This window comes from Pedobacter sp. GW821-FHT01D05 (genome assembly GCF_059422505.1).
In genome coordinates this window covers 172,837-219,144 of record NZ_JBWKXA010000003.1, presented here as the reverse complement: position 1 = coordinate 219,144, position 46,308 = coordinate 172,837, and the positions used below count along the sequence as shown (strand labels likewise).

Sequence of the window (46,308 nt, the reverse complement as noted above, 5' to 3'; positions counted from 1 at the left end):
AAATGGCCCGTTCGTCTAGGGGTGAGGACGCCAGATTTTCATTCTGGAAACAGGGGTTCGATTCCCCTACGGGCTACTTAAGTGAACAATCTATTAGGATTGTTCACTTTTTTTATGAAACTAACTTTTTGACTATAAGTGATTTAAAAGTGTAGTTTCTTCAAAATAAAGGTGTTCGACAATTCATCGAAATCTTAACTTAATTTCAATTTCTTTTAAAAAACTTCCTGAGTTGGTTAAGCAACCATTTAGGTGTTCGATTTACCCTTAAGGTCATTGACTATTTCTGTATCCTCGGGACGTCTAAATCTCTTAGCAAGCAAATAGAGAAAGTCCAAAATTATACCCGCCTGAGTTTCAAGCCCCAATTTGCCAATGCAATGCAGCCTTTATTGTTATTTTAAAATTCCTCTTCTGCCATTGCGTTATTTAAGAACACGCCTGTATTATTCCCTGTCGATACAGCATATGATACAGCACGAAGAGGATTGCTACTGTCTCCACAAGCGAATACATTATCCACCGTTGTTTTCTGAAATCCATCTACTTTGATAAGTCCCTGTTCTGTCAATTCACAACCCAATAATTCGGGGATTTTACAGTGTTGTTCAAAAGGAGGTCTTGAATAGATAACTTTTAATTGAAAAGTTGAATTGTCTGAAAAAATTATTTCTTCAACAACTCCGTTTTTGTGTTTCAATGAGGTGATCTCCTTTTCAACTATTGAAATATTGTGTCTTTTGATTTCATCGGTTTGCTCTTGTGTCAGTTCCGACTTTCCATTGGTAAATATCGTCAAATCCTTTGTCCAGTTATGAATGAGCCGAGCCAGATGAAATGCACCATATCCATTTGCAAAAATCCCTGTTTTTTGATTCCTTACTTCATATCCGTGGCAATAGGGACAATGAAGCACTGTAATTCCCCAACATTCAGAAAACCCCTTAATGTTTAGCATTTTGTCTTTTAACCCAGTTGCAAAAACCAGTTTTTTAGCAGAAAATATTTTTCCTGATTGGGTCGAAATCTCAAATCCTTTGTCGGTTTTTGTTCCGTTAACGGCAAGGTCAGTTATGAATTTTACTGTGTCGTATTTCAACACTTCAATTTTTGCTTTTTCCGCAATAGCGCTTGGTTTTTCTCCGTCTTGCGTAATGAAGTTATGTGAATGAGGTGTTTGTCGGTTACAGGGCAAACCGCTGTCAATAATTAAAACACTTCTTAATGCTCGTCCCAAAGCCATTGCTGCCGAAAGTCCTGCATAGCTTCCGCCAACTATGATTACGTCAAATTTTTTGTTATCTGTCATCTCGTTAAAATTTGAAAATGCTGTTAATGATAAAGGTAGAGCTAAAACTGATAAAGCAAGCCCCCCTTGTTTAATTAGTTCTCGTCTTGATATTCTTTTCGGTTCAGTCATTTGTTTTTTAGATTTGTGCAATATCACTTGACGCTTGCCAGCTTCATCTTAATTTTCATCATTACAGAGTCTGGCAGTATTCCTGCTAAAATGGAATTAAACCTGTTTTGAAAGCCTACAATTTTCTTTCCTTTTCCATGTAGCAACAGATTCACTCCTTCAGTAGCCACTGTTTTTACAGAAGTGGGCTTGTTGGATTTCAACAGATTGGTTTCCCGCATTTCCGGTGAAATAAATGCTGTTTCTGTAACCCCAGGGGCAAGCGTGGTAACCACTACGCCAGTTCCTTCCAGCTCAGCAGCGAGGGTTTGCGAAAAGGCTAAGACAAAAGACTTGGTTGCTGAATACACCGACTGGTAAGGGAAAGGTAAATATGCAATAACTGAAGACACGTTCATGATTCGGCCCGACTTTCTGGCCGCCATGTCTTTTGCAAACAATTTGGTAAGGATAACCAGGCTGCTGATGTTGAGATCGATCATATTCAACTCCATGTCCAGCGAGCTTTCCAGAAAACTTCCATACTCGCCAAATCCGGCATTGTTAACCAAATGAGATACCTGATAGTTTGCTGATTTGATATCATCAAATAACTGGGTCGCTTGCTCTGTTTTGCTTAAGTCTTTGGGTATGTAGTGTACGACGATCCCATATCTGGAAGATAATTCCTGCTGCATGGCTGCCAATTTATCCTCGCTGCGGGCAGTGAGGATCAGATTGTATTCTAAAGCCGCAAGCTGTTGGGCCATTTCGTAGCCAATTCCGGATGATGCTCCGGTTATTAGGATGTATTGTTTCATTTTGTTCTTTTTTTATGAATGATTAAATACTTTCAATGGAAGGTGGTATAAGCTTATACATAACAGGCGTTACAATTCTTGAAAGAATGGTTGAACTGATCAATCCACCAATCAGCACAATTGCCAATGGCGCGATAAGTGGATTGGGATTCCAGGCGAGGGGAATTAATCCGCAAATAGCGGTTATGGACGTAAGCACAACCGGCAAAAAACGGGTTTCTCCTGCTATCTTAATTGCGCTGTCAATGCTATGTCCTTCAGCCCGCAACTGGTTGGTGAAATCAACGAGTAACAGCGAATTCTTGACCTGTATGCCAGACAAACCAATGAAACCAATGATAGAAACTATTGACATCGGATGGCCGGTGATCAATAGCATTACCACACCACCCAAAATCCCTAATGGAATAATAGATAGTACAATGATGATACCTTTAAACGTTTTGAATTGTAGTAACAGAACTCCAATAAAAAGGAATGTACTTAACAGGATAACTGACAAAAAATTTCCACCCAGTGTATCACCTTCCGATTCCGCTTCACCAGATAGCTTGTAATAGTATCCAGGTGGCATTTTAAGTTTGTCCAGTTGCGGAACAATATCCTTTAGCACATCGTTTGCATATACACCTTCTTTAGTTAGGGAGGTAACCTTTGCGAAACGCGATTTATTAAAATGATTTATTGCCGTAGGCGATGTTTCAAAAGAAATGGTTGCAATCTGATTAACCAATACAGGAACACCTTGTATATTATTCACATAAAGGTTTTTAAATGCATCTAAATTTGAAAATTTATCCCTGGTAAGCGTTAAAACAACATTGCGTGAGTCGCCCCTGTCATCTATATAATCACCAACAGTTAATCCTGCTACCGCCATTCGAATTACCTTATCAACATCGCTTGTAAGCACACCCAATGTGCGGGCTTTTTCTTTGTTTATTTCTATTTTAACATCGGACTTGTAGGTGTTTAATTCATTATTGATGTAAACAGTTCCTGGATGTTTGCGTAACAGATCTTCCACTTTAAAGGAAAGCTCACGCAATTTATTTGGGTCTTCGCCAAAAACCCTGACCACTATGTTTGCTTCTATCGGGGGGCCCTGCTCAAAATCTTTCACTTCAATTTTGGCATAAGGAAAATCTTTAAACTTTTGCCTTAGCTGCTTAACCAACCCTACTTTAGTATGAGGACTTGCCTCATCATCCATCTGTACAAAAATCTGGGCAAAGTCGGGCTTAACATCCTGTTGGTGTACGTTGTAATATATCTGAGGGTTTCCTTTACCTACATTGCTTGTATAATACACAATCTCTTTGTGTTGCTTTAATTCATTTTCTACAAGTTTGGTCACACGATCACTTTCAGGAATATCAGCCTGCAATGGCATTTTGATATTGATAAGAAACATTGGCTTCTCAGAAGTGGGGAAAAGTTTGAATCCTGCTTTTGTAAATAAGAAAAAGGCGAGAGCACTAAGTATTAATGATATTCCAATGGTTGTTTTAGGATATTTTAAAGCCCGTGGCATAATACCGCGATAACTGTAGGTGAGAAATTTTTGCAGTTGCTTCAGAAAAAAATTGCCTTCCCCATGTGTGTGTGTTTTCAATAACCGGCTTCCCATAAAAGGAACCAACGTTAAAGCCACGATCATTGATGCCAGCACACTGGTGATAACAGCCATGGGCAGGCTGCGCATAAATTCACCGGCTGCATCCGGTAGGAAGGCAAGAGGTAAAAATGCAATTACCAAAGTGGCTGTACATCCTACAACTGCTACACCTATTTGTTTAGTACCTTTCAGAACTGCATCCATTCGTGAATGTCCTTCCCTAAGCCATCGCTCTATATTTTCTACTACTACAATACTGTCGTCGACCAATAACCCCAAAGCCACAACGAGGCCAACAATGCTTAGCTGGTTCAAAGAAAATCCCAATAAGTTCATCGCAATAAGCCCTAATGCTAAAGAAAGCGGAATAGAGATCATCACAATCAGTGATGCCCTGAATCCCAAAGGCAATAAAGTAATGACTACCAGAAGAATGGCCAGGGCAAAATCAAATCCGAGATGTCCCAAACGTTGTGAAACCATAGTAGCCTGATCGAAAGTTTTGACAAGCTGGATATTAGAAGGCAATCTTTTAGAAAATTCTTCCAGTATTGGCAGAAACTCTTTCTGCACTTTCGTTATATTAACATTGTCTTTCATCGCTGCTGTAACCAGGACACAACGATGTCCATTTACACGTGTAATATGGCTGACCATTTCGTTTTTATAACTTACTTCCGCTACATCTTTCAGGTATATAATCTTTCCATTGGCATTGTAGACGACGGTATTGGCAACGTCCTCCACGTTCTTCAGCTTACCACTGGTCTTTACATTAAAAATCTTACTCTCTAGGTTGATGCTTCCTCCGGGAATGTCTGCTGCTTCACTTTGTAAACTACCAATAACTACGTTTAGCGGAATTTTCAGTTGTGCCAGTTTGTCCAATTGTACATCAATCCGGATTTCCTGTTCCGGCATTCCGGAATACTTGACTTCTTTCAGGTTTGTTATTTTCTCCAGATTTGTTTTCAGGATATCAGCTTCATCTCTTAGCAGTTTATCGGAAGCATTACCTGAAACCAATGCAACCTGTAAAATTTTGACATCGGAAGAAGAAATCTTTTCTGTTTTGATAAGATAGATATCCTTAGGAAGCTCACTATTTTTTAAAGCGTTTATTTCTGTTGATATCTCCTGGTATTTATTGTCTATATCAACACCATATTTGAATTTCACCTGGATTGCCGCTACACCATCCTCAATTGTAGTAAGAATTTTGTCAATGTTCTCCAGGCCGTAAATTTTATTTTCAATTTGTTTTGCCACCTGCTCTTCCATATCTTTAGGACTTGTGCCCGGATATATCACAGTTATAAGATATTCGGGTGGATGTATAGTTGGATCTTCCGAACGGGGCATTGTAAACAAAGCGAGTACACCAACTACTGCAAACAGCAGAAATATAACGAGGGTGAACTGATAATTTTTAACGGCGAAATTAGTAATCTTCATATCTGCTATTATTACCTGATGATTTTTATTATAGATTTTTCGTTGAGGTAGGCACTATTGGATATCACGATTTCTTTCACCCCGTCAAGTCCATCTTTTAGATAAACCTGTTGATTGTCGAACCTTGAAATAGTTATCGGAATTTTCCTGACCTTATTAGCTCCATCGGGTGTAAACACAAATGCTTTATCACCATCCGCTTCTACTAACGATCCGTATGGGATGACCTTAACATTCTCATCCTGGTTTGTAGCTATTTCCGCTTTGCCGAACATGCCCACCGCCGGTTTTATGTCGTTTAATTTCAATTTCAGTTCTACCTGAAAGGAGCCAAGTATAGGATCTGCTGCCTGTGACTTGCGAAACACGAAAGCGTCAAATTTCTTATCAGCATATCCATCCAGCGTCACTGTTGCCGTTTGTCCCGGATTAATCGCTGCCCACTCCCGGTCAGTTACGCCGACTTTAAGTATGTAGTTATTATTTTGCCGTGTTTCGTTAATGGCAAGCACTGGCATACCAGGCGCAATCACTTCCCCTTCACTGGCGATTTTCTGACTTACAAACCCATCAGAGGCTGCATATATTTTTGAATAATGTGCATTAAAGGCAACGGCCTCCTTTGCTTTGTAAGCAATATCCAGGGCTGTCTTTGTGTTTTGCAACTGCTCCAGTGTAAAAACGCTGTCTTTGTAAAGATTAGCCGCTCGTTCATAATCACGTTGCGCCTTGTCTACATTTAAACTGGACTGTGATAGGCCGGCGGCAATTTCTGTTGAATTGAGTGTGGCGAGCAACTGTCCTTTGCGGAAGAACTGACCTTCTTCTACAAAAACACGGCTAATTACGCCGCCTATTTTGAAAGAATATTTAGCTTCATTTTCTGTGCTTACGAGACCTGTAGCACTTATTTTTTGTGGTAATCCTAACGCAGATACAGCAGAAACCTTTACAGGGATAACATCTGCTTCTCCCAATGATTTTTTTGCTTTCTCGTTCTCCTTACAAGAAAATAAAACCAATATTATTGCAGTAAGGCTGAGTATTTTTATTTTTTTCATATAGTTTGATATTTATTTATTGAATGATGAAACTTGCATTGGCGCGTTCTATTTCTGCCTGCTTTTTCAATGTGTCGTAAAGTGAAATATTTACCTGCAGTTGGGCAGATACCAGTTGGTTTTGTGCATCCAGCAGCTCTATGTAAAGTGCAATGCCTTCTTTGTACAGCCGCAATTCATCCTTATAATATTTTTCAGAGGAAGCCACTTGTGAAACAGCAGCATTGTAATTGATAAGAGCAGTACTAAATGAATTGGCAGCAATACTAACCTGTAATTTCAGCTGCTGCTCGGTATTACTTATCTGCGATTCAATCGCTTTAGCATCTGCCTTCGCCTGGTTTACTCTGTATTTATTTTTACCTCCAGAAAAAATATCGAAACCAAGTGAGATCCCGAAAAAATAATAAGGCGATTTATCATTTACTTTAAAGTCAAAAGCCTGTGACCCTACATCAAGAAAGGAATTAAGTTTTGGTATTTTGTAGGAGTTTGCAAGACCAATAAGGTTCTTATTGATTGCGGCTGCTGTATTTAACTTTAATAATTCTTCTCTTTTATTGATAGCAGTATTGTCTGCAACCTGTGGGTCAGGAATATTAGTTATTGAATCAATAAGTACGGGAGTGGTCAGCGGTTGGTTGATTAAGAAATTAAAAAAATCTCTGGCATTAGCACGGTTTATCATGGCTGTATTCAGTTGCGCAGTAATTTTTATTACTTCATTATTGCTCCTTGCAACTGCCGTGCGGTTTACTTTCTGATTATTAAAAAGAGAAGTGTTTATCCTTTCATTTTCTTTTACAAGTGCAAGGGCATTTTCATAAATCCCGATGGCTGTTGTTGCCTGTAAATAATTATAATAAGCGATTTTGATTTCTTTTGCAAGTTCCCGCTTGTAAATGGCTATTTCTATCTTTTGCAAATCATACTGCTGGGTTTTTATTTTTTTATTGTAAGCTATTTCTGCATTGATGACCGGAAAAGTGGTATGTAGTTTTACATCATAAAAATTATTGGGGTTCAGCAGTACACTTTGGTTTTGTATTTGCGGAAAATTATTGCTGCCTGTTAGTTGGTTAAGCGTTTTGTAAACTGGATTCATTAAATCTCCCACCGGAATATCCACTGTGCGTCCGCCACCTGCAAGGGTATAGCTTCCATTAAACTCAACATTGGGGAGGAATAACGATTTAGCTTCTTTCAAAGCCCACAGGCTTTTATCAAGTAAAAATTGCTGCTGGCGGATTGTTTCATTACTGCTGAGACCCGTGCGGATATACTGATCCAGGTGTGTTTGCGCATAAGCGCTGCCAACCAATAACAATAAAAATAGCGTGAGTATTTTTTTCATCTTATTTTATTTTAAATTATTGAACATAATAAACTTAATGAACAATGTTCATAAAAGGGGTAAAAAAATTTATAGCTTACTTATAATTTTCAAAAACTCATCATATGCCTCTGTTACTATGTTTTCAGGGTTTTTAATACTCACATTTTTTGTACGCCCCCCTATTTCCAGGCTACACATGCCATGCACACAACCCCATATCAGAAAAGACAGCGGCTCCAGTTTATGCCCTTCGAAATGGCCAGCACTAATACATTCCTGCACTGTTGTTCGTAATACCTCGAAGTTAGCGGTTCCCTCTTCCCACTCTTTTTCCTGCATATCATTCAGAAACTCCATTGGCGCCTTTAAACTGAACATCAGGTCATATTTATCGGGATTCTCCATTGCATACTGAATATAAAGCTGCCCCATGGCTTTTAGCCGCTCCATCGGATCTTTTACATTATATAGTACCCTGAATTGCCCTCCCAGTTCGGTAAAGCACTGCGTGTGCAGGGCATGGAGGATGGCATTCTTATCCTTGAAATAAATATAAACAGTGCCGATACTGTAATCAATTGCATCAGCAATATTGCGGATGGTTGTCTGGTTAACACCTTTTTCAACAAACAACTTCATTGATTCTTTTAGTATCAGGGCTTTCAGTTCTTCTTTTTCTCTTGCTTTGCGGTCTGCGCTACTCATTGTTGAATAAATTTGAGCACAAATAAAATGAACATCGTTCACTTTTCCAAATAAATTGATTTTTATTTTTGAAATTTTATCATTAGTGAACCTATATCAGCCAACATTCTTCATTTTCAGCCCAAATAAGCGGAAAGTTTTAAGGTAATAATTTTAGGGAATTTGATTCAAGCGTTTTGTCAGGCAGACCGGACCTTGGATAAAATTTGAACGGATTTTACTCCAATCTATTTTAATGTCATTTCTTGTCAGACGTTCCTCTTTTCGGTTAAAACACAGGTATTAAGTGGATCTACTTTTGTGATATCAAAAATTGACAATCATGAAATTAATAATTCATAAATGTTTATATCCTTGCCAATCCAAAGTCAAAAACGACTTGATTTTCTGGATATAGATCTCTGGAGTAATTTTTCCAAAAGGTCTAAAAAATTAAAAAGCGGTTCAAAGAATTTCCCGTTAGGGCTACGAAAACCCGCTAACAAATGAATTGTTAGCGGGTTTTGTGTTTTTACTGAAAATTATTTAAGTAAAAATTATTGATAAGGTGAACGTCTTACCCGTCAATAAGTCACTAACTCAATAAGTTTTATAAACCGTAGTGTCTAAGGATCTGGCTGCTCTTCAATAATTAAGCGCTTGTATCATAAATATAGATTTGTCATCCTGAGCCTGTCGAAGGACTTAGTTAAATATAATTTTATGTGTTTCGACAAGCTCAACATGACAAAAATCTAAGGATAAAATACGTTTATGATACAAGCTCTCTAAGTTGTTCTTACTTCATAGCCAGTTGCTGATCATCAGCCTCAGCCATTTCTTTATAAAAAGCCTTAAACTGGTCGATCTTATCTAAAGGAACATAATCTTTCTTTAATGCAAAACTCCGCTTTAAAACGAGTTTATTTCCTTGTTGTACACTCTCTAGTTTAAAATCGACAAAATCATTGCTTAGTTGAACCGCTTTAAAAGGCTGAACCATGGCTTTTCCGGTTGGAAGCTCTAACAATAATTCCTGATTAGACTCATCAACACCAAATAACTGGGTAAGATCGATACCAAATTTCCGGGGCGAAACCACTTGCAAGGCTGTTGCATACGATTTGTTTGACCACGGAATAGAGAATATCGACATGCCCGCTACACTTTTGCTTACATTAAGTAATTTATATGAACAGGCTGTGCCCACCGTATCTGATGTAGCTTTCGAAGTATTGAGGTTAGTAAAACTAAGGTTATAAATTTCGTTTTCTGGGTAAATGCCAGTCAGATCTTCCTTCATTTTCTTGATTTGATCTGCACTGCTCAAATCGTTAAAAACACTTCTGATATAACTAGACATCGATCCGGTATTCCAATTGGTTTCCTTAACCGTCATATCGGCATTTTCAAGCTTAACCTCGGTTTTGTAGCCCATCATATTTCTTCCTCTTATACCAGGATTAAATTTGGTTAAAGCTGTGCCTGTTTTATTAATTTCGAGAATATTAGATCCCAGGAAAGTATTACTGAAAGTATTAAAAGGCAATGTTCCCGAAGTAAGCTCTACCCAATAATCTTTCCCTCCTATTGTAGATTTGGCAATACAGTGATTAAATTCGATACTAGGTAGCAACAGTGTATTTTGCCCACGATCTCTGGTGTTTACCAAAGCCAGTGTTGCTGTAATTCCAGCTTCTTTGCACATACTCACAAAAAGCGTAGATACATCTTTACAGTCGCCAATTCTTGTATTAATAACTGTTGATGGATTTTGAGGAATAATACCACTTTGCCTAAACGATACAGAGCTGTATGCGATGTTGGTAATGATGTAATTATAAATCATCTTGATTTTAGTTAAATCATCTAAATTACTTTTACCAGCAAACAAATCATTTACTACTGTTTTTATTTCATAACTGCTCCGCGCTTTAGCAGATGCAATATTGTCGTACCAATCTGCAATAAATTTCCAGTCGGGGATAGATGATAAATACAGCATGTTGGTAACATCATCCATGGGAGGCATTTTATCCTCATACCTTAAGGCTTCCTGTTTATTCTTTTCCCATACATATAAGTCAAACTCATCTTTAGCCGTTTTAACTGGTGCAATGTCCTGCTGTGAAAAAACATATTTGAAAGCTTTATCGCGGTGGATTAACAATGAATATTTAATGTTAAGATTATCCAAACCATCACTAAAATAGAAAGAATCCCAAAAGTGGGTAGACATTGCCCCAACATGGAAATTTTCGATTTTATAGCGGATATTAATCACATCGCCAATTTCGAGGTTTGTAAATACCAGCTCACTGTTATTGGCTTCGGCAGGCACTTTTGTTCCATTTGCTTTTATTACCTCAGCTATTTCTACCGCATAATTCTGGTCACTGTTGTAAGGAATAGCATATTCTTTAAAACTTTCAAGCCCTTTTTGGGTAAGTATTTTTGCAGTAAAATAGTGTTTCTCTTCTGATCCACCGTTTTCATAAACAACTTTCTGTACTTCATTGTTCAAAACCACAACCTGCCCATCGGGATATTCGGTTTTAGATGGCGCCTTGTTAACCATCACTTTAACATCAGGTTTATCGAAATAATCAAATACCGCTTTTTTATCCTGAAGTGTTCTTAATAACTGGATAACGGTGTAATTATTTGGATCGATCTGTAAACTCTTTTCGTATGCCTTAATACTTTTCTCTTTCTGTTTATTTGCATTATACAGCGTACCCAACTGAGAATACACAAATGCGTTGTTGGGATCGATCTCGAGTACTTTTAAATATAATTTTTCTGCCTCATCATATTGTTGCAACTGATAATAAATGCCTGCAAGGTCGGTGTAGATGGAAAATCCGATCGGATCGTTCTGCAATTCTTTTTTGTAAATATCTATACCGGCATCGGTTTCTCCTTTATCCAAATGCAGCTTCGCTACATATTTAGCAGCCTTATAATCGTTATTTTCATCAATGTATTTCTGCAAAATATCAATCGCCTTAGGGTTCTTTCTAATCTGCACTTCGATCAGGTATTTTAAATTGACAATGTCTGCTGAATTCAAATATTGTGGATAAATTTTCTCAACCAGGTCTATAATTTCAGGTTGTTTTTTCTCCTGGCCGAGTATATTCAGTTTTTTCATCAACACCGTTTCATTCTCGCCATAAATTTTCTCCAGTTTAGCAAGAACTTCCTTTGCACGCACATAATCATTCTGTTGAAAGTGCTCCGTGTATACAAGTTCTAAAGCTAAAGAACATTCCGGATCGTGTGTTTTAATTTCTTCCCTGAGTGTTTCAATACCTGTTCTGTTATCAGCTTTAACAAACAGTTCTATCATCATCAGGTTGAGGTAGGTACTTTCAGGAAAACGTTTTTTAAGTTTTTCCAGGATCAACCTTGCATCGAACACATTTCCTAAACGCAAATAAAGCTTAGCCATCATTAACTGGTTTAAATAGCTCTGCGGTTTTGCTTTAAGGGCATCTTCGAAATATTTAAACCCAACTGGTTTTAGCTGAGCAGGAGCCGGACTCGTTTCTTTTGAATAGGCCTGTGGTGTACTGGTAGTAGAAAGGTTATTTAGTGGTGCTCCGTTGGCATCTGTTAAGCGCAGCATAAAATTTGATCTACCTGCATAGCTTTCGCCTATCTGCACCAAAACACGGTTATAGCCTTGATTTAACTTAATTGGCACAATGTATGCATCAAGGTCGTTGTTTCTTTCTTCAGATTCGCTGATTAAAAGCTGATCGTTTACCCAAACTTTTACCGATCCGGATACACCGATTCTTAACTGTGCCGTTGTACTTGCGGGTGCATTAACAAATGTTTGGGCAAATTGTAATGCATTTTCGTAGGTGTTATAATAAGTAAAATCGAACCATTTATCGTGCCGTACATAAGGTACCGTTCTCCAGCTAAATTTTCGGTTCTTTTTCCCTGTAAAAACATAATTAAGTTCTGGGTGAGCTAAAACATCATCGTACTGTTTATCGAAACCACTGGTCGAAATGTTCTCATACTCGCCTGTGATTAACCAATTTTCGATTTCGCCAATCTTACTGAAATACTGATCAGCTTCAGTGTATTGTTTTTTCTCTTCGAAATGCGAACCTAACGACGCGTAGGCCAATGCATTAATGGTGCCATCAACATCTTTTCTAGTGGCCAGTTTTTTATAAAACTCCAACTGGTCGGCCGTTTTTATCCTCGAAGCGTTATTGGGCAAATCGCTCCAAAGCGCAACAAGGTATGGTTGTGGGTTTTTGGAGGTATTGGATAATTTATTTAAATAGTTAAAACCTTCTTTGGCCGGCCGGTCCATTTCAGTCATCATAGAGAGCGCAACATTTGCTTCATCTGAAAATGCAGGCTTAAGTGCTGCCTTGGTAAAAAAATCGCGTGCCGCTGTCCGGTTGTTTTTGAAAAAATATTCCCAACCTGGGTTCAAATTTGTTTGTGCCTGAATAGACGAAGAAACAAGAATTGAGAGAATTAATAGTTTAAATTTCATTTTGTAATTATAGAAAAAAAACAAATCTGAATCAAAGCAATTAGATTAAAAATAAGTAAGAAAAACCTCACTCATTTACGGCGTTTAATGTGCAGGTAATATTTTCTAACTTAGATAATCAGACTAAAAAATAGAATTAAACTGCGATAGAAAAAAATGAAGAACAGATCGATGCAGATTAAGGGAACTTTTAAAGCAAATATGCAATTGCTTTGGGACGTTTGGACCAAACCCGAGCACCTTAAAAACTGGTGGGGACCAAAAGGATTTAGTGCCACCATCCATAAAATGGATTTGCAGGCAGGTGGTGAATGGAAGCTCACCTTACATGGACCTGATGGTAAAGACTATGCCAACCGCAGCATTTTTAAAGAGATTATTCCACTTGAAAAAATTGTATTCGAACACTTCAACCCACATTTTCTCACTACAGTTCTTTTTGAGGCCAAGGATGAAGAAACCCAGATAAACTGGACGATGTTATTCGACACTCCTGAGATGCGCGAAACAATAGTTAAAGTGCATAAAGCGGAAGATGGGTTAAAGGAAAATATGGATAGACTTGGGGAATACCTTTTTGAACTATCAACAGATTAGGTCCCCTAAAAACTAACCAAGACTTTCCATAAGATGTTCTATTTCTGAATTCACTATCTACATAGATGCTGACCACGAAGTAGCTATTAGGCCTTTAAAACAATAAACTGCTAATAAAACAAATTCAGTAGGACGATCGCAGAAATAGAAATAGTGCAAGAATTTTATTCCAGGCGGATCATTTCACCGGTTTTTACCGATTCATCGCAGGCAAAAGCAATTCTCAAACTGTTTATCGCATCTTCTGTAGCATCGGTTAAATCGATATCTTCGGTAATGGCTTTTAAGAAATACCTTTGTTCACGGTTGCACAGTTCTTGATGATCGGGCTCATCGGTAAGATCTACCCACTCATCGGCTTTGCTAAACTCATCATTGGCATCTAAATCGGCATGATGTATTTTAATCGATTCGGTTTTGGTATGCGCATCAATGTTATCGGAGTTTCCGGCTGCACCTGCTTTTTTAGCTGTGATAGATACTGATCCTTTTGGGCCAAAAACATCCTTAATAAAAAAAGCGTTATCGCTCACCATCGGGCCCCAGCCAGCTTCGTACCAACCGATAGAGCCATCTTCGAAACGGATCTGCAACTGCCCGTAATTGTAATTCCATTCCGGGATATCATCAGTAAGCCTGGCGCCAATGGCACTCACCTGTATAGGCTTCGATCGGGTCATTTGGCACATAATATCGATATAATGCACAGCACAATCGACAATGGGGCTTAAACTTTTCATCAGGTTACGGTGCACCGTCCATTTGGGGCCATGACTCTGTTGGTTCAGGTTCATGCGCATTACCAATGGTTTTCCCATTTCCTGAGCGAGCGCTGTAAATTTCTCCCATGAAGGATGATAGCGGAGGATATAACCCACCAATAATTTTTTATTCGCTTTTTTAGCAGCTTCTGCCACCTTTATTGCACCTGCTACACTATCTGCCAATGGCTTTTCGATAAACACATGGCAGCCGCTTTCGAAAGATTTTATGGCATAAGCTTCGTGTGTATCGGGATAAGTAGAAATGCAAACAGCATCGGGTTTGGTTATTTCAAGTGCTTCGTAAAAATCAGTATACAGATCATATTGTCCGCCTAATTTTTCGTTAAGTTTTTCTTTGCTTTTACCTGTAGAAACCAATCCGCAAATTTCAAAACCGGGTAAGGTGTGATAAGCTGTGGCATGAGACGCGCCCATATTACCACAGCCCACTACTAATACCCTTAAATTCTTATTTCCATTCGACATACTAAATCTTAAACACCCAATGTCCAGCCTTTTCGGTATTCGCGTTTCACAAATTGATTTACCTCGTCAAAATTGGTCACCTTCATATTTACTTTGTCCCAAAGCATTTTGATATCTCTGCCCGGATAAGTGATTTTACCCGCTGCATCTCTGCGCTGCACATCTGTGCCTCTAATGGCCAGGTTGGCAATTAATAAAGTTTCGGTAAGTGGTCCGGCAATTTCAAAGGGCGAACTCAGCTCCATTTTCCCATAACCGGCAATCGCGGCTTCGGCAAACTGCGTATAATGGCCTTCTTCCTGATTAGCGATACGCGGAATAGTGATTTTCGTTCTATCTGATTCATTGCGCGACAGAGGCAATAACTTTGGATTTTTGCCATAGGTTTCACAAATCATTTTACCTTTTGTGCCGATAAAAAGCACACCGTTATCGCCGAAACTTTCATTAGGTCCCAACTCTTCCGGACGCTCTGGTTTAATGCCTCCATCCATCCAATGCACCTGAACCTCGTGTTTGGTTTTTGGCGTTTTGGCAAAGGTTAAAATGACATGGCTTGATGGCGGACAGCTTTCTGGTAAATAGGCACGTTTGAATTCATCAACATATACACTACCTACACTGCATTCAACGCTAATTGGGGTATCGAGGCCTAACACCCTAACAGGAGGCTCTACCAAGTGGCAGCCCATATCGCCAATGGCACCGGTACCATAATCCCACCATCCCCTCCAGTTGAAGGGAACCAATTTATTTACATATTCTTTGTATGGAGCACTGCCTAACCACAAATCCCAATCGAGTTCTTTTGGTATTTCGGCTTTCCCGCTTGGCCACGAAATTCCTTGTGGCCATACTGGTCTATTAGTCCAGCAGTAAACCGTATGAACTTTACCTATCCTGCCTGCATCGTACCATTCCTGAAGTCTTCTTACACCATCGCCCGAAGCACCCTGATTACCCATCTGCGTAACCACTTTATAGCGGCTTGCAGCTTCGGTTAACATCCTGGCTTCGTAAATATCGTGCGTTAAAGGCTTTTGCACATACACGTGTTTGCCCAATTGCATGGCTGCCATGGCAATTTGTGCATGGGTATGATCGGGTGTAGATACCGTTACGGCATCAATGTTTTTACCTTCCTTATCTAATAACTCACGGTAGTCTTTGTAATATTTTGCCTTTGGGAAGTTTTTTAGAGAATTTGCAGCTCTTTTATCGTCTACATCGCATAAAAAAGCAACATCTGTTTTTCCTCCTCTAACAATACTGGCAATATCGCCCTCTCCTTTTCCACCCGCACCTATTCCGGCCAATTGCAAACGATCGCTTGGCGCCAGAAAACCTGGCCCACCCAACACATGGCGGGGTACAATCATAAATCCAGCGGCAGCAAGCGCTGTTGTTTTAATAAAGTTTCTTCTCGAATTTTCAGTTTTCGAATTTGCCTTATCTTCTATCATCATTTAACCTGTTATAATGCTAAATTAACTTATTTCTTTTTACCTGTAGCTTTTGTATCAGTTTCTTTTTGAGCTGTCGCTTTCTTGCTCAGGTCTTTAATCCTGATGTTGCGGAACTGAACAGGAGAACCATGACCTAAAAAGCCGATATGTCCACTTTCACGTAATAAACCCGGGTGTTCTTTATGATCTGGTGTACCGTTTTTCTTGAATGGTTCAATATCGCCATCTAAAATTACGGTGCCATTTAAAATTACTTTGATCTTCGATCCATTGGCAATTACTTCTTCATAGTTCCACTCTCCGGTAGGCTTTAAAAACCCTCTTTTTGCAGCAATAGTGCCGTAAACTGAACCATGGTACTGGTACGCTTTCAGGTCTTTATAAATCGGTGCATCATTATCCAGTATCTGCAGTTCCATACCCACGTAAGCGGCATCACCTTCTAAAGGCGCTCTGATTCCTAAGCCGTTGTTTGCACCTGGAGTGAGCTGAAATTCGAAACGGTAAACAAAATCGCTGAATTCTTCTTTGGTGAATAAGTTACCACCTGATCCTTTACCTGGTTTTGGTCGGATAGCGATGTTTCCATCTTCGATAACATAATCGGTAGTATTACCTGTCCAGCTGTGCATATTGGTTCCATCGAACAATACTTTATAACCTTCTTTTTTCTCTTGTGCACTTAGCTCAAAAGGTTTTGGACGGGGAATTTCTTTGATATAGATATCGCGATAAGCTACTGGCGATCCGTGCGCCTGCAATTCGATCTGCTCTTCTGCGAAAATCGGCAAACTTCTGTCCCAATAATTTTCTAGAATTACATTATCGGTTACCAACTGCCCGTTCAGATAAACGGTGACACGGTCGCCTTTCATTAAGATTCTGAAGGTATTCCACTCATCCAACTTGTTATCGGCTACTTTAATTGGCTTACTTTCGTTCGTTTGATTGTTATACAAACCACCAGAGCCTACCTGAGCACCAACTTTTGTACGGGCAAGATCCCAGATCTGCACCTGTGGCGTACCGCGCAGGTAAATACCAGCATCGCCTTCTCCTTTTTTATCGTCGATGATTTTCCAGTCTACCAGCATTTCAAAATCGCCATATTTTTTAACGGTAGCCAGGTTGTTGCCATGACTTTGAAACTGTAGTTCGCCATTAATCACTTTCCAGCTTTCCTTTGCTTCGGCATCAGCTCTTGTCTGCGCTTCGGATAAGGTTTTTTCATCCATTTTTGATCTTTTGATCGGATCGGCCACAAGCCCTTTCCAACCCGATAAATCTTTACCATTAAAAACCTGAACAAAGCCTTCGCCAGCTTTCATTTCAGAAATATACTTACGCATACCCTCTTTCTGATAACCGGCATCGCCTCCGGTAATTACGGCAATGGTTTTATTTAACAGGCCCTTTACAATGTCGCCATTGTAAGTTCCTGCCATAGTAATATTCATCACCGCGTTTGCTGCAGCCTGCTGTAAAGTAGCATTATCTAAATACTGGCCTGCAAATACAATCGCATTAAAGCATTTGGCCTGTTCGGTATCTTTAAGAATCTGCTGTTGTTGTGCTGGTGTTTTGGCCACTGCCATCGCGTTGCGCAATAGTAGTAAACGTTGCTCAGCCGTATACTTTGTATTTCTTACTAAAGTTAAATAACCCACAATCGCCTGGTTCAAAAAGTCTGGATTGGTGGTGGTACGTGCAATACTGATCAATGCATCTGTTGAGCCTGCATCCGACCATGAGGAAAGTGCTTCAATTGCAGCTTTTTTGGTAGCGTCATCGCCTGTAGCATACGCTTCTGACACAGATTTCAAAGATTGTTGGCCACCTAAACTGCCCAGTACCTTATAAAACAACAATTTCTTATCAGCCGGTGTATTGTTCATTTGCTGAAGAATGGCATTGGTTTGTGCTTCTTTATCCGCTGATCCTTTTACCGAAGCAATAATGGCATCTTGTACAGCAGTAAGTTCGCCGGCATCGGTTGTTTTATTTAAAAGATCAAATAACTGTGCTTTATTTTCTCCTGCAGCAACATGTTGTAATGAAAGGAATGCTGCTTTTCGTACTTCAGGTTTTTTACTGTTTAATGCCGCATAAATAACTTCTATTTGGCTTGTTGCAGCGCGTGCAGCTAAAATATTAATTAAGGCAACCTGTACTTCTGGTTTAGCTTTCGGAAGATAAGCACCAACTTTAGTGGCTACACTTTCGCCTTTTATTCTTAGTATACCATTAGAAATACCCGTAATACTGGCTGCATCTCCTTTGCCCATTAACTTTAACAAGTCGTCTATAACCGCTTCCTGTCCAAGTTTTACAGCGGCGTTAATTGCAGCCAGTTTCACCTGCTCATCGTCGCTTCTAATGAGTTTGAGTACGGCTGGCAAGGCAGATTTTGCTTTGCTATTGCCCAGCATGTCTAAAATAGAAACCTGAGTTGGGGCATCAACCTTTTTTAACTGGCTTACCCAGGCTGCACTATTAGTATCATTTACGCCATCAGCAGCGAATTTAACCGCAGCCGCACGAAATTCGAACTGCTTATCGGTCATTGCAGCTAACAAAGCCTGTTGATCGGTCTGTGTTGCCGAAAGTAGTTTTAAGGCCGCAGTACGCTCATTTACCTGATCATCGGCCGTTGCTTTTTCTAGTATTGTATTCGCTATTGTTTCTACTCCGGTTTTATCTGTTGCTACGTTTTTTTGTGCATACACCAATAAAGCTGCAACTGCATTGGTTTGGTCGTATTTATAGCCTGCCTGTTCAGCTGCTTTTACCAGAATTTCTTTTGCAGATGCATCGCCAATATTGGCTAAGGCATACAAACTAGCTTTGGTTAATGTTTTATCTGTTCCAGTAGCCAATGGTGCAATAGCAATTGCTGCTGCTTTGGCATTAGTATGTCCCAATGCTTCTACAATGGCAATTTTTGCTTTGCCGTTCGCTTTACTCAAGCCACTAATTAATGCATTTGTAGCAGAGGCCGTACCAATTTTGGCCAGTGCTCTCGATGCTTCATCTGCCAATTGCTCGTCAGCCAGGTAATCTGTTAAACAAGATACCGCAGCATCATTTCCTACTAAATCGAACTGACTGATGATAAATGCTTTATTCTGTTTATCAGATAGTTTAGCCAGCGATTTGCAATAGGCACTGATGGCCATGTTCCTTAAATTCTGTTGACCAGTTTTGGTTGCATAGGCCGTAAAACCACCTACTGCATACTCAATAAGGGCGTTGTTTCCTTTTGCTGAAGCGGTTAAACCACTAATTAAGGTTACGTAACCCTCCTCCCCTAAATCGGCAACTTCTTTCATATTCCGTTCTAGTTGCGCAGCGTCTCTGGCTGGTAACTGCGCCAATAAATCGGCAATATGTGTGGTTGTAGTTCTCTCGTCTTTTTTATCTTGAGCCAGGGCCCTTACCGTTAATAATGCATTTGAAAGCATTAGAATGGCTAACAGCACCAATAATATTTTTTTGTTCATGATGGTTTGTATTTTGGGATGTTTTAAATAGAAAATGGTGCACGCATTACGGGATTAATTAATCTGTTAGCCGCCTCATCATCTACGAATTCTTGCTTAACCGGGTCGAACTTTAACGATCTTCCTAATCTTAGGGCAGCCAAACCAATATTTACAATGTTGCACGAACGGTGTCCGTTCTCTTCATTTAAAGCAAATTTTTTCCTCGTCCGTACCGATTCCGAAAATTCTACAATCTCCGGATCAGGATCAGGGAATTGCGCCAGTTTACGTTCCAGATCAGGAATATCTGATTTAAAGCCCGGATACAGTTTACCTTTTGGCCCTTCTATATAGGGCACATTGGTATCTTTACCTTCACCATCTAAAATAATCTGGCAGCCATCGGCATAAGTATAGGTAATCCTGCGCCAAATGCCTACTGCATCGGTATGTTGTTGTGGTGCATCAACCTCTACAGAAATTGGGTTGGTATCATCCTTACCTAAAAAGTATTGAATCGGGTCGATATAGTGTTGTCCCATATCACTTAATCCACCACCATCATAGTCCCAATAACCCCTAAAAGTTTGGTGAACGCGGTGTGCATTGTAAGGTTTGTATGGTGCAGGGCCTAACCATGCATTATAATCTAATTCTGGCGGCACAGGCTGAGTCTCTAAATGATCTTTGCCCACCCAATAAAATTTCCAGTCGTAGCCGGTATGTTTACTTACGGTTACTTTTAATGGCCAGCCCAACATACCGCTATCCACCAATTTTTTAATCGGTTTTACAGTCGTGCCCATTCCGTAAAAAGTATCTTTAAACCTAAACCAGGTATTTAGCCTAAACATCCTGCCATGCTGTTTTACCGCCTCTACTACTCTTTTTCCTTCGCCTATGGTGTGGGTCATTGGTTTTTCGCACCAGATATCTTTTCCTGCATTTGCAGCATCTACAGCCATTATACCATGCCAGTGTGGCGGGGTGGCAATGTGTACAATATCTACCTCAGGTAATTGTATAAGTTCTCTATAATCACTAAATGTTTTTACACCTTTATCTAACATTGCCGCAGCTTGCTTAAGGTGGTTCTGATCAACATCACATATGGCTACTACCTGGGTGCCCTCGTAGCCAAAATGCCCTCTACCCATCCCCCCAACACCTATTACGGCTTTGGTTAACTTATCGCTTGGGGCAAGATATCCTTGTCCGCCCAATACATATCTTGGTACAATAGTAAATGCTGCCAGGCCAATTGCAGATTTTTTGATAAAATCGCGTCTGGTGCACTGTTCTTTTTGTGGTTCTTCTTTAGTTTTCATTTGTTTATCGGTGTTGTAAAAAAACTTATACGATAATAGTTTGGTTCCAAAAGCATTAGGATGCCGGAACGTACGGTTTATTGATCTGGTTAGATTAAAATTACAAGGTTAATGTTAATAAGAAATTATTATAAAGACAAAACATCGTTGATTTCTTTACGAATTAAAAAAACTTTAATAAATTTTTAATAGAAGTTATCTATATTTATCGAAATAGTGCAATCAATAACATGAATCTTAATCTATTAAATAACCTAACGTCAGACACCAACGACAAGCAATCGATCCAAAAACACAAGCTCATTAAATACCTTTTTAATTTAGGTGCATCTTCGGTATCTACTTTATGCGGGATCATGGAAATGAGCACGCCGAGCATTCTGAAACTTCTGACTGGCCTGATTGATGAAGGCTGGGTAGAAAAGAAGGGATATGGCTTATCTATTGGTGGGCGAAAACCCGACCTTTATCGTTTAAAAGATAAAAAGATCCTGATTCTCTGTATCGACATTGAATTATTTCATACCAAAATAGCCATTATTGATAACAACTATAATTTTGTATTGGATGTTAAAACCATTTCAGTGCCGATTTCAAAAAGCAGGACTGATTTTTTCAGTATCCTACATACCCACCTTCAGGATATCTTAAAATCGGCAGGCATTAAAAACAGGCAGTTTATTGGCTGTAGTGTTGGCATGCCTGGTTTAATTGATGCTGAAAAGGGAGAAAACTACAGTTATTTCTTAAACGATGATGAAAATATTCCTTTAAGTGCCGCATTTGAAAAAATGCTGAATATACCTGTAGTGATCCAAAATGATGTGAATGGCTCGTCAATGGCAGAATTTACGCACGGAATGGCTAAGGGCAAAAAAAATGTACTCGTATTGTTAATGGATTGGGGCGTGGGCTTGGGCATTATCATGGATGGAAAATTGAGGCAGGGCACCTGCGGTTTCTCCGGCGAACTGGGCCATATGCCTTTTGTAGAGAATGGCGCACTCTGTTACTGCGGAAAACACGGCTGCCTAGAAACCGTTGCATCTGGAAACGCGCTGTCGGAAATGGCAAAAGAAGGTATTTTATTGGGCAAAAATTCTATGCTTACTAACCTCTCGAATGAAGAACTGGAGAGAATTGAGCCTGCCCTGATTATTAAGGCAGCAAATAAAGGTGATCAATATGCCATTCAACTACTCTCCAACGTTGGCACTCATATGGGCAAAGGAATAGCGGTCTTAATCCAGTTATTCAACCCCGAACTGATTATTTTAAGCGGCAAAATTGCCGGGGCTAAACAATACATCACCTTACCCATGCAACAGGCAATAAATACCTATTGTATGACTCAAATTAGAGAAAAAACAACGATAGTTTCTTCCGAACTGGGCGAAAACTCCAGGTTACTCGGCTACGCAGCAAGTGGCATTGATCAATTTCTGGAAGCTTTTATCAGAAAGGCAAAAAAACTGAAGAAGTAGGGCATTAATTGGCCCAAAAAGCCCTAAACTTGTCTGTTATGTGCACCCGATTTTCCGATAGCTTAATTAGATTTGTACAGCAAATATTAAAAACCAAGACTGATGGAAACATATAAAAAAGCAGGCCACGAAAAGGTAAACGGCATCAATATGTATTACGAAATTTATGGTGATGGAGAAATTCCACTGGTATTAATACATGGTGGCGGCTCTACCATTCAGTCTACGTTTGGTAGGCTTATTCCGCTTTTGGCAAAATCCGGTCGGGTTATAGCTGTTGAACTTCAGGCTCACGGACGTACAAGCGACCGTGACCAGGCAGAATCTTTTGAGCAGGATGCGAAGGATGTAATCACTTTATTACATCAGCTAAAAATAACAAGAGCCAATTTTCTAGGTTTCAGCAACGGCGGAACAACAACTTTGCATATTGCAGCACACCATCCGGCTGTGGTGAATAAAATCATTGTCATTTCAGCCAATTACCAACGCGCAGGTTTAATTGATGGCTTTTATAATGGTTTTGGAGATGCAACCATCGACCATATGCCGGAGCCACTTAAAGCAGCCTTTTTAGCAGTAAATCCAGATCAAAACGCACTGCAGACAATGTTCGAAAAAGACAAACAGCGCATGCTCGATTTTACCGATCTGAGCGATGATGACCTGAGGGGAATTACTTCCGATGCGCTTTTGATGGTAGCAGATAAAGATGTGATCAAGCCCGAACATGTGGTTAAAATGTCGGGATTGATTGCAAATGCGCAACTGGTTATTTTACCTGGCGTGCATGGCGCTATGATCGGCGAAAACCTGAATCCGGATGTAAGTAACAAAACAATTGAGATTACGGCACATCTGGTAGAAACTTTTTTAAATAATTAATGTCTTACGCTAATCTGCATAAAAATTAACGCAGGTATATGAAAAAGAAATTAGCAATATTAATTGAAGAGGCTAAAATACTAGGTTTACCTCAGCGTGATCTAGACTATGCAAGTGATTTTTTAATTAACCATGAATATGGCCTATGCTACGACACAGTTATAACACAATTGTATGAGTATGATATAGAAATTGACCATAAGATATATACGCTAATTGCGAAAATTGCGAAAGACTCCGGCCTTTCCGAAGATGATTATTTGTTTATGAAAGATTTAGTTCGCATAAACACTGAAATTTCTTAGAAATTAGGAGTCAAGACTTAACTCCTTTAGATAAAATTACCTCCTCCTGATCTACCATTTAATATCTTTACCAGATGGAACACGTATTGGATAATCCAATTTATTATGCTTTAACATCTGGACATAGCCATATTGCAAAAGGCCTTGATGAGGTTAAATATTATATCGAAGATATCACCGCATTTGCAGGCTTAAAAGATAATTCGCAGGAGAATCTAAACACCCTTTATCAGATCAGTCCAGCAGAAAGTCTTTTCGTGTTTTTCTCCAAAACACCGGTCGAAATACCCAAGAAGTGGAAATTGTTAACGGATATCAACATGTTTCAATTTATTTTCAGCAGCAAGGAAATACCTGCAGCAAATGCAACAGAAATAAAAGACCTTAACCTGGAACATGTTGTAGAAATGATCGGTCTGGTAGAGCTGACTAAACCAGGGCCTTTTTTAGCTAAAACCATCGAACTTAGTAATTATACAGGCATATTTGTTGATGGTAGACTGGCTGCTATGGCCGGACACCGGTTGCATCCCAGTCCTTACCGTGAAATAAGTGCGGTTTGCACCCATCCTGATCACTTAGGCAAAGGTTATGCATTTAAGATTTTACAAGAACAGATTAAAAGAATATTGCTCCGTTCGGAAATACCGTTTTTACATGTTAGAAGTGATAATGAAGGGGCCATTAAACTTTATCATAAATTGGGTTTCGAGATCAGGACAGATATGATTGCCTACGTCATTAAAAAAGAGGCTTAAACCAAGGAGAGAATGTTTCTAAATAGAAAACCGTTCAGAAATTACCACTTCTATGCTTTAGTTTTGCACTAAACTAACATATACATGTCTAAAACAAAACTTACCATTAACAATAACGGCTCTGTTAAAATTGAGGGCGATTTCGAAATTGTAGATAGAAACGGAAACGTTTATGGCTTACAGGGCAGAGAAGTACTTTCTATCTGCCGTTGTGGTTTATCAAAAAACAAGCCTTTTTGCGATGGTGCACATAATGGCCATTTTGAGCATGAAGCAATAGCCTTTGATCTTCCTCCAAAAAAGGTTTAATAACGAAATTAAATTTTTAAAGAGGTTATATCATAAATATAGATTTGTCATCCTGAGCTTATCGAAGGACCTTTTAAGTTACTCCTTAGGGTGTTTCGACAAGCTCAACATGACAGCATCTGAGGTAAAATCACCTTTATGATACAACTCCTTTTATATTTTGAAAGCAGCATAAATTAAACACCTACCCTTGATGGCGCCATACCATATGCTTTTTTAAAAGCGAAGGAGAAGTGTGACAGGTCTTTAAACCCAACTTCGAGGTACACATCTGATGATTTCCAGCCTTTTTCGCTTAAGAGATAATAGGCATCGTTCAAGCGCTTTTTCTGCAGCCAGCGATTGGGCGAAAGGTTAAAGATCTTCTCAAAATCTCTTTTAAATGTGGCCAAACTTCTTCCCGTTAAATAAGCAAAACGGTTAATATCTACATTGAACTTATAATTGGCATTCATGTAGGCTTCGAGATCAATTTTTCCAGGTTCGGAAAAATCGAAAAGCACATCTTTTAATATTGGATTGGTCTGCAATAAAATCATTGCCGCTTCTTTAACTTTTAAATCGATCAAAGCCTGGTTAAACTCGTTATTTCCGTCTAAATATGGCCATATCGAATCGATAAAATTCTTCAAAAGACCATTGGCTTCTAACGCCAGACCTTTAATATCATGATTCGGCTTTTGCATATGCAGATCATATTCATTGCTGATTCTATGCAGAATATCCTGGTCGATGTTAATGCTAATCGACTTAAACTCTCCTCCTGCTGGCGGGTATTTGGTATAGCGGGCCAATTGATTTCGCCTGAAAAAACGAAAATCGCCATCCGAAAACACAAACTTCTCCCCTCCGATAAAAATTTCTGATGTACCCGCAATAACCAGTCCTAGCGAATGATTGGGAATAAACTGTTCACCCTCACTGCTTTTTTGCGCATAGCAGGAATACAGAATCTTGGGACGTTTCTCTTGATTTGGCATCTTGATCAAATTTATGGATTTATGGCGAGACATCGTCATCCCCGTGCAGACGGGGATCTTAATGCAAATAAACTTTGGTAATGGCATTAAGATTCCCAATCAAGTTGGGAATGATGTACCGCCAAATGGGATGGATCTTTAATAAATTCTCGACTGCGCTGCACTCCGCTAGAAATGACGATGCAACCAATTATTTCTTTGTAAAAGATTTACCCAGATCTGTTGTTAAAAAATTCTCTGCCTCATCGTGATCTGTTGATAAACTTACCTCCATCCATTTCTCCATTTCGGCAGTTCTGGTAGCATCGGCATGTTTAAGCATTCCAATGGCTTCACTTCCAAATACCAAATGTACCGGTGGTTCAGGGTTCTCTACCAGTGCCAGCATGGCTTTCGCTGCTTTTTGCGGATCGCCCATCGGTATAAAGTTACCACTTTGGAAAAAATCTGAGCGTTTTTCTACGGTAGATTCATACCCTTCAACATGAGGTGCATATGACATTGAGGCACCAGCCCAATCGGTACGAAAACCGCCAGGTTCTACACTGGTTACATAAATTCCTAAATCTGCTACTTCTTTTGCCAGGGCTTCACTAAAGCCGCTCAACCCAAACTTTGCAGCCTGGTAAATGCTTACTCCGGCATTACCTACCCGCCCGCCTATCGAGCTGATTTGAAGAATTCTGCCCGAACGTTGCTTACGCATAAATGGCAATACAGCTCTCGTAATTTCGATCGGTGCATATAAATTTGTTTCCAACTGACTGCGCACCTGTTCTTCAGTAAAAGCTTCGGCTGCACCAACAATTCCAAAACCGGCATTGTTAACCAAAACATCTATTTTACCAAAATGTGCTACAGCCGATTCTACTGCTAAATACACCTGATCGTAATCGGTAACGTCTAAAGTGATCGGAAAAATCTGATCAGGGTATTTTCCTACAAAATCTTTTAAGGCTGCTGTATTTCTTGCTGTTGCCGCAACTAAATCGCCTTTTGCCAATACTTGTGCTGTTAGGTCACGTCCCAATCCACGGGAGCTACCTGTTATAAACCAAACTTTTTTCATTTTTCTAAATTTTATAGAATCAAAGGTAGGTTGATAATCAAGGTAAAGTTTTGCTTCAAGGCTCAATTTACTTTGTTAAAAAGCTCAATCGGCTTGCCAGAACTTTTAAGCACCATCTGCTGTTATTTAATCAGTAATACATAAGCTATGGCGAAAGAAAAGAAAAAAGGGAAAAATAAAAAAAAGAAGAAAGAAAGTGGAAAAAAGAATAAACTCGGTGTTAAAAATTCATTGGTAAACAATATTAATGCCCGAAAAAAGAAAAGAAAATCTAGATCGAAGAAGAAATCAACCATCAGTAAAAAGGCTTATAAAAAGATGAAGAAAGGATGGAAAAAGTAGCCGTTTGTTATACTGCGGTAAAACTTGGACGGCTAACTATCTAAAAGATACTAGTATCCCAAAGGATAGTGATATCCTTTACGAAAGCTTATACCTTTGTACTATGGGACCAAGAAAAGAACACCGTAATCTAGAAACCTGTACGGCAAGTTTAAATGCGGTAAAGGATGCGCTCTATGTGTTAAATGGTAAGTGGAAGCTTCCGCTGATTATTTCTTTGCAAGAAGGACCACTGCGTTTTAATGAGATCCAAAAATCACTTGGAGAAATTACGCCCAAAATATTATCAAAAGAACTTAAAGATTTAGAATTAAATGAATTTGTAGTCAGGAGAGTATTTTCTACCACTCCGGTTACCGTAACTTACGAGCTTACCCCTTATAGTGAATCGCTTGAAAGGGTAATTGATGAATTAAGGGATTGGGGATTAAAACATCGCGAACGGTTGGTTAAAAACAGAAAAAACCAATCGGTTGAAGCAGAAATGGCGACCCTGATTTAGGCCGCCAAATTTGATCTGCCAGTCCATCCATTTTGCCAAAAAAAGCAAAAAACTGATAATGATAAAATTCGGCTATCTTTGTACAAAATAAAATCGATGGCGGTATTACATAAAAAAGAAGAAAAAATTCAGGCAGTGCTGGGTAGGTTGCCTAAAAAATATACAGACGAACAATTTGTAGAGATGTTTATCAGACTTTACTCTAAAGATTGGGGCAAAATTAAATCGGCTTACATTAAACAATCTCAGGATAAAGAACCCGGAACCATCATCAATATGCCGAAACCAGAGGTATATTTACGGCAGATCCTGGCAAACTATCTACAACAAGACCATGCTTCGAAAGCAGTAGCGGTTAAAGAAGAACCTGTTGTTGAAGCACCGGTTACCGAAGTTAAAAAAGCGAAGGCTCCGGCTAAGAAGAAAGAAGCTGTAGCTGAAGAAGTGCCTGCCGAGGTTAAAAAAGCAAAAGCACCTGCTAAAAAGAAAGCTGAAGCAATTGAAGAACAGACTGTAGAAGTTAAAAAAACCAAAGCGCCTGCAAAGAAAAAAGCGGAAGCGATTGAAGAGACTCCGGTAGCTGAAAAGAAAGCAAAAACACCTGCTAAAAAGCCGGCAGCAAAAAAATAAAAAAATATTTTATATCAAATATAATAAATCACCTTTTTGGTTGTTTATATATATGAGAGCGTTAATTTAGATGACGGGGATAGGTCGGTATGATTTATCCCCGTTCTTTTTTGACTGTTTTTTGCCCTTGCATATATCTTTGTCATTCTGAGCAAAGCGAAGAATCTTAGAATTAGTCGTTCACAAATAACGACTTCGAAATTCTCACCAGATCGTCATTTCGACCGCAGTGGAGAAATCTTTTAAATTTCACTTAAATAATTTTGCTTCAAAGATCTCTCTCCCGAAAGTTCGGGATTGCACTCCAGTCGAGATGACGCAACTATGTAATATGTAACAAAGAATCTTTTCAGCTCATACCATAATTCGTTTTTACCTACCTTCCAGTTTTACATCCAATTGTAAACTTTATCCTTTTAATTGGCATATCGGGAAAAGTCGATATACATTTGTGCCATGGATCAGGTAGAAATATTCAAAGCCCTTTCGAACAAAACACGTTTACAGATTTTAGGCTGGTTAAAAGCGCCTGAGCTACATTTTCCTGAACAGCCCAATGCCGATTTTGAAAATGTAGGTGTTTGCGTTGGGCAGATTCAGCTTAAAAGTGGTTTATCACAAAGTACCATTTCCGAATACCTCTCTATTTTACAGCGCGCCGATTTAATCAGTTCAACGCGTTTAGGCCAATGGACTTATTACAAACGCAATAAAGAAGGCTTAGAAAAATTAAGCAAAATCATCAATACCGAATTATAATTTTAGAAACATATGAACACAGATAGTTTATTCAGGCCGTTTAGCCTTAAAACATTAAATATCAAAAACAGAATAGTAATGGCCCCAATGACGCGGTCATTTTCTCCAGGTGGCGTGCCAACAGCCGATGTTGCCAGCTATTACGCAAAAAGAGCAGCTGGTGAAGTGGGTTTAATTTTATCAGAAGGAACCGTAATTAACCGTCCATCTTCTTCTGCCGATCCTAACATTCCACATTTTTACGGTACCGAAGCTTTGGCAGGTTGGGAGAACGTAATTAAAAGTGTGCACCAGGCCGGTGGTAAAATGGGTCCGCAGATCTGGCATCAAGGCATCATGGATAACCACGCATCAGGCTGGTTACCAAGTGCGCCTTTTGAAGGTCCATCAAGCCTGAACAAACCAGGTTTCGAAAACGGCGTACCGATGACTGATGCAGCCATTGCAGATACCATTGCGGCTTTTGGCCAGGCGGCAGCAGATGCCAAAGCGTTGGGTTTTGATACTGTTGAAATACATGGTGCACACCAATACCTGATCGATCAGTTTTTTTGGGATGCTACAAACAACCGTACCGATATTTATGGCGGTAAAACCTTAGCTGAACGTACCCGCTTTGGTGTTGAAGTCATTAAAGAAGTACGTAAAAGGGTTGGAGAAGATTTTGCACTGATTATCCGTTTATCACAATTTAAACCTGCTGCCTACGATTTTAAACTGGCTAAAAACGAGCAGGAAATGGAACAGTGGTTAACGCCACTGGCCGAAGCCGGAATTGATATTTTTCATTGTTCGCAACGCCGATTCTGGGAGCCTGAATTTGAAGGTTCTGACTTAAATTTTGCAGGTTGGGCTAAAAAAGTAACCGGTAAAGCTACAATCTCAGTGGGCTCGGTTGGTTTGGATGGCGATTTTTTTGGTGCTTTCGCAGGCCAAAGTTCACAACCTAGCTCATTAGATGAGCTGGTACGCAGAATGGACCGCGGCGACTTCGATTTAGTAGCTGTTGGCCGTCCGCTTTTAGCAGACCCGAACTGGGTAGAGAAAATTAAAAACAACCTTACCGAAGAACTGAAAGGCTTTAGCAAAGAAGCTTTAATGGAATTGGTATAAAAATCCTATTTTTTCTTTTTAAGTTTGGAAAAGCATCTCGAAAGGGATGCTTTTTTATTTCTTGTGATGTCAGATGTTACCATCTGACATCTATTGGAGAACTATATAATTTTAAAAGAAGGCACTAAAAAATTCTTGGGTAAATTAAGAAAAGTAATGCCTGTTCATGTGCCGCCAAATGTTACCATCTGACGCACATACCAGCATAATTAAATTTCTTAGCGAATCCTTATTTCGAAATATCACTCTTAATCAGTCAGATGGTAACATCTGACTGCACGAAAAAATCAGGATAACGCTGCCAGTCAAAGCGAGATGCCGATTTCCTTCAAATTGGCAGAAGCGGGAGCGGGACGACAACAACCCAAAAGCTTCTGCAACTGCTTTCCAAAAACAAAACAGGGCCTTTTCTTGATAATGAGGTTTTCGTCATCTCGACTGAAGCGAAGTGAAGAGATCCATTGAGACAGATTTCTCGACTCCGTTGCACTTCGCTCGAAATGACGTGACGAATAGAATTTCAATTTAAATCCCGCCCTTTTTCCTTAAATTCACGTCATCAAAAAACTGATTGTACCATGTCGAACATTAAACTCATTATCGAAGAAAGACCTGCAAATATTGGCAATTTTATGGTTGGCAGGTTGCTGCCTTTCAGAGAGAAACGTATGGTTGGCCCTTTTTCTTTTATAGACCACATGGGGCCTGCCGCAATGAGCGATCATGAAAATCTCGACGTTCCACCTCATCCACATATCGGTTTATCTACCTTAACTTTTTTATTTGAAGGTGAAATTACACATAAAGACAGTTTGGGTTCGGATATTGTAATTAAACCCGGACAGGTAAACTGGATGACCTCAGGCAGTGGCATTGTACATTCGGAAAGAACTCCTGAATACCTTCGCCATACCGATAAAATGCTTCATGGCTTACAAATCTGGGTAGCTTTACCTAAAGATTTGGAACAAATGAACCCTGAGTTTTGCCATGTAGAAGGGGCAGACATTCCAAGCTGGACAGAAGATGGCGTAAGTTTTAAATTAATTGCAGGAGAAGCTTTTGGTTATAAATCTCCGGTTCCCGTATATAGTCCCTTGTATTTTTTAGAATTGAAAAGTACGAAGCAGCAAAAGCTAAATATTGGCGATTACCTTTTTGGGGAAAGTGCACTTTATATTTTAGAGGGTGCAATTGAAAGCGAAGGGAATATTTTTGAGCCGCGTTTAATTTTAATTGCCAACGACGCCAAACTGTGCGAATTTACCATGCACGAAAACACCACCGTTTATATTTTCGGAGGTGACCCCTTTCCTGAAGAACGTTTTATTTACTGGAACTTTGTTGCATCTGACAAGGAACTGATTGAAAAGGCCAAAACTAAATGGCTGGAACAAAGCTTTAAACCCGTTCCCGGTGAAACAGGGTTTGTGCCTTTACCTGACCAGCATCCGCTCAGCAAAAAGTAATCCCTGGATCAATTAAGATTAGAAAACTTAATTTCCTTTCCTGAACAAATTCATATTTACCGAAACCGCCACACCTGTTGATGATAGTTTAGAGTTTCCATAGCCAATATCTGTTAAAGGAATTTTCATAAATGGTTTAGCGCTGATGCTTAAATTATTATTTATTTTGTGCTGAAACTCTACACCAACATTTGCTATACCTAAATAATGCTGATTCTCGTTCCTGACTTCGTAACTTAGAGGACCTTGATAAGCTCCATTATAAGAATAGTTGTATTTCTCTTTCAACATTAAATAACTGGATAAACCTGTACTTACTGAAATCGAATTTCTACGCCCGTCAAAAACCTTATAGTTCACATTAATTGGAATATCAATTACATCACAATTGGCGTGAATATTTGCTGGGCTTACCTTAAAAACATAATTGCTGTTAGGCTTGTATTGGCTAAAATCTGAGTCGTAGATTTTCTTAGCGTAAGCTGCCCCGGTTGTAACACTCAATTTCTTGGTTAAGAAAAGCGTAGCTTCTACCCCAAAACCGCCACTTAAACTACTTTTGCCTGATTTCTGCACACTGGTTAAATCTGGCGCAGCCTGGATACTTAAAACAAGCCTTGGCCTTTTCTTAAAAACCTGTGGTTGCATTTTCTCCGATTTTTTGTGGGCTACGGTAGCAACAAGAGTTTGTTTTTCAAATGCTACAGGTTTACTTTCCGTGCTTAATTGCGCAGTAGACAACACTTTGGCTAAAAGGTTGTGACTAATAACATAACCAGTATCCAAAACTTTAGGAAAATGTGTATTAGCCGTGCCCCCATTAGTAACGTTATGCTCATTTACAGCTTTAATACTTTCCTTATTTCCAGTCAATAAACGCCCTTCATTATTCGCTGTGGAAGCGTTGTTCGCTGTCGGTGTTTCGATTAAATCTGATGTATTATCTAAAGCTTTATTGTTTTCTTTTTTGTTCGTATTTGTATCCGTTTTTACCAGTGAATTGTTTTTAGGCAGATTATCATTCGGTTTAACCAATAAAAACACCACCAGCAACATTGCGGCTATCCCAGCTACAGCAGTTAACCAAATTAGCGGCACTACCCGTCTTTTTGGTGCTGGATGCAATCTCTCCTCCAGATTATCCCAATCTAAATCATTAAAAGGAAGGTCGGGATTTTCCAATCCATCCTTAAATAATTTATCTATATCTTTTCCCTCTTTCATTGCATATTTGTGTTTAACCTCACCTGTAAAAGGTTCCTGTCTACTTCCGAATTCCTTACCTGGTAAGTTTTCGTCTCTGTAGCTTTTAACATTTCCTGTAATTTTTGCCTTGCCTTAAACAGGTTAGACTTTGATGTACCTACCGATATCCCAAGCATTTCGGCAATTTCTTCATGCGTATATCCATCTATGGCAAAAAGGTTAAAAACGGTACGGTAACCCGCGCTCAGCTTTTGCACCAGTGCCAGTAAATCGTGGTAAGCCAACTTATCATAGACAGAACTTACCTGCGCAATATTTTCATGATCCAGAATATCTACGTGATCAGCAAATTTTAGATTAGCACGATAATAATCGATAGCTGTATTGGTTATGATACGACCAAGCCAGGGTAAAAAAGCCTTGCTGGGCTCATATTTAGTTATGTTCTTAAAGGCTTTAAAAAAACCATCATTCAGTATTCCTGCAGCATCCAACCGATCGTTTGCATAACGCAAACAAATACCCATAGCAAAGCTATAGAAATGTTTGTATAGCGCTTTTTGACTATCCCTTTCATTTCTAATGCACCCTTGAATATACTTTTGTATAATATCTTCACTATCGCGGCTAGCGGTCACAGGTTCTCCTTTCAAAATACATTACGGCAAGAAATTACAAAAGGTTGCCTCAAAAAAGCATTTTCTTTAAAATAATTATCATTCGTTCGGTTATACTAAAATTCTCTTTTCAACAAGCAACCATTTACAACCTGACGGCGTAATAGCAGCATATTAATGATTAAAGTTAAAACTAAAAACAAAAATTTTATGCTAATCTACTTAAAAAGAAACCTATTGGCTGTATTGTATATAGCCTTGGTATTTAGTGCCTGTAAAAAAAGTAGTTCGGACGAACCTACAACTCCGCCTGAATCTAACAAAAAGGGGATTCAATTGGCAACAGATGCCAAGTTCGGGACGGTATTAACTGATAAAGACGGTAAAACTTTATACTTTTTTGCATCTGATGCCGCAGGTACGCCAACCTGCACCGGCGGTTGCGAAACCACTTGGCCACTTTACTTCTCAGCCGATGCCAGTACTGATTTAAACCTGAACAAAGCAGAAGTTGGGGAGGTTACCCGTGCTGATGGCCGTAAACAAAGCACTTACCGTGGTTATCCACTTTATTACTTTGCTAGCGACGTTGCAAAAGGAGATATTAAGGGCGATGGTGTTGGTGGAATATGGTTTGTGGCTAAACCCGATTATTCATTGATGTTGGCCAATGCACAACTAACTGCGAACAATATCAATTATACCAGCACCTATGCTGTTGGTGATGGCAAAACCATTTACTTAACCGATAGCAAAGGACGTACTTTGTATGCTTTTGCGCCAGATAAAAATGGTGTAAATACATATACCAAGGGCGCTACACAAGAAGGTATTTGGCCGGTGTACGAATCTGAAGTGCTTAGTGTGCCTTCGGCTGTTACAAAAACTGATGTTGCAGTAATTACCGTGGCAACAGTTAACAAAAAACAATTAACCTATAAGGGATGGCCTTTATATTACTGGATATCAGATGTAAAAAGAGGCGATAACCTGGGCATCGTAATCGGAAAAGGGCCAGGTTTAACTTGGCCGGTATTACAGCTAAATGCTACAGTTGCTCCAGCGCCATAAAAATATTTGGGTTAGGCGGGTAGAATGGTCGGCTGATGTTTTCACAGCCGGCCTTTTTTATACTTCTAGTAAGGCTTGCTTGATTTTTTCGGCAGCCTCAGCCAACTCTTCGCTGGTTGGCTTTAATTTTTCTTTGCTAAAGTTCATATCGCTCACATTATTCATCGGAATTAAATGAATATGTGCATGCGGAACTTCCAGGCCAATAACCGAAACGCCTACTTTTTTGCAAGGGAAAGCTATTTTTACACCTTTCGCTACAATTTTGGCAAACATCCAAAGGCCAACATACAGATCTTCCTCCATATCGAAGATATAATCGGTTTCAATTTTCGGAATAACCAAAACATGCCCTGCCGTTAAAGGCTGAACATCTAAAAACGCTAAATATTCTACGGTTTCAGCAACAACATGTGCACTGATTTCGCCGGCAACAATTTTTGAAAAAATAGTCATAAGGTGGAAGGTTAAAAGGTGTAGGGTGTAAGGTTTAGGAATTTATAGCGGAGAACAGACCTTAAGCCTTAAACCCTCCGCCTTCTACCTTATCTCGATATCTCTAAAACTTCGAACTGCATTTTACCTGCCGGCACCTCAATTTCGGCGAATTCGCCTACCGATTTACCTAACAAACCTTGTGCAATTGGCGATTTAACAGAAATTTTTCCCGTTTTTAAATCTGCTTCTGTTTCGGCTACCAACTGGTAAGTCATGGTAGCACCGTTTTTAACATTCTTTATTTTAACAATCGATAAAGCAAGTACTTTCGATAAATCTAATTTAGACTCATCAATTAAACGTGCGTTTGCCAACGTATTCTTTAATTTTGAAATTTTTGCTTCATGCAAACCTTGCGCTTCTTTAGCAGCATCGTATTCTGCATTCTCCGATAAATCACCTTTATCTCTTGCCTCTGCAATTGCTTTAGATATTAGCTGACGACCGGTGGTTGTTAAATAATGAACTTCCTCTTTTAATTTATCTAACCCCTCTTGGGTGTAGTATGTTACCTCTGTCATTGCTCTATTAATTTTATTCAAACGCTATAAAAAACAAACAAGACTATATAGTTGGTTTGCTACATAGTCTTGCTTCAATTATAACGAAGATAAAATGTGGAAATTACAAAAGCAAATAAAAAATTAAGAAGTAACCAATATTTTAACCTTTTATGACGCTAAAGGTCAATTTGAAGCATTAATTAACCCTTAAAATAAAGACAAACATATTCGTTACTTCTTATAATTATATGCCGGAATCACCACAATGGTAACATTCATTTATACACTTATTCAAAATTCAATCATTAGTTCTATTTTTAGCTAAAATTATTCGTAAAAATGAAAAAGTTATTATCTATTGCCCTACTCATTTGTTTGGGTGGTTATACTGTTTCTGCCCAGGAACTTTATATGCCCAGGAATATAAAAGCAGCATATGCTAAGGGCACCCGTTCAATGAGTGGAAAGCCAGGAGCTAATTATTGGCAAAACCATGGTAAATATAACATGGACATTAAGGTTGATGCCGAAACCAAAGTAGTGAGCGGTAAAGAAGAAATTTTGTACAGCAACAACAGCACTGATACTTTAAAAACTTTAGCCATTCGCTTTGTAAACAACCTGCACAAACCAACCTCCCCGAGAGGTGGTGCGGTAAGCGAAGATTTTTTGAGCACAGGCTTAAATATCAGTTCTTTCTCTGTTGATGGCGAAACGTATAAAGTAGATAGCAAAAACTGGGGAACCGTTGGTAATGTAAAACTGAACAAACCCTTGCTACCAAAATCGAAAATTGCGGTTAAAATAGAGTGGGATTACCCATTATCAAAAGAAAGCGGTCGCGAGGGACAGATTGATCCAAACTCTTTTTTTGTGGCCTACAGTTATCCTCGCATCTCTGTATTTGATGATTATAACGGTTGGGACCGCATTCCACACACCGATAGAGCCGAGTTTTACAACGACTTTAATGATTACGAATTCGCAATCAGAGCGCCTAAAAACTATGTGGTTTATGCAACCGGCGATTTCCTGAATCCAGATGAAGTGTTACAACCAGAAATTTCTGCACGTTTAAAAAAATCATATAACGGTGATGAGCTCATCCACATTGCTACCGAGCAGGAAATGAAAGATGGCAAAGTAACCCAGCAAAAAGACTGGAACACCTGGAAATTTGCCGTAAAGCACATTACAGATGTTACTTTTGCACTGAGCAACCATTATGTTTGGGATGGCGCAAGCGTAATTGTAGATAAAAAAACCAATCGCCGCGCAAGTGCCCAGGCGGCCTACAACCCAACTACCGGAACAGATTTTATCAATTCGGTTAAATACAACCTTAATGCTTTAGATTGGTTCTCGAACAATTGGCCGGGAATCCCCTATCCTTATGCCAAAACCATTGCTTTTCAAGGTTTTGCCGACATGGAGTACCCGATGATGGTTAACGATTCTCAATTTGGCGATCCTGTTTTTGCACAATTGGTTCAGGACCACGAAGTAGCGCATACTTACTTCCCTTTTTATATGGGCATTAACGAAACCCGTTATGCTTATATGGATGAAGGCTGGGCTACAACATTCGAATATTTAATTGGTATTGCAGAACACGGCAAAGAGGCAGCTGATAAGTTTTACAAAAACTTTAGGGTAAATAAATATATCAATGATAAATCGACAGAAGAAGATCAGCCCGTAATTTCGATGTCTGATCAGGTTTCGGGTTCGGGGTATGGGAATAACTCTTACGGAAAGGCTTCCTTATCTTATCTGGCGTTAAAAGATATGCTTGGTGATGAGCTATTTAAAAAAGCATTGCATACCTATATGGGCAACTGGAATGGCAAACATCCTATTCCGTGGGATTATTTTAACTCGATGAATGCAGGATCTGGACAAAATTTAAACTGGTTTTTCCAGAATTGGTTTTTCACCAACAACTATCTTGATTTAGCCATTACTAAAGTAACGCCTACAAAAGGAAAATCTACCGTGACCATTAAAAATGTAGGTGGTTTTGCCATTCCATTTAATGTGGTGGTTACTTATACCGATGGAAAAGCAGACACCATCCACAAAACACCTGCAGTTTGGAAAACGAATCAAAAAGAGGTGAACATAGTGCTTAACACTACTAAAAAAATAAAATCGATTGGTTTAGATAACGGTATCTATGTAGATGCTACGCCAGCGGATAATGTTTGGTCAGCTAAATAGTTTACAGTTCGCAATTTTCAGTTGGCAGTTCAATATAACTACCAACTGAAAATTGTTAACTAATCGTCCTCGTTTGTAACGAGGATTATCGAGATCCGCATTTGTAATGCGACATAAACAAATTAATAGCGATAAAATCGCCTTTCTCCACCATCCTCGTTACAAACGAGGACGATTGTATCAACTGAAAACTGTTAACCGTTTTCTGCTTTACAAGCAGGCTCGTGTTTTACCGGAAAATTTAATGAATTGGCAATAAAACACATTTTATTTGCCTCATGATGCAGCGAAGCTGCAAGTTCGTAATGTGCTTTATCAGCAATTAAAACCTGCGGATGCAGGGTAACCTCTCTAAAACGGCCACTTCCATCAGCCGATTCTTCCATGGTACCTATTGCCTCATCTTTATAATCGATTACCACGATCTCGTTTTTAGAGCATAAATGTAAATACCAGAGCATATGGCAACTGGATATGGAAGCCAATAACAGGTCTTCGGGATTATATTTAGATTTATCGCCCAGAAAAGCAGAATCAGACGATCCAGAAATATCGGCTTTGCCTTTTACTGAAATTACATAATCGCGATCGTACGAACGGTAATCCATTGTACCCGAGCCTTTATTGCCCGTCCAGGTAACTGTAGTTGAATATAAATGATCTTTCGGCATGATAAAATTGGTTAGATTGTATAGCCAATTTAAGAAAATATTATCAGGATTAATCTACTTTTCAACCCTTTTGACTAAGAATGTTTAAATATCTTAATCTCAAGAAACAATTTTAACGCAAGAAATATTTTAGAAAAAATTATGTCCTAATTTTATGCCCTTTTGAGATTAAGAAGGACTTTAGCAAGCCGTAAGTAGATTCGTCTGCATTAATATTAATCCCTTTATCATCCTCCATGTATGAGCATTCGAAACATACATTAAGCGCAGAAACAATTTCTCCACTCTTACTATAAAATATGATTGCATCCCTGTAAATAGGTAGACACATCCAAGAAGGTAAGTTTGCAACCTCGGTTTCTAAAATGTGATTTAATTTAATCATATCCTGACTATTACGCAGGAAGGAACTAATCTTTTCCGAAGAGCTATCAAGGTTACCATTCAGATCAGTTATGCGGTTATCATACCAAGATATTGCCACAGTATTTCTAGTGGCATCCGAATAGTAGGCCTGCTGTTGAAAAGAGTATGTTTCAACATATTCGAAATCGACATTTTTAATATAACCTTTGGATTGAATAGCTGTATGCGTCATAAAATATTAATTTTAGCGCCGGGAGCCTGCATCATAAGTTGTGATATCATTCGAACTTGTCACGTTGAGCTTGTCGAAACGCTTAGCGAGGAATTTAAACAGGTCCTTCGACAGGCTCAGGATGACAATTCTATATTTATGATACAGCCTGCTTTAACTTAAAAACTAAGCCCACTTAACTTCTCAGCCAAAACCTCCGAAATTTTACGGTAAGAATCGAATGTCCAGCCACCAACATGTGGCGTTAGAATCACTTTTTCGTTATTTTTAAGTTCATTGTACCAAACCTGCTCGCCCAATGCCGGGAATTTTTCTGTTTGCAATACATCCAGTCCGGCACCTAAAATCTTTCCGCTTTTAATCGCATTTAGCACTGCCTCTGTGTTAACAATTTCGCCCCTGGCCGTATTGATGAAGAAAATAGGCTTTTTAAAATGAAAGAAATACTCGTCATCAACCATCTGTTTGGTTTCGGCTGTTAGGGGAATATGCAAGCTCAGTACATCGCTGTATTTTACAATTTCTTCCATACTTACCTCGCGGGCAAATGCATCAGAAAATCCGGTTTTATATTTATCATAGGCCATTACATCAACCTCAAAACCCGCCAGTTTCTTAGCAAAACTTTGTCCCATAAAGCCATAACCAATAATGCCCACCTTTTTGCCTTTCAATTCGTAACCACGGTTACCTTCTCTATCCCACACCCCGTTTCTAATCTCCATATCGGCCCTGCGGAAGTTGTTCATCAATGATAAAAGCAGACCCGTAGCATGTTCGCCAACGGCATCACAATTGCCTTCAGGTGCATTAATCAGTTCGATATTTCTTTCGAAGGCAATTTTATCGTCTATGTTATCCAACCCTGCCCCTGCCCTGGCCACAAATTTTAAATTCGGCGCAGCAGCAAAGAGCTCAGCATCGATTCTAAATTTCGTCCGAACAGCAATGCCGGTATAATCCTTTATTTTATCTAATGTTTGTTGGCGGGTAATCTGCGGTTCATCATCAACCTGGTAACCCATAGCAATGGCCTGCTCTTTAAATGCAGGGTGCAAATCATCAACAATTAATATCCTATTCATAATAAACAAAAGTAACATTTTGCAAATTGTTCAATTGTAATATTCTTTTATTGTTTCCGTAAAACTGAAAACCGCAAATTGTTAGCTGTAAACTGTGCATTACCCACAAAAATATTACTATAAAATGGCTGTAATAAAATAGTTACGGCTCCTTAATTAAACTTAGTTGCCGTTACTTTGTCTCCCTTTATAAAAAACACGAAATTTTATTTTTAATGAGACTTTTACAATCAAGAACAATACAGATTACCCTTTTACTTTTAAGCTTATCATTTAGCCTTTTTGCGCAAACAAGTGGAAAGGCAAAAATTACCGGAATACTTAAAGATGCAAAAACACAAGAAACCATTCCGTTTGCTACCGCAATTTTAATTGATAAGGCTACGGCCAAAAACGCAAAAATTGTGCAAACCGATGTAAATGGTGCTTTTGTAATGGCCGATATCCCTGCCGGAACTTTCACCTTCAAAATAAGTTTTGTTGGCTATCAAACCATGGTTAGGGATAATGTGACTATTACCGCGGCAACTGGAGCCTTAAACTTTGGCGAGATTAAAATGAATCCTTCAAAAGGAAATGTGCTGAGCGAAATTACCGTAACAGGCCAAAAACAAGGCATGCAAATGGGTATCGACAAAAAGATTTTCGCTGTAGATCAGAGCGTAATCAGCGAGGGTGGTTCTGCAGGCGATTTATTACAGAATGTTCCTTCTGTTTCTACCGATATGGATGGCAATGTGAGCTTACGTGGCTCTACAGGTGTTAAAGTGTTAATTGATGGAAAACCATCTTTAATTGCCGGCGGTAATGTCGCGCAGATCCTCCAGTCGATCCCTGCAAGCTCTATCGAAAGTGTTGAGGTAATTACCAATCCATCGGCTAAATATGATGCAGAAGGTCAATCAGGTATCATCAACATTGTACTGAAAAAAAATACGAAACTTGGCTTTAACGGTTCAGTTGCACTAACTGCAGGTAACCGTGATAACTATAATGCCAACACTAATTTAAGTTTTCAGAATAGCAAAGTAAATCTTTATGGGAACTATGGCTATCGATATGGTAACCGTTTGGGTGGCGGTTTCCAGGATATTACCTACAAAACGCCAAGCAGTTCAACAGCTTTCGCAAATCAGAATACAGTTTCTAATTCTTTAGACAGAGGACACAATGCTAAAGCTGGTTTAGACTATTATTTGGCACCAAAAAGCGTAATCAGCTTATCGGGTGGTTTTAACTCAAGAGAAAATGAACGTAACGAGCTGCTTGATATTAGACAATTAAGTGCAAACCAGTCACCTGTCTTATTAAGCAACAGAACCAATAATAATGACGGTTATGGAAAAAGTTATGACCTGAATTTAGATTACGTACAGAAGTTTAAAAAACCGAAAGAAGAGTTAACCTTCAACTTTGGTTATTCGTATGGTACAAACAATAACGATCAAACTTACAGTACCAATACCACTAACCGAAATGGTGTGCCGATTGATGAAACTTTAAGTTTACAGCGTGTATTTAATACCGGTAACAATACCAATTACAATATTCAGACTGATTATGCACTACCTGTTGGTAAAGCGGGTAAAATTGAAGTTGGTTACCGTAGCCAGATCCGCTTAGGAAACAATGATCAATACGCAGATTCGATTCCTACCAATACGAATATTTATGTCAGTAATAATAAGTTAATTAACGGTTTCGATAGTAAAGATCAGGTGCACGCACTTTATTTTAATTACCAGAACCAGATTAAAGATTTTGGCTATCAGATTGGCTTAAGAGGGGAAGATGCGCGTTTAGACACACATTTAGAAGGCTATACAAACAATGTGTTAACTACCGCAGAAGGAAATATCCACTACAAAAGGATTTATCCCAGTGTTTTCTTAACGCAAAAATTTAAAGGCGACAACCAGCTTCAATTGAGTTATACACGCCGTGTAAATCGCCCCCGCCCTTGGGATACCAATCCATTTCTGGATGTTTCGGATCCTTTAAACTATAGAGGTGGTAACCCGAATTTATTGCCAGAGGATGTACATTCTTTCGAATTGGGCTACAGTAAATACTGGAAAAAAGTAACCTTAACTTCGAGTTTGTATTTCCGCCAAACCAATGATGTAATTCAACGGGTAAGAAGTACGCCAGTTAATGGAATCATTACTTCAACCCCTCAAAATTTAACAAATCAAATCAATAGTGGTTTAGAGTTAATTGGTCGTTTCGATCTGATTAAAGCTTTAAATTTTACCACCAACGTAAACTTATATCAAGCTAAGTTTGCCGGAGATGCGAGGTTTGATATTGCATCGAGCAGTGGATTTAGCTGGAATGCCAACCTAACCGGAAATTTAACTGTTGCAAAAAATGTATCGCTACAGGTACGCGGCGATTACAGAGCACCGGAAGTGATGGCACAGGGAAAACGTAATGCCATGTACGGAATCGACGGCGGAGCCAAATACGATTTCCCGAATAAAAAAGCATCTTTAAGTTTCAATGTTAGAGATGTATTTAACACCAGAAGATGGAGCATGACCACCGAAGATAAAGCAACAATTGTTGATTTTGAACGACAAATGCAGGGAACAATGGGTAACTTAACGTTCTCTTACCGGTTTGGAAAATCAACATTTACGGGAGCAAAAAAGAAGAAAGACGATCAGCAGGACAACCGTCCTGATGAGGGATCATTTTAATAACCGAAGGTGCTTAGAAAAATATTTCTAAGCACCTTTTTTTAACTAATCAGCTATTGGAAAAACTTTTACCTAAGCTTTGCTTTACCCTATTGATTTTACTCAACGCCTTTGCTGCGCTTGCTGTAGAGAAAGGTGTAATCAGCGGAAAAGTGGTTGAAGAAGTTGGTGGATTATCTATCCCATCGGCCGTAATATCTGTTTATATCGATGGATCTGAACAACCTATAGTTACATCTGCCACAGATGAGGATGGCCATTTTAGCATTAAAAATCTAAAAACAGGAAATTATAGCATTAGGGTAAGTTTTGTTGGTTATGCCTCATTAAAAGTAAATGGAATAGCCATTACAGAAAAAGATTTCGATAAAAACCTTGGCGCATTGAAGCTAACCTCCGAGCAAAATTCTTTGCAGGAAGTAACCATTACCGTCCAAAAACCACCTATCGAATTTGGAGCTGATGGTGTTACTTATAATGTTGGCTCAACGCTATTAGCCGAAGGTAGTACCGCAACAGATGTACTAAAAAACGTACCGATGGTGCAGGTAGATATTGATGGCAATGCTACCATCGCAGGAAAGAGAAATACCAGGATTTTTATTGATGGTAAGCCCTCAGACTATATGACCTCAAATATCGCCGACCTGCTAAATGTACTCCCTTCTGATGCCATTGATAAGATAGAAGTCCTCACTAACCCACCATCTAAATATAGCGGGGATGGGGAAGGCATCATCAACATTGTAATGAAAAAAGGCTTTAAGGTTGGCTTTAACGGTAACGTAGGTGTTTCGAGCGGATTGCAGGGCAACGGTAATACTAACGCAAATGCATCTTACCGCGGAAAATCTTATGCTATAAATGGAAGCGCAGCTTATCGTTATAATGTTGGGAAGGGTAACAGCCACAATTTCCGCGAAAACTTTTTTCCTGACACAACTTTCTATTATGACCAATATGGGGCTTATCGCAACCATAACAATGGTGGGAATTTTAGAATGGGTTTAGACTGGACCATTAGTCCAAAACAAAGTTTACGCCTATCAACCAATTACAACCTCAATAATTCGAATTCAAATGCTACAACCGATCTTCATTACTTAAGTGAAGAACGGATAGAAAACCGTCTTCGCAATCAGCATAATACAGGTAAAGGCAATAGCAATAACTTTGTTTTTAATGCGGATTACGATCTTCAGACCGATACCAGCGGAGGTAAAATATCTTTAGGATTAAATTTCAATACCAACAAGAGTACCGATTTTAGGGATTACAGCACCACTTACGCACAGCCCAGCACATCAGCCCCAACTATACAGCAAAACAATAATAACACCGGAAACAGGGGATTAAACATAACCTTAGATTACGAAAAACCAATATTCAATAAACGCGACCGCATTGAAACCGGCTTGGCTTTTAACTACAGAAAGAACGATAACGACTTGTTAATCGAGAATTTTAATTTTGCCACGCAACAGTTTGTGCGTAATAACAAATTATCGAACCAGTTTTTATACAATGAAAACATAGCTGCTGCCTATGCATCTTATAACTACCGCAAGGTTGGCTGGGGCGTTAAAACAGGAGTTAGGGCCGAGCTTACCGATGTAGCCTTCGATTTATCCACTGGGCAGAATTATAATGTAAAACCTTATCTCAGTATTTTCCCTAACCTATCCTTAAATCGGTTTTACCGAAAACGGTATAATATTGGCGCTACGTATAGCATCCGTGTAAACCGGCCAAGAGAAAATACCTTGAACCCACAGGTTAATAATGTTGATACATTGAATATCTCCTACGGGAATCCTAATCTATCGCCAGCTTATACCCATCAATTTGATATTAACTTTGGGGCTTTTGGCCAGAAATGGTCATTTAACCCACGGCTCTCTTATTCAACCAGTCAGGGGGTTATAGAACGTTACCGCACAGTCACCTTAATTCCTGGCTCCAATACAGCCAGATCTGAAAGTACTTACGATAATGTGGGCAGCAATAATTCTTTATCGCTTATCCTAATCGGGAATTATCGCCCTACCAATAAGATATCGGCCAATGGAAATTTCAGTGTGATCCAAAGTAATTACAAATCGCAATTAAATAGTTCGCTAAACCGTGATGGTTTGAGTTTTAGAGGAGCAATTGGCCTATCGATGCAGTTACCGCTAAAAACGGCTTTCGAATCGAACTTAAACTATGCCAACAATACCAATGCACAAGGCCGGAACAAAGGTTCTATGACTTCTAATTTCTCGGCAAGGAAAGTATTTTTGGGTAACCGGTTAAACCTTCGCATAACGATAAATGATATTTTAGGAAACAGAACCAATACCTTTTACAATGAAGGCCAGAATTTCAGACTGGAGAATTATTCGACCAACAACACACAGAATTTCACCTTTAGCCTGAATTATCGTTTCACTAAGATTACCGTAAATAAAATTCCACCACCGCCGCCTCCCGCAAAACCACAGTAAGATAAAATCATATTGCTTATCTTGCAGCATGGAAGAGATCAACCCTTGGAAAACGCTAGAGAGCGAGGTAAAATACGATAACAACTGGATTCGTTTAACCGAACATCAGGTAATTAATCCATCTGGTGGACAAGGGATTTATGGTACCGTTCATTTTAAAAATCGCGCCATCGGAATCCTTCCTTTAGATGAAAATTATAATACCTGGTTGGTTGGCCAATACCGATATGCGATTAATGCCTACAGTTGGGAAATTCCGGAAGGTGGTGGGCCATTTCATGAAGCGCCATTAGAAAGCGCCAGACGGGAACTGTTAGAAGAAACGGGTATGAGCGCCAGGAACTGGAAAGAAATTCAAAGAATGCACCTTTCTAACTCCGTGTGTGATGAACTTAGCATTATTTACATTGCTACCGATCTCATCCAAGGTATCGCCATGCCTGAAGAAACAGAGGAACTTGTGGTTAAAAAATTGTCTTTTGATGAAGCGTATCAAATGGTTTTGAATGGAGAGATTACCGATTCGATGAGCGTAGCTGCGATCTTAAAAGCCAAACTCATGATATTGAATGGCGAATTGTAGCCGTGGCAACCACCAAATGTTCCTAACGGAACATAAAAAATATTGCATATTTTTTTCTACCCAGCATATGTCCCAATGGGACATTGCACGATTAAATGTTAAAATTATTTATGTTAAATGCTAAAACAATCCCCAAATATTAAACATCCTAAAAAATTATAATGTCTCAGATGAATATCGCTTATTATTCTTTTAACAGCGGTTTGCTATGAAATTTACCTTATAACTACAAAATATTGCATCAGCACTTGTTCTATAGCGTCATTTGTTTTAAATTGCTAGTGCAATCCCTAAATATTAAATCATCCTAGAAATTATTAATGTCTCAGATGAATATTGCTTATTAGTTCTTTTAACGGCGGTTTGCTATGAAATTTACCTTATAACTACAAAATATTGCATCAGCACTTGTTCTATAGCGTCATTTGTTTTAAATTG

At 39.1% G+C, this 46,308-nt stretch carries 37 protein-coding genes and 1 tRNA gene; 18 read left to right on the top strand and 20 right to left on the bottom strand.

All coding sequences use genetic code 11. From position 1 onward, the window contains the following. Positions 1-4 precede the first annotated feature (4 nt). Positions 5-76, top strand: a tRNA-Glu gene (locus tag AC07VK_RS13080). Positions 77-400: 324 nt separating this feature from the next. Here AC07VK_RS13080 and AC07VK_RS13075 read toward each other — a convergent pair. The 7 genes from AC07VK_RS13075 to AC07VK_RS13045 form a co-directional block, all read right to left on the bottom strand. Continuing rightward, positions 401-1,420 (bottom strand): NAD(P)/FAD-dependent oxidoreductase, encoded by a 1,020-nt coding sequence (locus AC07VK_RS13075; RefSeq protein WP_492952546.1) that lies wholly within the window; start codon positions 1,418-1,420, stop codon positions 401-403. 23 nt (positions 1,421-1,443) lie between these two features. Continuing rightward, positions 1,444-2,220, bottom strand: a complete 777-nt coding sequence (locus tag AC07VK_RS13070) for an SDR family NAD(P)-dependent oxidoreductase (RefSeq protein ID WP_492952545.1) — start codon at positions 2,218-2,220, stop codon at positions 1,444-1,446. Between the two features lie 22 nt (positions 2,221-2,242). Further along, on the bottom strand, positions 2,243-5,293 hold the full coding sequence (locus AC07VK_RS13065) for an efflux RND transporter permease subunit (protein WP_492960975.1): 3,051 nt from the start codon (positions 5,291-5,293) through the stop codon (positions 2,243-2,245). A gap of 11 nt (positions 5,294-5,304) precedes the next feature. After that, positions 5,305-6,354: an efflux RND transporter periplasmic adaptor subunit gene (locus AC07VK_RS13060; protein WP_492960973.1), complete on the bottom strand. Its 1,050-nt coding sequence runs from the start codon at positions 6,352-6,354 to the stop codon at positions 5,305-5,307. Positions 6,355-6,370: 16 nt separating this feature from the next. Continuing rightward, the gene (locus tag AC07VK_RS13055; RefSeq protein WP_492960971.1) at positions 6,371-7,708 is read right to left on the bottom strand and encodes a TolC family protein; all 1,338 of its coding nucleotides are present in this window, start codon (positions 7,706-7,708) and stop codon (positions 6,371-6,373) included. Between the two features lie 69 nt (positions 7,709-7,777). Further along, a complete protein-coding gene (locus AC07VK_RS13050) occupies positions 7,778-8,395 on the bottom strand; it encodes a TetR/AcrR family transcriptional regulator (RefSeq protein ID WP_492952541.1) in 618 nt (205 codons plus the stop codon). A gap of 778 nt (positions 8,396-9,173) precedes the next feature. Then, complete coding sequence (locus AC07VK_RS13045; protein ID WP_492960969.1) at positions 9,174-12,902, bottom strand: tetratricopeptide repeat protein; 3,729 nt, start codon at positions 12,900-12,902, stop codon at positions 9,174-9,176. 156 nt (positions 12,903-13,058) lie between these two features. Between AC07VK_RS13045 and AC07VK_RS13040 the strand changes: the two genes are divergently transcribed. Further along, complete coding sequence (locus AC07VK_RS13040; protein ID WP_492960967.1) at positions 13,059-13,499, top strand: SRPBCC domain-containing protein; 441 nt, start codon at positions 13,059-13,061, stop codon at positions 13,497-13,499. A gap of 164 nt (positions 13,500-13,663) precedes the next feature. Here AC07VK_RS13040 and AC07VK_RS13035 read toward each other — a convergent pair whose 3' ends face one another. The 4 genes from AC07VK_RS13035 to AC07VK_RS13020 are packed head-to-tail and all read right to left on the bottom strand — an operon-like array spanning position 13,664 to position 21,025. Further along, entirely contained in the window at positions 13,664-14,749 is a 1,086-nt protein-coding gene (locus AC07VK_RS13035) for a Gfo/Idh/MocA family protein (protein WP_492960966.1), read from the bottom strand. Between the two features lie 8 nt (positions 14,750-14,757). Further along, on the bottom strand, positions 14,758-16,215 hold the full coding sequence (locus tag AC07VK_RS13030; RefSeq protein ID WP_492960964.1) for a Gfo/Idh/MocA family protein: 1,458 nt from the start codon (positions 16,213-16,215) through the stop codon (positions 14,758-14,760). A gap of 26 nt (positions 16,216-16,241) precedes the next feature. Then, a complete protein-coding gene (locus AC07VK_RS13025) occupies positions 16,242-19,715 on the bottom strand; it encodes a DUF1080 domain-containing protein (protein WP_492960962.1) in 3,474 nt (1,157 codons plus the stop codon). A gap of 23 nt (positions 19,716-19,738) precedes the next feature. Beyond that, complete coding sequence (locus AC07VK_RS13020) at positions 19,739-21,025, bottom strand: Gfo/Idh/MocA family oxidoreductase (RefSeq protein ID WP_492960960.1); 1,287 nt, start codon at positions 21,023-21,025, stop codon at positions 19,739-19,741. A 230-nt stretch (positions 21,026-21,255) separates the two neighbouring features. Between AC07VK_RS13020 and AC07VK_RS13015 the strand changes: the two genes are divergently transcribed. From AC07VK_RS13015 to AC07VK_RS12995, 5 genes are all read left to right on the top strand, one after another. Then, complete coding sequence (locus AC07VK_RS13015) at positions 21,256-22,509, top strand: ROK family protein (protein WP_492960959.1); 1,254 nt, start codon at positions 21,256-21,258, stop codon at positions 22,507-22,509. 102 nt (positions 22,510-22,611) lie between these two features. Beyond that, entirely contained in the window at positions 22,612-23,394 is a 783-nt protein-coding gene (locus tag AC07VK_RS13010; RefSeq protein ID WP_492960958.1) for an alpha/beta fold hydrolase, read from the top strand. Between the two features lie 38 nt (positions 23,395-23,432). Continuing rightward, a complete protein-coding gene (locus tag AC07VK_RS13005) occupies positions 23,433-23,699 on the top strand; it encodes a MafI family immunity protein (RefSeq protein ID WP_492960956.1) in 267 nt (88 codons plus the stop codon). Positions 23,700-23,773: 74 nt separating this feature from the next. Beyond that, on the top strand, positions 23,774-24,457 hold the full coding sequence (locus AC07VK_RS13000) for a GNAT family N-acetyltransferase (RefSeq protein WP_492960954.1): 684 nt from the start codon (positions 23,774-23,776) through the stop codon (positions 24,455-24,457). An 84-nt stretch (positions 24,458-24,541) separates the two neighbouring features. Continuing rightward, positions 24,542-24,766 carry a CDGSH iron-sulfur domain-containing protein gene (locus tag AC07VK_RS12995; protein ID WP_010600649.1) on the top strand — a complete coding sequence of 75 codons (225 nt, stop codon included), beginning with the start codon at positions 24,542-24,544 and terminating at the stop codon, positions 24,764-24,766. Positions 24,767-24,942: 176 nt separating this feature from the next. Here AC07VK_RS12995 and AC07VK_RS12990 read toward each other — a convergent pair whose 3' ends face one another. Together AC07VK_RS12990 and AC07VK_RS12985 are read right to left on the bottom strand one after the other, a co-directional pair. Further along, positions 24,943-25,746: a helix-turn-helix domain-containing protein gene (locus AC07VK_RS12990; RefSeq protein WP_492960952.1), complete on the bottom strand. Its 804-nt coding sequence runs from the start codon at positions 25,744-25,746 to the stop codon at positions 24,943-24,945. A gap of 190 nt (positions 25,747-25,936) precedes the next feature. Then, positions 25,937-26,815, bottom strand: a complete 879-nt coding sequence (locus AC07VK_RS12985; RefSeq protein WP_492960950.1) for an oxidoreductase — start codon at positions 26,813-26,815, stop codon at positions 25,937-25,939. Positions 26,816-26,962: 147 nt separating this feature from the next. On the opposite strand from AC07VK_RS12985, the gene AC07VK_RS12980 reads away from it, so the two are divergent. The 6 genes from AC07VK_RS12980 (at position 26,963) to AC07VK_RS12955 (ending at position 31,630) form a co-directional block, all read left to right on the top strand. Further along, the gene (locus AC07VK_RS12980) at positions 26,963-27,157 is read left to right on the top strand and encodes a hypothetical protein (RefSeq protein ID WP_492960948.1); all 195 of its coding nucleotides are present in this window, start codon (positions 26,963-26,965) and stop codon (positions 27,155-27,157) included. 103 nt (positions 27,158-27,260) lie between these two features. Next, the gene (locus AC07VK_RS12975) at positions 27,261-27,659 is read left to right on the top strand and encodes a winged helix-turn-helix transcriptional regulator (RefSeq protein WP_492960946.1); all 399 of its coding nucleotides are present in this window, start codon (positions 27,261-27,263) and stop codon (positions 27,657-27,659) included. A gap of 78 nt (positions 27,660-27,737) precedes the next feature. Continuing rightward, positions 27,738-28,289, top strand: coding sequence for a hypothetical protein (locus tag AC07VK_RS12970; protein ID WP_492960944.1), 552 nt, complete (start codon positions 27,738-27,740; stop codon positions 28,287-28,289). 456 nt (positions 28,290-28,745) lie between these two features. Beyond that, a complete protein-coding gene (locus AC07VK_RS12965) occupies positions 28,746-29,048 on the top strand; it encodes an ArsR/SmtB family transcription factor (RefSeq protein ID WP_492952525.1) in 303 nt (100 codons plus the stop codon). Positions 29,049-29,060: 12 nt separating this feature from the next. Further along, the gene (locus tag AC07VK_RS12960) at positions 29,061-30,161 is read left to right on the top strand and encodes an NADH:flavin oxidoreductase (protein WP_492952524.1); all 1,101 of its coding nucleotides are present in this window, start codon (positions 29,061-29,063) and stop codon (positions 30,159-30,161) included. Positions 30,162-30,739: 578 nt separating this feature from the next. Then, entirely contained in the window at positions 30,740-31,630 is an 891-nt protein-coding gene (locus AC07VK_RS12955; RefSeq protein ID WP_492960942.1) for a pirin family protein, read from the top strand. 27 nt (positions 31,631-31,657) lie between these two features. Here the strand turns inward: AC07VK_RS12955 and AC07VK_RS12950 are convergent, their stop codons facing one another. Together AC07VK_RS12950 and AC07VK_RS12945 are read right to left on the bottom strand one after the other, a co-directional pair. Further along, positions 31,658-32,854, bottom strand: coding sequence for a porin family protein (locus tag AC07VK_RS12950; protein WP_492960940.1), 1,197 nt, complete (start codon positions 32,852-32,854; stop codon positions 31,658-31,660). Then, on the bottom strand, positions 32,851-33,489 hold the full coding sequence (locus AC07VK_RS12945; protein ID WP_492960938.1) for an RNA polymerase sigma factor: 639 nt from the start codon (positions 33,487-33,489) through the stop codon (positions 32,851-32,853). Before AC07VK_RS12945 ends, AC07VK_RS12950 begins: the two co-directional genes overlap by 4 nt. A gap of 174 nt (positions 33,490-33,663) precedes the next feature. On the opposite strand from AC07VK_RS12945, the gene AC07VK_RS12940 reads away from it, so the two are divergent. Further along, on the top strand, positions 33,664-34,524 hold the full coding sequence (locus AC07VK_RS12940) for a hypothetical protein (RefSeq protein WP_492960936.1): 861 nt from the start codon (positions 33,664-33,666) through the stop codon (positions 34,522-34,524). A gap of 57 nt (positions 34,525-34,581) precedes the next feature. On the opposite strand, the gene AC07VK_RS12935 is transcribed toward AC07VK_RS12940, so the two are convergent. Next, positions 34,582-34,980, bottom strand: a complete 399-nt coding sequence (locus tag AC07VK_RS12935; RefSeq protein ID WP_492960934.1) for an HIT family protein — start codon at positions 34,978-34,980, stop codon at positions 34,582-34,584. 89 nt (positions 34,981-35,069) lie between these two features. After that, complete coding sequence (gene greA / locus AC07VK_RS12930) at positions 35,070-35,543, bottom strand: transcription elongation factor GreA (protein ID WP_029276724.1); 474 nt, start codon at positions 35,541-35,543, stop codon at positions 35,070-35,072. A gap of 321 nt (positions 35,544-35,864) precedes the next feature. Between greA and AC07VK_RS12925 the strand changes: the two genes are divergently transcribed. Continuing rightward, entirely contained in the window at positions 35,865-37,745 is a 1,881-nt protein-coding gene (locus AC07VK_RS12925) for a M1 family metallopeptidase (RefSeq protein ID WP_492960932.1), read from the top strand. A 194-nt stretch (positions 37,746-37,939) separates the two neighbouring features. Here the strand turns inward: AC07VK_RS12925 and AC07VK_RS12920 are convergent, their stop codons facing one another. The 3 genes from AC07VK_RS12920 to AC07VK_RS12910 form a co-directional block, all read right to left on the bottom strand. Further along, positions 37,940-38,416 (bottom strand): OsmC family protein, encoded by a 477-nt coding sequence (locus AC07VK_RS12920; RefSeq protein WP_492960930.1) that lies wholly within the window; start codon positions 38,414-38,416, stop codon positions 37,940-37,942. A 139-nt stretch (positions 38,417-38,555) separates the two neighbouring features. Further along, positions 38,556-39,014: a hypothetical protein gene (locus tag AC07VK_RS12915; RefSeq protein ID WP_492952517.1), complete on the bottom strand. Its 459-nt coding sequence runs from the start codon at positions 39,012-39,014 to the stop codon at positions 38,556-38,558. A 158-nt stretch (positions 39,015-39,172) separates the two neighbouring features. Then, complete coding sequence (locus AC07VK_RS12910) at positions 39,173-40,099, bottom strand: NAD(P)-dependent oxidoreductase (RefSeq protein ID WP_492960928.1); 927 nt, start codon at positions 40,097-40,099, stop codon at positions 39,173-39,175. 215 nt (positions 40,100-40,314) lie between these two features. Between AC07VK_RS12910 and AC07VK_RS12905 the strand changes: the two genes are divergently transcribed. Genes AC07VK_RS12905 through AC07VK_RS12895 form a run of 3 tightly spaced genes read left to right on the top strand, consistent with a single transcriptional unit; the run spans position 40,315 to position 45,870 of the window. Then, entirely contained in the window at positions 40,315-42,801 is a 2,487-nt protein-coding gene (locus AC07VK_RS12905) for a TonB-dependent receptor (protein WP_492960926.1), read from the top strand. Between the two features lie 56 nt (positions 42,802-42,857). Continuing rightward, positions 42,858-45,287: a TonB-dependent receptor gene (locus tag AC07VK_RS12900; protein WP_492960924.1), complete on the top strand. Its 2,430-nt coding sequence runs from the start codon at positions 42,858-42,860 to the stop codon at positions 45,285-45,287. Positions 45,288-45,315: 28 nt separating this feature from the next. Beyond that, positions 45,316-45,870 (top strand): NUDIX domain-containing protein, encoded by a 555-nt coding sequence (locus AC07VK_RS12895; RefSeq protein ID WP_492952513.1) that lies wholly within the window; start codon positions 45,316-45,318, stop codon positions 45,868-45,870. Positions 45,871-46,308: the final 438 nt, after the last annotated feature.

What these genes read in the sequence shown, in the direction of transcription:
- AC07VK_RS13075 (WP_492952546.1), bottom strand. Translation starts at nt 1,420, where the DNA reads ATGACTGAACCGAAAAGAATATCAAGACGAGAACTAATTAAACAAGGG.
- AC07VK_RS13070 (WP_492952545.1), bottom strand. Translation starts at nt 2,220, where the DNA reads ATGAAACAATACATCCTAATAACCGGAGCATCATCCGGAATTGGCTAC.
- AC07VK_RS13065 (WP_492960975.1), bottom strand. Translation starts at nt 5,293, where the DNA reads ATGAAGATTACTAATTTCGCCGTTAAAAATTATCAGTTCACCCTCGTT.
- AC07VK_RS13060 (WP_492960973.1), bottom strand. Translation starts at nt 6,354, where the DNA reads ATGAAAAAAATAAAAATACTCAGCCTTACTGCAATAATATTGGTTTTA.
- AC07VK_RS13055 (WP_492960971.1), bottom strand. Translation starts at nt 7,708, where the DNA reads ATGAAAAAAATACTCACGCTATTTTTATTGTTATTGGTTGGCAGCGCT.
- AC07VK_RS13050 (WP_492952541.1), bottom strand. Translation starts at nt 8,395, where the DNA reads ATGAGTAGCGCAGACCGCAAAGCAAGAGAAAAAGAAGAACTGAAAGCC.
- AC07VK_RS13045 (WP_492960969.1), bottom strand. Translation starts at nt 12,902, where the DNA reads ATGAAATTTAAACTATTAATTCTCTCAATTCTTGTTTCTTCGTCTATT.
- AC07VK_RS13040 (WP_492960967.1), top strand. Translation starts at nt 13,059, where the DNA reads ATGAAGAACAGATCGATGCAGATTAAGGGAACTTTTAAAGCAAATATG.
- AC07VK_RS13035 (WP_492960966.1), bottom strand. Translation starts at nt 14,749, where the DNA reads ATGTCGAATGGAAATAAGAATTTAAGGGTATTAGTAGTGGGCTGTGGT.
- AC07VK_RS13030 (WP_492960964.1), bottom strand. Translation starts at nt 16,215, where the DNA reads ATGATGATAGAAGATAAGGCAAATTCGAAAACTGAAAATTCGAGAAGA.
- AC07VK_RS13025 (WP_492960962.1), bottom strand. Translation starts at nt 19,715, where the DNA reads ATGAACAAAAAAATATTATTGGTGCTGTTAGCCATTCTAATGCTTTCA.
- AC07VK_RS13020 (WP_492960960.1), bottom strand. Translation starts at nt 21,025, where the DNA reads ATGAAAACTAAAGAAGAACCACAAAAAGAACAGTGCACCAGACGCGAT.
- AC07VK_RS13015 (WP_492960959.1), top strand. Translation starts at nt 21,256, where the DNA reads ATGAATCTTAATCTATTAAATAACCTAACGTCAGACACCAACGACAAG.
- AC07VK_RS13010 (WP_492960958.1), top strand. Translation starts at nt 22,612, where the DNA reads ATGGAAACATATAAAAAAGCAGGCCACGAAAAGGTAAACGGCATCAAT.
- AC07VK_RS13005 (WP_492960956.1), top strand. Translation starts at nt 23,433, where the DNA reads ATGAAAAAGAAATTAGCAATATTAATTGAAGAGGCTAAAATACTAGGT.
- AC07VK_RS13000 (WP_492960954.1), top strand. Translation starts at nt 23,774, where the DNA reads ATGGAACACGTATTGGATAATCCAATTTATTATGCTTTAACATCTGGA.
- AC07VK_RS12995 (WP_010600649.1), top strand. Translation starts at nt 24,542, where the DNA reads ATGTCTAAAACAAAACTTACCATTAACAATAACGGCTCTGTTAAAATT.
- AC07VK_RS12990 (WP_492960952.1), bottom strand. Translation starts at nt 25,746, where the DNA reads ATGCCAAATCAAGAGAAACGTCCCAAGATTCTGTATTCCTGCTATGCG.
- AC07VK_RS12985 (WP_492960950.1), bottom strand. Translation starts at nt 26,815, where the DNA reads ATGAAAAAAGTTTGGTTTATAACAGGTAGCTCCCGTGGATTGGGACGT.
- AC07VK_RS12980 (WP_492960948.1), top strand. Translation starts at nt 26,963, where the DNA reads ATGGCGAAAGAAAAGAAAAAAGGGAAAAATAAAAAAAAGAAGAAAGAA.
- AC07VK_RS12975 (WP_492960946.1), top strand. Translation starts at nt 27,261, where the DNA reads ATGGGACCAAGAAAAGAACACCGTAATCTAGAAACCTGTACGGCAAGT.
- AC07VK_RS12965 (WP_492952525.1), top strand. Translation starts at nt 28,746, where the DNA reads ATGGATCAGGTAGAAATATTCAAAGCCCTTTCGAACAAAACACGTTTA.
- AC07VK_RS12960 (WP_492952524.1), top strand. Translation starts at nt 29,061, where the DNA reads ATGAACACAGATAGTTTATTCAGGCCGTTTAGCCTTAAAACATTAAAT.
- AC07VK_RS12955 (WP_492960942.1), top strand. Translation starts at nt 30,740, where the DNA reads ATGTCGAACATTAAACTCATTATCGAAGAAAGACCTGCAAATATTGGC.
- AC07VK_RS12950 (WP_492960940.1), bottom strand. Translation starts at nt 32,854, where the DNA reads ATGAAAGAGGGAAAAGATATAGATAAATTATTTAAGGATGGATTGGAA.
- AC07VK_RS12940 (WP_492960936.1), top strand. Translation starts at nt 33,664, where the DNA reads ATGCTAATCTACTTAAAAAGAAACCTATTGGCTGTATTGTATATAGCC.
- AC07VK_RS12935 (WP_492960934.1), bottom strand. Translation starts at nt 34,980, where the DNA reads ATGACTATTTTTTCAAAAATTGTTGCCGGCGAAATCAGTGCACATGTT.
- greA (WP_029276724.1), bottom strand. Translation starts at nt 35,543, where the DNA reads ATGACAGAGGTAACATACTACACCCAAGAGGGGTTAGATAAATTAAAA.
- AC07VK_RS12925 (WP_492960932.1), top strand. Translation starts at nt 35,865, where the DNA reads ATGAAAAAGTTATTATCTATTGCCCTACTCATTTGTTTGGGTGGTTAT.
- AC07VK_RS12920 (WP_492960930.1), bottom strand. Translation starts at nt 38,416, where the DNA reads ATGCCGAAAGATCATTTATATTCAACTACAGTTACCTGGACGGGCAAT.
- AC07VK_RS12915 (WP_492952517.1), bottom strand. Translation starts at nt 39,014, where the DNA reads ATGACGCATACAGCTATTCAATCCAAAGGTTATATTAAAAATGTCGAT.
- AC07VK_RS12910 (WP_492960928.1), bottom strand. Translation starts at nt 40,099, where the DNA reads ATGAATAGGATATTAATTGTTGATGATTTGCACCCTGCATTTAAAGAG.
- AC07VK_RS12905 (WP_492960926.1), top strand. Translation starts at nt 40,315, where the DNA reads ATGAGACTTTTACAATCAAGAACAATACAGATTACCCTTTTACTTTTA.
- AC07VK_RS12895 (WP_492952513.1), top strand. Translation starts at nt 45,316, where the DNA reads ATGGAAGAGATCAACCCTTGGAAAACGCTAGAGAGCGAGGTAAAATAC.